This window comes from Mangrovibacter sp. MFB070 (genome assembly GCF_000705335.1).
In the GTDB taxonomy this organism is placed as follows: Bacteria; Pseudomonadota; Gammaproteobacteria; order Enterobacterales; family Enterobacteriaceae; genus Mangrovibacter; species Mangrovibacter plantisponsor.
Window position 1 is genome coordinate 1 of sequence record NZ_JJMI01000003.1, and the last position, 47,293, is coordinate 47,293.

Here is a 47,293-nt window from a genome sequence, read left to right on the forward strand (position 1 = left end):
TTTTTAGCTTGTTAACGGATAATGTTCATGGCCGTGAGGCGGTGAATAAAACAGAATATGCCTGGCGGCAAGAGCGCGGTGGTCCCACCTGACCCCATGCCGAACTCAGAAGTGAAACGCCGTAGCGCCGATGGTAGTGTGGGGTCTCCCCATGCGAGAGTAGGGAACTGCCAGGCTTCAATTTAAAAACCTGCTAAAGCAGGTTTTGTTGTGCTGATATGGCTCAGTTGGTAGAGCGCACCCTTGGTAAGGGTGAGGTCCCCAGTTCGACTCTGGGTATCAGCACCAGTTATTCGGTAGAGTTCGGCAAAGAAAGAATTTGCCTGGCGGCAAGAGCGCGGTGGTCCCACCTGACCCCATGCCGAACTCAGAAGTGAAACGCCGTAGCGCCGATGGTAGTGTGGGGTCTCCCCATGCGAGAGTAGGGAACTGCCAGGCTTCAATTAAGAAGAACCCTCAGCGAAAGCTGGGGGTTTTTTGCTTTATAAGCCCTTATCCGGCCCGTTATTCTGCAGCCATACACCTCCCGTCCTGCGAATACAGGCATGCTTCAGCCGCTGCCTGGCCCCTGTAACCCGCACTATACTCGCCCACACCACACTCACCCGGTACACTGCACTGCACATCCTTAGTAGGTATTTTACTTTTCTGATAAATGCATCAGTATATATTTTGAACACATAAGCCGTGCTACCCGCGCACAGTCGTGAAACATTTTCACCTTCTGGATGCAGACTCGACATTTTCCTCAATCCTGGTTATTGTTGGCTGTCTGGATGTCTAAACGTTTAAACGTATGCAGTGAGGATATAAGGTTATGCCAATTCGGGTGCCTGATGAGTTACCAGCAGTTAACTTCTTGCGGAATGAAAATGTATTTGTGATGACATCATCACGTGCACGAGGACAGGAAATCAGGCCACTTAAGGTTTTGATTCTTAATCTGATGCCGAAGAAGATCGAAACGGAAAACCAGTTTTTGCGTTTACTCTCCAACTCACCGCTGCAGCTGGATATCCAGTTATTACGTATCGATCACCGGGAATCCCGTAATACACCGGTAGAACACCTCAATAACTTCTATTGTGATTTTGAGGATATACGCCACGACAACTACGATGGCCTGATTGTCACCGGTGCACCTCTTGGCCTGGTAGAATTCAATGATGTGGCATACTGGCCGCAAATCAAACAGGTCCTGGAGTGGGCAAGAGAGCATGTTACCTCTACCTTGTTTGTCTGTTGGGCGGTACAGGCAGCACTTAATATCCTCTACAATATCCCGAAACAGACACGCGAAGAAAAGCTGTCTGGTGTATATGAACACCATATTCTGCAACCCCACGCTCTGCTGACGCGAGGGTTTGATGATTCATTTCTGGCACCACACTCACGCTATGCTGACTTCCCGGCATCAATGATTCGTGACTATACCGACCTGGATATTTTTGCCGAATCTGAAGGTGGAGATGCTTACCTGTTTGCCAGCCGTGATAAGCGCCTTGCATTTGTTACTGGCCACCCAGAATACGATGCCGCGACACTGGCAAACGAATATTTTCGTGACATTGAAGCCGGGATCGCGCCGGTAATACCGCACAACTATTTCCCCAACAACGATCCACAAAATAAACCCCGTGCTACCTGGCGTAGCCACGGTAATCTGTTGATCACCAACTGGCTGAACTACTTCGTTTACCAGATAACGCCATATGATCTGAGCCATATGAATCCAACGCTCGATTAACTAAAGCGTTTCAGCATGTTATCAGGCACCTTCGGGTGCCTTTTTTATTTATGAAATTCACTTCCTGCATATTAATAAATTTAATTCATTATTAAACAATGAGTTAAATTAAAATAAAATCAAAAATGGAAATTGTTTTTGATTTTATATAAAACTGGATTAGGCTTATTCTTGCTGGGTGAAAAGTACACAACAGTGCTTCTCACCCTTCATGGGAGCGCGTTGGCAAGGCAAAATCCGGAGGACAGTGACATGACACAACCAACGATAACAGAAGAAATTATTTTTAATCAGCAATTTACTGAAAAGGAAAGACAGGTATTAACGCCAGATGCCGTGGCCTTTCTCAACGATCTGGTGAGTACATTCACGGATCAACGTAATGATTTGCTGGCTGAGCGGGTTAAAGTTCAGCAGGAAATTGATAACGGAAAGCTGCCTGATTTTATTTCGGAAACTGCTTCCATAAGAAATTCTGACTGGGTAATCCGTGGAATTCCGGCAGATTTGCAGGACCGCCGCGTAGAAATTACCGGCCCCGTTGAACGCAAAATGGTGATCAACGCACTCAATGCCAACGTCAAAGTCTTTATGGCAGACTTCGAAGACTCACTGGCGCCCTCCTGGGAAAAAGTTATCGAAGGGCAAATCAACCTGCGTGATGCTATCAATGGCACAATCACCTGGACCAATGAGAATGGCAAAATCTACCAACTTAAGCCCGACCCGGCGGTACTGATTTGCCGGGTCAGAGGCCTGCACTTGCCAGAAAAACATGTCACCTGGCGCGGCGAAGCGATTCCGGGCAGCCTGTTCGATTTTGCGCTCTACTTTTTCCACAACGCCGAAGCGTTGCTGGCGAAAGGTAGTGGGCCTTATTTCTACCTGCCAAAAACTCAAAGCTGGCAGGAAGCGGCCTGGTGGAGCGAAGTATTCAGTTATACGGAAGACCGCTTCTCACTGCCGCGCGGCACCATTAAAGCCACATTGCTGATTGAAACGCTTCCGGCTGTTTTCCAGATGGATGAAATTCTCCATGCGATGCGTGACCACATTGTTGGCCTGAACTGTGGCCGCTGGGACTACATTTTCAGTTATATCAAAACCCTGAAAAACCACCCGGACCGCGTGTTGCCAGACCGCCAAAGAGTCACGATGGATAAACCATTCCTGAGTGCCTATTCCCGCCTGCTCATTAAAACCTGCCACCGGCGCGGCGCTTTTGCCATGGGCGGCATGGCGGCATTTATTCCCAGTAAAGACAGCGAACGCAACAACTGGGTGTTGAACAAAGTCAAAGCAGACAAAGAGATGGAAGCCACCAACGGGCATGATGGCACCTGGATTGCTCACCCGGGCCTGGCAGACACCGTTATGGCGGTCTTTGACAACGTGCTGGGTGGCAACCGCAACCAGCTCGCTATCACCCGCGAACAGGACGAGCCCATCACCGCAGAACAACTGCTCGAGCCCTGCCCGGGAGCACGTACCGAAGAAGGCATGCGCGCCAATATTCGCGTGGCTGTGCAGTACATCGAAGCCTGGATCTCCGGCAACGGTTGCGTCCCGATTTATGGCCTGATGGAAGATGCAGCAACGGCAGAAATTTCCCGTACCTCAATTTGGCAGTGGATTCACCATGAGAAAACCCTGAGCACCGGCCAGCCCGTAACCAAAGACCTGTTCCGCCAGATGCTTGCCGAAGAGATGTTAGTGATTCAGGAAGAACTGGGTGACCAGCGCTTCTCACAAGGGCGCTTTGATGAAGCCGCCCGGCTGATGGAACAAATCACCACATCAGATGAGCTGATCGACTTCCTGACGTTGCCAGGCTACCGCTTACTGGCCTGACCGCCTCTGAATTGCTGGCGGCGAACAAACCTAATGAGGCGAAATCGCTGTAACAAATTGCACCTGGTTTGCCAGGTAAACAAGACAAATGGAGCACTGCAAATGACCCTTACCCGTACCCAACAAATCAAACAATTAGAACAAGAATGGCAACAACCGCGCTGGGAAGGCATCCGCCGCCCTTATAGTGCTGAAGACGTCGTGAAACTGCGTGGTTCCGTGAATCCGGAATGCACACTGGCACAACTGGGAGCGGCGAAACTGTGGCGTCTGCTTAATGGCGAATCCAAAAAAGGGTATGTAAACAGCCTGGGCGCACTGACTGGTGGCCAGGCATTACAACAGGCCAAAGCGGGTATTGAAGCGGTTTATCTTTCCGGCTGGCAGGTCGCCGCCGATGCCAACCTGGCTTCCAGCATGTATCCGGACCAGTCGCTCTACCCGGCGAACTCGGTGCCATCGGTAGTTGATCGTATCAACAACACCTTCCGCCGTGCCGATCAAATTCAGTGGTCTGCGGGTATCGATCCGGAAGATCCACGTTATATCGATTACTTCCTGCCGATCGTTGCGGATGCCGAAGCGGGGTTTGGTGGCGTACTTAACGCCTTTGAACTGATGAAATCGATGATTACCGCAGGTGCCGGGGCCGTTCACTTTGAAGACCAACTGGCCTCGGTGAAAAAATGCGGCCATATGGGTGGCAAAGTGCTGGTACCCACCCAGGAAGCGGTTCAGAAACTGGTTGCCGCGCGCCTGGCTGCAGATGTAATGGGCGTGCCCACTCTGCTGGTTGCTCGTACAGATGCCGATGCCGCCGATTTGCTCACCTCAGATTGTGACCCATACGACCAGACATTTATTACTGGCGAACGCACCAGCGAAGGGTTCTATCGCACCCAGGCAGGGGTGGAACAGGCTATCAGCCGTGGCCTGGCGTATGCACCGTATGCCGACCTGGTGTGGTGCGAAACTTCTACACCAGACCTGGAGCAGGCACGCCGTTTTGCCGATGCCATTCACGCACAATTCCCTGGCAAGTTACTCGCCTACAACTGTTCGCCTTCCTTCAACTGGAAAAAGAACCTGGACGACAACACAATTGCCCGCTTCCAGGAAGAGTTGAGCGCCATGGGGTACAAGTTCCAGTTCATTACCCTGGCGGGGATCCACAGCATGTGGTTCAACATGTTTGACCTTGCCCATGCCTATGCTCAGGGCGAAGGCATGAAACATTACGTGGAAAAAGTACAGCAACCTGAATTTGCTGCTGGTAAAGAGGGTTACACCTTTGTGTCGCACCAACAAGAAGTGGGCACCGGCTATTTCGATAAAGTAACCAACATTATTCAGGGTGGTGCATCGTCTGTGACCGCACTGACTGGCTCAACGGAAGAAGCACAGTTCTGATTTCCCGTCACTTCCTCCGGGAATCGGTGCGGGTGGGCAGGATGCTCACCCGCATTTCTCTTTGTGCGCTATTTTTATCAGGAGATACTTATGTCTCGTGGGCTGGAATTGCTGATAGCACAGACCATTTTGCAAGGTTTTGACGCGCAATATGGCCGTTTTCTTGAAGTGACCTCCGGGGCACAGCAGCGCTTTGAACAGGCCGACTGGCAGGCGGTTCAACAGGCGATGAAACAGCGAATTAACTTATACGACCACCATGTCGGGCTGGTGGTTGAGCAGTTACGCTGTATTACTGAAGGCAAAGCCACAGACAGCGCATTTCTGTTGCGGGTAAAAAAAGAGTACACCGCATTGTTGCCAGACTACCCACGGTTTGAAATAGCTGAAAGCTTCTTTAACTCTGTTTACTGCCGCCTGTTCGAGCACCGTTCTCTCACGCCTGATCGCCTGTTTATTTTCAGTTCCCAGCCGCCACAACGTTTTCGGCCAAATCCACGCCCACTGGCGAAACAGTGCATTCCCCATCATGGCTGGCAGGCACTGCTCACCACCTTATTAACTGACTTACCTTTACGCCTGCCCTGGCAAAACTTGCCACGGGATGTGGGCTACATTCTGCGTCATTTGCGGGAAACATTAGGGGAAGAGGTGCTGGCAGGGTGCTCGCTGGATGTCGCGACAGAACTGTTTTACCGCAATAAAGCCGCGTGGCTGGTGGCAAAACTGGTACAACCCGGTGGGGATATCTTGCCATTTCTATTACCCATACACCGTACACCAGACGGGCAACTGGTCATTGATACCTGCCTGACCAACCCGGGCGATGCCAGTATTGTTTTTGGCTTCGCACGTTCTTATTTCATGGTTTATGCACCACTGCCTGCGGCGTTAGTCGAGTGGCTGCGCGGAATTTTGCCGGGCAAAACCACGGCTGAACTCTATATGGCGATAGGCTGCCAGAAACACGGTAAAACAGAAAGCTACCGCGAATACCTGGAGTATGTGAACCACACCAGCGAGCAGTTTATCGAGGCTCCGGGTGTGCGAGGAATGGTGATGCTGGTGTTCACCTTACCGGGGTTTGACCGGGTGTTTAAAGTGATTAAAGACCAGTTTGCTCCCCAGAAAGAGGTGAATGAAGAGCGGGTACGCGCCTGCTACCAACTGGTAAAAGAACATGACAGAGTCGGGCGCATGGCCGATACCCAGGCCTTTGAAAATTTCGTTATCGATAAACGCCAGATAAGCTCGGCGTTATTACAATTACTGCGGGAAGAAGCCCCCAAAAAAGTCACCGAAGAGGGGAACAACATCATCCTGGAGCATCTGTATATTGAACGCCGTATGGTGCCGCTGAATATTTGGCTGGAACAAGTGGAAGGCCAGGCCCTGCGGGATGCAATAGAAGAGTACGGTAACGCGATTCGCCAACTGGCTGCCGCGAATATTTTCCCCGGCGATATGCTGTTTAAAAACTTCGGCGTCACCCGCCACGGGCGCGTCGTGTTTTATGACTACGACGAAATTTGCTACATGACCGAAGTGAATTTCCGGGATATTCCCCCGGCCCGTTATCCGGAAGATGAACTGTCAGGTGAGCCCTGGTATAGCGTTTCTCCGGGGGATGTTTTCCCGGAGGAATTCCGCCACTGGTTATGTGTTGACCCGCGCATTGGGCCATTGTTTGATGAAATGCACGGGGATTTATTCAGGGCTGAATACTGGCGTACCCTGCAGGCGCGGATCCGCTCAGGCCATGTGGAAGATGTCTATGCTTACCGGCGTAAACAGCGCTTTAACCAGCGCTATGGCGATGCAGTGGAAAGCCCGCACACACCGCCACGAAAAAATGAAAGGGCAGCCTAGCGCTGCCCGCCCCACGCCAGTGTCAGCTCGCGCGTGGCTTTAATCACCATTGCGCCTAACTCAGTGACGCGGTCGTCGGTAATCCGGGATATCGGGCCGGAAATCGAAATCGCGGCAAACGGCTCTTTGTGTTCATCATACAGGCAGGAGGCAATGCAACGCAGGCCCAGTGCATGCTCTTCGTCATCGAACGAGTAGCCCCGCTTGCGGATTTGCAGCAGGTCCTCTTTCAGCAGTACCGGGGATGTCAGTGTTGCGGGCGTATAGGCGTGCAGCCCCTGGCGGTGCAGTAACCCGGAAACCTGGTCTTCATTTAAATTAGCCAGGAACGCCTTACCTGCGCCGGAAGCATGCATCGGCAGTTTCCCACCAATAGGGGCCGACATCCGCATTAACTGCGTGCACTGTACCTGGTCAATAATAATGGCCTGGTGGTCGCTCATATCCAGCACAGCCAGGTTAACGGTTTCTCCGGATGCTTCCATCAGCTTGCGTAGTTCCGGGTGAACAATGGCCAGCAGGTTGCGGCTCTGCAAAAAACTGCTGCCAACAATAAACGCATGTGCGCCAATCGCCCAGTGGCCTAATTCACCTACCTGGCGAACAAAACCCTGTTGTTGTAATGTAGTTAGCAGGCGGTGCGTGGTGGAGTTTGGCAAACCAGCCTGCTGAGCCAGCTCTGTCAGCGCCACATTGCTTCCTGACTCCGCTATCCACTCCAGCAGTTTTAAACCGCGCGTAAGGGACTGCACCTGGCCGGTTGCTGGAGCGGGAGCTGCCGCTGCAGAACGGGGTTTCTTCCCGCGTTTTGCCGGAACCGCTGTTGCCATGATGGCCTCCTGTTTCTGTATCGTGGAAATTGTTTTCGTTTTATTTAACGATAATGCAACTGAAAAAAAACTGCCAGATATTATCAACCTGAACATGTCTCATGTCTGGCTACTTTTCCCCTGACACAACTTGTGCCAGTATGGTCTGCTGGTCTTTTCGCCAGCAGCACCGCGTTAATCAGAAGTTGGGAGTCAGAGTGAGCAAGCAGGTCGAAACACTTCATCAGGCGTTAGAAAAACGCATTCTTATCCTGGATGGTGGTATGGGTACCATGATCCAGAGCCACCGTCTGGAAGAACAGGATTACCGGGGCGAGCGCTTTGCCGACTGGCCCTGCGATGTCAAAGGCAACAACGACCTGCTGGTATTGAGCCGTCCGGCGCTGATTGCTGATATCCACAACGCGTATTTTGCTGCGGGCGCAGATATTGTTGAAACCAATACCTTCAACTCCACGACCATTGCGATGGCTGATTACCAGATGGAGTCCCTTTCGGCAGAAATTAACTATGAGGCGGCTCGCCTGGCTCGCCAGTGTGCTGATGAGTGGACAGCCCGCACACCAGAAAAACCGCGCTATGTCGCCGGGGTGCTTGGCCCGACAAACCGTACCGCGTCTATCTCGCCTGATGTTAACGACCCGGCTTTTCGTAATATCACCTTTAATCAGCTGGTGGACGCCTACCGTGAATCTACCCGGGCGCTGGTTAACGGCGGTGCAGACCTGATTCTGGTTGAAACCATCTTCGATACGCTGAATGCGAAAGCCGCGATTTATGCCGTAGAAACCGAGTTTGAAGCGCTGGGCGTTGAATTGCCCATCATGATTTCCGGCACAATTACCGATGCCTCGGGCCGTACTTTATCAGGCCAGACGACCGAAGCATTTTACAATGCCCTGCGCCATGCTTCACCGCTCTCTTTTGGCCTGAACTGCGCCCTGGGGCCGGATGAACTTCGCCAGTATGTCGCTGAGTTATCCCGTATTGCAGAATGTTATGTCACCGCACACCCGAATGCCGGGTTGCCCAATGCGTTTGGTGAATATGATTTAGATGCCGCTGAAATGGCTCGCCAGATAAAAGAATGGGCACAGGCTGGTTTCCTCAACATTGTCGGGGGTTGTTGCGGCACCACACCTGAACATATTGCGGCCATGCATGAAGCCGTTTCCGGCGTTGCGCCGCGTAAGCGCCCGTCGCTGCCGGTAAACTGCCGGTTATCCGGCCTTGAGCCGCTTAATATTGGCCCGGAAACCTTGTTTGTGAACGTGGGTGAGCGCACCAACGTCACCGGGTCCGCTAAATTCAAACGGCTTATCAAAGAAGAGAAATACGGTGAAGCACTGGATGTTGCGCGCCAGCAAGTAGAAAACGGCGCACAAATCATCGACATCAACATGGACGAAGGCATGCTGGATGCCGAAGCGGCCATGGTGCGCTTCCTGAACCTGATTGCCGGTGAGCCCGATATTGCCCGGGTACCTATCATGATTGACTCATCCAAATGGTCAGTTATTGAAAAAGGCCTGCAATGCATTCAGGGCAAAGGCATTGTCAACTCTATCTCCATGAAAGAAGGCGTGGACATCTTCATTGAACACGCCCGCCAGGTACGCCGTTACGGTGCGGCTATGGTGGTGATGGCCTTTGATGAAACCGGCCAGGCCGATACCCGCGAACGTAAGATTGAAATCTGCCGCCGGGCTTACCAAATCCTCACTGAGCAGGTGGGGTTCCCGCCGGAAGACATTATTTTCGACCCGAATATTTTTGCCGTTGCCACCGGGATTGAAGAGCACAATAACTATGCACTGGATTTTATCGGTGCCTGTGAAGACATCAAACGCGAATTGCCTCACGCCCTGATCTCTGGCGGTGTTTCCAACGTTTCGTTCTCTTTCCGTGGCAATGACCCGGTGCGTGAAGCTATTCACGCCGTGTTCCTCTATTACGCCATTCGTAACGGCATGGACATGGGGATTGTGAATGCCGGGCAACTGGCAATTTACGACGATCTCCCTGCTGAACTGCGTGACGCCGTGGAAGATGTGGTACTGAACCGGCGCGACGACAGCACCGAGCGTTTACTGGAATTAGCCGAAAAATACCGTGGCAGTAAAACCGATGACAGCGCCAATGCCCAACAGGCTGAGTGGCGCAGTTGGGAAGTGGTGAAACGCCTGGAATACGCCCTGGTTAAAGGTATTACCGAGTTTATTGAGCAGGATACAGAAGAAGCACGCCAGAATGCCGACCGGCCTATTGAAGTTATTGAAGGCCCGTTAATGTCTGGCATGAATGTGGTGGGTGACTTATTTGGTGAAGGCAAAATGTTCCTGCCGCAGGTGGTGAAATCTGCCCGGGTAATGAAACAGGCTGTCGCCTATCTTGAACCTTTCATTCAGGCCAGCAAACAGGCCGGTACCAGTAACGGGAAAATCGTTCTCGCAACGGTTAAAGGTGATGTGCACGATATCGGTAAAAATATCGTTGGTGTGGTGTTGCAGTGTAATAACTACGAAATCATCGACTTAGGCGTAATGGTGCCGACAGAAAAAATTCTGAAAACAGCACGCGAACAGAATGCCGATATTGTTGGTTTATCCGGGCTGATAACCCCGTCACTGGATGAAATGGTGAATGTGGCAAAAGAGATGGAGCGCCAGGGGTTCACCATCCCGCTGCTAATTGGCGGCGCGACAACATCCAAAGCGCACACTGCGGTTAAAATTGAGCAAAACTACAGTGGGCCAACGGTCTATGTACAGAACGCGTCCCGCACTGTTGGGGTGGTTTCATCACTGCTTTCCGCCACCCAGTATGGCGACTTTGTGGCCCGGGTGCGTAAAGAGTACGAAACTGTGCGTATCCAGCATGGCCGCAAAAAGCCCCGCACACCGCCGGTGACCCTGGCTGCAGCCCGGGAAAACGACCTCGCTTTTGACTGGGAATTGTATACGCCGCCTGTTGCTCACCGTTTGGGGGTTCAGCCTGTCAGCGTGGGTATCGATACGCTGCGTAACTATATCGACTGGACGCCTTTCTTCATGACCTGGTCGCTGGCCGGTAAATATCCCCGCATTCTGGAAGATGAAGTGGTGGGCGAAGAAGCGCAGCGCCTGTTTAAAGATGCCAACGACATGCTGGATAAGCTGGTGGCAGATAAGTCCCTGACACCACGTGGTGTAGTTGGCCTGTTCCCGGCAAACCGGGTTGGGGACGACATTGAAATCTATACCGATGAAAGCCGCTCCTCAGTAAAAGTAGTCAGCCACCATTTGCGCCAGCAAACAGAAAAAACCGGTTTCGCCAACTATTGCCTGGCAGACTTTGTGGCACCGAAATCCAGTGGTAAAGCAGATTACCTGGGCGCTTTTGCTGTAACCGGCGGGCTGGAAGAAGATGCACTGGCCGCGGCCTTTGACGCACAGCATGATGACTACAACAAAATCATGGTGAAAGCGGTATCTGACCGCCTGGCGGAAGCCTTTGCCGAATATCTCCATGAACGCGTGCGCAAAGTGTACTGGGGTTATGCACCGGAAGAGAACCTGAGTAACGAAGAGTTAATTCGGGAAAACTACCGCGGTATTCGCCCGGCACCGGGTTACCCTGCCTGCCCGGAGCATACTGAGAAAGCCGCTATCTGGGAACTCCTGGATGTTGAAACCCACACTGGAATGAAACTCACAGAATCTTACGCCATGTGGCCGGGAGCTTCTGTTTCAGGCTGGTATTTCAGCCACCCGGATAGCAAGTATTTTGCTGTTGCCCAAATTCAGCGTGACCAGGTGGAAGATTATGCCCGGCGTAAAAATATGTCTGTTGAAGAAGTTGAGCGCTGGCTGGCCCCGAACTTAGGTTACGATGCAGATTAGTATTGCCGAGTAATTGAACTGGCTATTCCGAATTAAAGCGAGTGGTATGTTGCATACTGCTCGCTTTATTTTTTGCATCATTCCCGGTGCTCAATATTCATGAACCGTTACACCAAAGCTTCGGCTGTTTTCAGATGTGTCCTGTGGCCCGCTCAATCTCTTCTGCTGCCTGTAACAACAAATCTTCACGCCCTCTTAGGGCCAGCAGCTCTACACCTATTGGGTAACCAGCAGTGCTCAGGCCAGCCGGAAGGCTGATTGCTGGTGCGCCGGTCACTGCAGAGATCAACGCGTTGCTGCCTTCCTGGAGTTCACCCAGCCTGACAGGCGGGTGCCGCACTACAGGAAACGCCAGCAAGTTAATCTGTTGGTGGGTAAAAAACTGCTCCAGTTGTAGGTAAAGCGCTTCCTGGCGCTGTTGCACTTGCGGGTAAGAATCGCTGTCTGTGCCTGGGTGCTGTGCACGGGTTTTCAGTACCGTTTCCAGTTGTGGGTGGTACAGGCCCGAGGCCGCTATTTCGGGGAGCGTGTGGTACTTTGCCTGGGGTTTATCGACCAGCCAGCCTGCCAGTGCATCAGCAAATTCCCAGGCAATAATATTCGCCTCTGCGGCCAGGCTTGCCAGTTGCGGCCAGCTCACATCCTGTGGCATAAACGGGGCCAGAGCTTTACGCACACACTGGTTTATTTCTGTTTCCTGTGGAGCAAAACCTTCCTGCCAGAAGCCAATCCGCAAAGATTCATTAGGTTCTGCAAACACCCTGCCACTCAGTATCTCGGTTGCCAGGCGTAAATCTTGCGCTGAACGAGCCAGCGGCCCGGGGATATCCTGAGTTGGCGACAGTGGCACGATACCCTGCGTGCTCAGTGCTCCTCGCGTCATACGCAGCCCCGGCAGGCCATTAAATGCCGCAGGAATACGAACCGAACCCGCAGTGTCCGTACCTATTGCCAGGGGGACATAGCCTGCGGCAACAGCAACGGCAGAGCCGCTACTGGAGCCACCTGGCGATAACCCTTCAACCCACGCGTTATGGGTGAATCCACTCAGCGAAGAGGCTCCGGTTATTCCGGCAGCCAGTTCATGCATAGCGGTTTTGCCTATTAAAATCGCGCCTTCATTACGCAATGTCTGTACCAGTGGCGCGTCCTGTGTGGCGATGACTTCACGCATCACCACGGAACCTGCACTGGTGGGCCAGCCTTTTACTTCAATATTATCTTTGATAAGCACCGGAATACCGGCCAGACGGCCTGTATGCCCACCGTGCTGTCGCCGTCTGTCACTTTCCTGTGCCGCGGCCAGGGCTTCATCAGCGAATAGCCAGGTGATGGCGTTATAACGTGATTTGTCCGCCTCAGTAATGCGCCTGAGTGCAAATTCTGCCAGTTCGACGGCGGTCACCGTTTTTTCTGCCAGTGCTTGTTGTAACTCGCTGAGTGACGCAGCCAGGTAGTCAGTGTACTGCATGAATTACACCTCCAAAGGTAGCCATTGCCGGCCAGGTGTTACGCGCCCACATGAACTGCCGGCAAAGTGTGAACTGAACCAGATTGCCTGATGTTCTGCGCACCAGTCTATAACACGTTGGCGTGAGGCAATGGCTTGCGGGAGATCTTCACAAAACCGGGAGTTCCAGTGAGGGTGCTGAAACTGAATGGGGTGGTGCATAACATCACCGGCAAAAATCGCGTGTTCACCGGCACTTTCCAGCACAATGGATGCATGATCCACACTGTGGCCCGGCGTTGAGGTATAACGCAGTACCCCGGCAAACAACGTATCTTCGCGTACATCCACGGCATCCAACTGGCCACTCTCCAGCAGGGGCAGAATGCTGTCGTGGTACAACGCCTGAGCTGCCGGGTTGTTCTGCACATGCGCCAGCTCAGTTGCAGAGCAAACATAACGTGCATTGGGGAACCCTGGCTGCCATTTCCCGTCTTGCAGGCGGGTATTCCAGCCAACATGGTCGGTATGCACATGGGTCATCATCACCAGCGTGACTTCTTCCGGAGTGATGCCGGTTTGTTCCAGGTTGTCCAGGTAAGGCGTTTGCAACTGGTGGAATAGTGGGTTGTTATTCCGGTCGCGCCCGTTCCCCGTTGCGGTATCAACCACAACAGTATGGCTGCCACTGCGCACCAGCCAGCTGTGAATGGAAATATCCGCAGGCTGTTGTACTAACTGGGTGCTCATCTCGCCACTGTGTGCCGCAAACAACGTAGCGCAAGGAAACGCCGCCGTTTGTTCTGTGACTTTTTGAATCACACAGTTACCAATTTGGATAGTCATAACAGGCCCCTTACTTTATGGTGAAAACCAGAGCGCCTGACTATACTTTCCTGAATATAATTAATTAAATTGATTAAATTTATGGAAAGCATCAATGAAAGTGATTTTTCGCGTATTGATCTAAATTTACTGGTTGTTTTGCTGGTGATGTACCGGGTGCGCAGCGTTACTCAGGCGGCCAACCAGCTGTATTTAGGCCAGCCCGCGGTGAGTGCGGCACTAAAAAGATTGCGGGACATGTTTAATGACCCGCTGTTTGTGCGCACCTCACAGGGAATGTCTCCCACACCACGGGCTGAACACCTGGTTAAGCAGTTTGCGCCGCTGATGCAGGGTTTGCACCGCACTATCTTCACGCCAGAACACTTTGACCCGGCGAGTGATGCGCGCAGCTTTACCATTGGCATGAGCGACTGGGTAGAGCACTGGTTAATGCCAGAACTTGTGGCGGAGCTATCGGCCTGCGCACCCCATATTACTATTAAAGTAGTGGCAACTGACCCCTGGCAGGCGGTGCCATTAATGGAGCAGCAACAGGCAGACCTGGCGGTAACGGTGGGCAATGAAACCAGCAGGGATCTCACCCGTGAGAACATCGCCAGCGCCGGTTTTTCTACCCTGTGGGATTACCGGCAAATTCCCTGCCATGCGCCGTTAACGCTGGACACCTTTCTGCGTTATGAGCATGTGCTGGTGTCGTACCGTGGAGCCAGTGAAAGTGCGCTGGATAGCGAGCTACAACAACGGGGCCGGGCGCGCCGTGTACGTTACGTCACGCCGAATTTTTCTGCACTACCGTTGTTGCTGCGCCGTTTGCCGCTGTTCGCCACAGTCCCACAAGGGCTGGTTCATTCATGGTGTGAGTTATATGGCCTGCAGGCGGCTCCGGTACCAGTAAACATGCCGGATTATACGTTGTCGCTGTTGTGGCATAACGCCCGCCACGAAGACCCGGCCAGCCGTTGGCTGCGCACTACGGTGCAAGAATGCATTACCAGTAAACTCGCGGCACAGAGCGCACGAGTCACCAGGCCTGGTTAGCAGGCCTGCGGGGGAGGGCAAAGCCAGGCACGTCTGCCCATGCTTTTGCCCCTTGTCTTTTCTTTACAAGCCAGCACATATACTGATTAATCAGGTTGCTATGAAATGGTACAAGACCGGTGGGTATAAACCCCGGCTGACAATAAAAAAGGAGTGCCTTTGCTGACATTACTTCATTTGCTTTCGGCGATTGCCATGCTGGTATGGGGAACACATATTGTGCGAACCGGCGTGATGCGCGTGTTTGGCGCGCGTTTACGCAGTGTGCTCAGTGGCAGTATTTCACGTAAACCCATGGCGTTTTGCGCCGGTATTGGTGTTACAGCCCTGGTGCAAAGTAGCAACGCAACAACGTTACTGGTGACATCGTTCGTTTCACAGAACCTGGTGGCCCTGGCACCTGCACTGGTCATTGTGCTGGGAGCCGATGTTGGGACCGCGCTGATGGCACGAATTCTGACATTTGACCTTTCCTGGCTGTCACCGTTACTGATCTTTATTGGCGTTATCTTTTTCCTTGGCCGTAAACAAACACGGGCCGGGCAACTGGGGCGGGTGGGGATTGGCCTTGGGCTGATTCTGCTGGCACTGGAGTTGATTGTGCAGGCGGCCACACCTATTACTCAGGCCTATGGCGTCAAAGTGATTTTCGCCTCGCTGACCGGCGATATCTTGCTGGATGCGTTAATTGGCGCGGTGTTTGCGATTATCAGTTACTCCAGCCTGGCGGCAGTATTGCTGACTGCCACATTAACCGCAACAGGCGTTATCGCTTTCCCGGTCGGGCTTTGTCTGGTGATTGGTTCAAACCTGGGTTCCGGCATTCTGGCGGTGATTAACAACAGTGCCGCCGTACCCGCTGCACGCCGGGTTGCGCTGGGGAGCCTGTTATTCAAACTGATTGGCAGCCTGTTGGTACTGCCCTTTGTGCATGTCCTTGCCCGGGGAATGCAGCACCTGCCAGTGTCTGATTCAGAACTGATCATTTACTTCCATGTGTTTTACAACCTGATTCGTTGCCTGGCGATGCTGCCTTTCGTGGACAGCATGGCGCGGTTGTGCAGTACGCTGGTGAAATCGCCTCCGGAGCTGGATAACAGTGTGCGGCCGAAGCACCTGGACAGCTCCGCCCTGAGCACCCCAGCGCTGGCGCTAGCGAATGCTTCGCGGGAAACCCTGCGCATGGGCGACCGTGTGGAACAAATGCTCGCTTTGTGGCAAAGAGAACTGAAAGGCGAACCGCGGCTGGAAAAGATATTGCGTAACCAGGCGGAAGAGGTCGATGTTCTGCATAACGCCATCAAGCTGTATTTAGCCCGTATTCCGCGGGATGAGCTGGCCGAAGAGGAATCCCGGCGTTGGGCGCATATCATTGAAACATCCATGAACCTGCAGCAGTCTGCTGAAATTATTGAACGCATGGGGATTGAGGTGGCAGATAAATCGTTGTCTGCCCGGCGGGCATTCTCGCCACAAGGTATGGAAGAGCTGGACAGCCTGATAAACCAACTGGAAGAGAACCTCAAACTGGGGGTTTCAGTATTTTATTCAGGGGATGTGTCCAGCGCCCGGCGTTTGCGCAGGCACAAACACCGCTTGCGGATCATGATTCGCCGCTATTCTCATGCCCATGTTAACCGCCTGCATGAGCAAAACGTGCAAAGCATTGAAACCAGTTCACTGCACCTTGGTTTGTTGGGGGATATGCGGCGTTTGAACTCATTGTTCTGTGCGGTGGCGTACACGGTGCTGGAACAACCTGACGACGACGAGCGTGAAGAGAGTTAATTGCCCGCCAGGCCATATTGCGCCTGGCGAGTAACTCAACAACAGCCCCGGAAATCGGGGTTATTTTGGGGCTTCTGTTTTCTGTTTGACCGGCTTTCCGGACCAGTAACCCGCCAGCAACGACCCGGACAGGTTATGCCACACGGAAAACAGAGCGCCGGGCAACGCAGCCAGCGGGGTAAAGTAAATTTTCCCCAGCGCCGCAGCCAGGCCAGAGTTCTGCATGCCAACTTCCAGCGCCAGGGTACGGCAGGTGGATTCGTCGAAGCCAAACAGCCGCCCGCCCCAGTAACCGCCTAATAACCCAATCGCGTTATGCAGAATAACTGCCACAATCACCACCAGGCCAACCGAGGCTATATTTGCCGCGCTACCTGCCACCACTGCAGTAATAATGGCGAGAATACACACCATTGAGAACGCGGGCAGCCAGGGCTCAACGGCTTTCACCAGCCGGGGCAGAGTGTGGTGAATCACCAGGCCCAGTGCAATCGGGATGATGACAATTTTCAGAATACTCAGCAGCATGCCAGCGATATCCACCTGAATATCGGCCGCGACATACAGCCGGGTGAGCAACGGTGTGGCAAATACGCCCACCAGAGTGGAAACAGACGAAATAGTGACAGACAACGCCACATCGCCTTTTGCCAGAAAGATCATGACATTCGAAGCCGTACCACTGGCAACACTGCCAACCAGAATCATCCCGGCAGCCAGGTCAGGTGGCATATGAAACAGTTTTGCCAGTCCCCAGGCGGCCAGTGGCATAACCAGGTAATGCAGGAAAATCCCGGCAGCAACCGGGGCAGGGCGTGACAGCACACGTTTAAAATCATCCACCTTCAGGTGCACGCCCATGCCGAGCATAATCAGCATTAACAACGTAGTGACCCAGGGGCCAATGGGCGTGAAAGTGGTGGGCGTGTAATACGCCATAACAGAAAGCAGTACGGCCCAAAGTGGGAACAGCCGCGTTAGAACGGTTAACATGGTTTTTCCTTGCAGGTTGTTGTGTTTATAGTGTTTTTATTGGGTGTTTCTGATGTTTTTGCCGCCATTCAGTAACAAACAGGGCGCTGATGCGCCCTGGGAACAATAGCGGGTTGAACCTGGGGTTTATTCGAAAAGATTACGGTGCAGTTTGCGCACCACATCTTCGGCTTCATCGCCTGGCACCAAGAAGCACAGGTTATGGCTGGAGGCACCATAGCAAATCATGCGAATGTTGAAAGGTTCCAGAACACCAAATACCTCTTTACCAACACCGCAGGCTTTAGACAACTCATTGCCAATCAATGCCACCAGCGCCAGGTTCTCTTCAACTTCTACCCGGCATAATGACGACAATTCGGTCAGCAGCGCGGTGGTTAACAGAGAATCACCGGTTGAAGTTGAACCGGTGGTATCCAGCGTGATAGCTACGCTGACTTCAGATGTGGTAATTAAATCGACCGAAATATTATGGCGCGCCAGAATAGTAAATACCTCAGCCAGAAAACCACGGGAATGCAGCATGCTCAGGCTGTGTAAGGTGAGTAATGTCTGGCGGCGGCGCAGTGCCAGCGCGCGGAACAACGGGGGGTTTTCGGTTGTGCCGCAGACCATGGTACCGCCAGCCGATGGGTCTTTACTGCAACCAACAAACACCGGGATTTCACTGCGTACTGCAGGCAGTAAAGTTGCCGGGTGCAGTATTTTGGCACCGAAAGTCGCCATTTCGGCGGCTTCTTCAAACGCAATTTCATCTATGCGTTTCGCCGCAGGCACAACACGCGGGTCGGTAGTGTAAATGCCGGGGACATCAGTCCAGATATCCACCCGGCTTAAATGCAGTGCTTCACCAAGCAGTGCGGCTGTGTAGTCGCTGCCGCCACGGCCAAGTGTAGTGGTACGGCCTTTGGCCTCACTGCCAATAAAACCCTGAGTAATAACCAGTGATTCAACCAGGCGAGGCTGCAAGTGGGTTTGTGCCAGTTCTGCCAGTGCCGCGATATCGGGTTCGGCTTTACCAAACCGGTCACTGGTACGCATAATTTTACGCACATCAAACCATTGCACTTCTTCACCACGTTCCCGCAATACTTCCACAAATAACAGCGTGGACATCAACTCACCATGGCTGACCAGTTCATCCGTAAGCGCGTTGGATGTTGCCAGTGAGGCAGCTTCGGCAAGAGTGGTAATATTTTCGAGCAGGCGATCTATCTCTTCACGAATGACCAGCGGGTTGGCGAGGCGCTCAAGAATGTCGTATTGAATCTTACGAATGGCATCCAGCTTAACAAAACGTTCTGTCGCTTCCAGGCCTTCAGACAAGGCAACCAGTAAGTTGGTGACGCCAGCAGACGCAGACAAAACAACCAGGCGTACCTGTTTATTTGCCAGCACGACATCTGCGCTGTGATTCATGGCATCGAAATCAGCGACACTGGTACCACCGAATTTGGCAACCACTGTCTGGGAAAGTGCGTGAGTCATTATAACCTCGTGTCAGGGCCACTTGGGGTGGCAATATCTTTATACCCGGCACTCCATGTGGACTAAACAGGAAGCCGTGGGTATTTCATCAGCCTTGGCACAAGGGAAGAGCGATAAACGGGAGACGTAGACAGGTTAAAACAAGCACTACGATACACCCAGAAGCGCCCCACCTTGCGAAACGAACGACTGCCGGACGTTTCTGGTGACAACCCAGGGGATTCAGCCCCTGCAGCCGATAACGCGTACGACCAGATACGTGTTACCTCGGCGCCGCTCCCCCTCTTATGCCATCTGCGTACTGGTTACTCAGACATAATACCTGGGCGGCGCGCCTCTTCTGGCTTACACGAATCACTTCGTATAAGTAGCGCTAATAGAAATAATTCGTTCGGCGAACATTGTCAACGCTCTTTAATTGCGGATTTTTCATTCTGCCGCATAACTCGCCATTCAGAAGTGCTCCCTCCGTATTTTTAACCGGGTTGTTTTGCTCTTCAGGCCGGTCGTTATTCCTGTTTGTTTTATCAACAGCACTATGTGTTTTTTCTGGCTATTAAAAATAGGGCCGGGATTCACAGGTTTGATTATTCATATATGAATCTTGTTGATCACCTATGAATAGTTTTTACACTGGAATTCAACCAAGGAGACCCCCGATGAAAACAACCTGGAATACCCATCCTGATGATGTCCGCGCTTACGACAGCGAGCGGCTGCGTGACACGTTTCTTACTGAATCTCTGTTCACCCCCGGTGAAATTAATGTGGTGTACAGCCATATCGACCGGGTGGTGGCGCTTGGTGTTTGCCCACAAGCAACACCACTGGCACTGGATGAAGTGATTGATACCAAAGCGTTTGGTACGCCTTTTTTTCTTGCCCGCCGGGAAATGGGCCTGGTGAATCTGGGGGGGCCGGTTGAAGTAACATGCAACGAAGGTGACAGCTACCAACTGGAGTACCTTGACGGGCTCTATCTGGGGATGGGCACACAGGCAGTGAGCTTTCGTTCCCTTAGCGAAGACCCACAAACAGAAACCGCGGTTTACTGCCTGAGTGCGCCTGCACATCACACCTGGCCTTCCCGCATTATCAAACGTGAAGAGGCGCGCCAGGTGGAACTGGGCAGCCAGCAAAATGCCAACCTGCGCCTACTGACCCAATACCTACACCCGGAAGTGCTCACCACCTGCCAGCTTTGCATGGGCATTACCCATCTGCGCCCGGGTAATGTGTGGAACACCATGCCAGCACACACCCACGCACGCCGTATGGAAGCTTACCTGTATTTCAACATGGCGCCGGACCAGGTGGTATTCCACTTTATGGGCGAACCCCAGCAAACCCGCCACCTGGTGGTGCGTAACAAACAACTGGTGCTGTCACCCAGTTGGTCGATTCATTCTGGTTGCGGCACCCGGCAGTACAGCTTTGTGTGGGGAATGGCGGGTGAAAACCAAACCTTCGATGACATGGATTTTGTTGCAATGACGGACCTGCGCTGAGAACGCAGATAACAAAATAACAGTGAATGACTGATTAAAACCTCTGATGGAGACCCGATTATGTTGACGAAAACGACCTTTAAACGCCTGGCGCTGTGTTCGGTATTAAGTGGCCTGTTGAGCGTCTCTTCTCTGGCGCATGCCGCAAAAGAGATTAAAGCCGCCTTTAACCAGTCGGATAAGCACCCTCAGTACCTGGCACTGAAAGAGCTGGGCGATAAGCTGGCGCAACAAACCGAGGGGCGTTACAAGCTGAATATCTTCCCTAACGAATTATTGGGTGATCAGCGTGCCGCGCTGGAATTAGTGCAAAACGGCGCAGTGCAAATGGCGGTAGTCGCGAACCCTCTGGCGGAGAATTACGATAAAACCTTTACCGTGATTGGCCTGCCGTATATCTACAGCGGCCCGGCTCACCAGGAAAAAGTCTTTACCTCCGGTGTGCTGGACCCGTTATTTGCTTCCACCTCCCGTTTCGGCTTTACGGTGTTAACCGCCTATACCGCCGGGGCGCGCAGCATGTACACCAAAGCTGGCCCGGTAAATACCCCGGCTGATATGAAAGGGAAGAAAATTCGTGTCATGCAGTCTGACACCATGCTGAAAATGCTGACCTGTATGGGCGGCACTGGTGTGCCTATGAGCCAGAGCGAAGTCTACACCGCAATTCAACAGGGCGTACTGGATGGTGCAGAAAACAATGAAATCACCTATGCCGACCTGAAGCAGTATGAAGTTGCGCCTTATTTCTCTGCCACACGCCACCTGATGGTGCCGGACCTGGTTGTAGTCAGTACTGATTTCCTGGAAAGCATGTCAAAACAGGATCAGGAAACGTTACGCAAGCTGGCAAAAGAAAGCACGCTGACCGAATTCCGCCTGTGGGCTGAGCAGATTGAGCAGGCCAAAAAAGTAGCGGAAGAAAAGGGCGCGAAATTCAATGAAGTGAATATCCAGCCGTTCCAGGAAAGTTGCAAAGCTCTGCAAACTGAACTGGTGAAAACACCGGAACAAAAAGCGCTCTACGAAAAAGTTGTCGCACTTCAGTAAACTCCCTCGCCCGGTAAGCCAGCGCTTGCCGGGTTGCCGTTATCGACAAAGGAACATAAGCCATGGCGGTGCTCGAGACGTTCAAAAAATACCTTGATACCTTCGTCGCCTGGGTTTGTATCGGCATTGTCGGCCTGATGACAGTGCTGATCACCTGGCAGGTAATTACCCGTTATTTATTTAACAGCCCCAGCGCTGTCAGCGAAATATTATCGCGCTACCTGTTTATCTGGCTCATTTTGTTTGGCAGCGCTTATGTGTTTGGGCTGCGTGAACATATGGCTATCAGCTTTATTAAAGATAAGTTTTCCCCACGGGTGAAAATTATTACTGACATGTTTACCGAACTGGCTATCGCTGTTTTTACTTTCACCATCATGATAATTGGCGGCTACCACACCGTGTTGCGGCAAATGTGGCAACTGGATTCCGCCCTGCAAATTCCCATGGGGTACATCTACAGCGCCATTCCATTGAGTGGCGGGCTGATTATTTTCTATTTCCTGTACAACGAAATTCACCTGTTCCGGCGCCTGAATACGCTGAAAAGTGCACCAGGCGGGGAGGAATAAACAATGGATATAGCCCTGATTGCAGCATTAATCATGTTTTGTGGCACTGTGTTTTTCCTGGTTATTGGTGCGCCTATCAGTATTAGTGTGGGGATTTCTTCGTTTGGGGCAATGCTGGCTATTTTGCCCATGAAAGGCGCGATGATTACCTCTGCCCAGCGTATTTTCGTTGGCCTTGATTCGTTTGCACTGCTGGCTATTCCCTTCTTTATTCTGGCAGGCAACATTATGAATAACGGTGGGATAGCTATTCGGCTGATCAATTTCTCCAAAATTTTCAGCGGCTTTTTGCCCGGTTCACTGGCGCAAACCAATATTGTCTCCAATATGTTGTTTGGCTCGATTAGCGGCTCAGGTGTGGCATCAGCCGCGGCGGTTGGTGGCATTATGTCGCCGATTCAGCGCAAAGAAGGCTATGACCCGGCGTTCAGTACCGCAGTGAATATTGCATCTGCACCAACGGGCATGTTGATCCCACCCAGTAACACGCTGATTGTCTACGCAACAGTGGCCGGGAGTGTGTCGATTTCCGCGCTGTTTATGGGCGGCTATGTCCCCGGTATTTTGTGGGGGCTTGGTGTGATGCTGGTGGCGGGCTTTATGGCAAAGCGCCGGGGTTACGTATTGCGCCACACCATGTCATTGCGGGAATGCCTGAAAGTGGCGGTGGACGCTATTCCCAGTTTATCCATGATTGTGGTGGTGATAGGCGGGATTCTGGGTGGCGTATTTACGGCAACAGAAGCCTCGGCTATTGCCGTTGTATATTCACTGTTCTTGAGCCTGTGCTACCGCTCTCTGGATGTCAGAACGTTACCGGCTATTTTTCTGAGTACAGCAAAGATGTCGGCAATTGTTATCTTTATGCTGGCAACATCGTCGATTATGTCCTGGGTGATGGCGTTTACTCAGATCCCTGGCATGATTGCGGACTCGCTCCTCTCACTGACCAGTAACCCCATCATTATTTTGCTGATCATTAATATCGTATTGCTGTTCGTGGGTACTTTTATGGATCCCACCCCTGCGGTACTGATCTTTACACCTATCTTTCTGCCCATCTGCACCGGGCTGGGGATGGATCCGGTACAGTTTGGCATCCTGCTGGTGTTTAACCTGTCGCTCGGGACCATTACGCCACCTGTCGGGCCGATTCTGTTTACCGGGTGTAAAGTTAGCGGAATATCCATTGATGCGGTGGTGAAAACTCTGCTGCCATTCTTCGTGGTGATAGTCGGCGTCTTGATGCTGGTGACTTACATCCCGGCCATTTCTATGACAGTGCCCCAACTGATGGGGTTGATTAAATAAGCGCGCCTGGTGGCACTTTGTTCTTGTGTGCCACCAGGTTAAAGTCTGTTCCTGTTAACGATTTTTCGCCTGTGACCCCCAAGATTATGACGACAGAGTACCGTGCTCCCGCCCTTGAAAAAGGGCTGGCTATCCTTGAGTTGCTGGCCGCACAGGATGAGCCATTAACCAAAAAGCAAATTGCTGAACGGCTGAACCGCAGCGTCAATGAAATTTTCCGCATGCTCTCGGTGCTGCAGGAACAGCATTACATTGATTATAAAGAAGATGTGTCAGGTTACGTCCTGACACTCAAAATGTTTACCCTGTCTAACCAACACCCACCGGTTGCCATGTTGCTCAAACGGGCAGGCAGCCTGATGGAGCAACTGTGCCTGCAAGTAAACCAGTCTTGCCACCTCAGCCAGTACAGTAATGGCCAACTGGTGGTTATCGCCCGCCAGGAAAGCCCGTATAAAATGGGGTTCAGCCTGCGTACCGGTGCTCATTTGGATATCTGCGCTTCTGGTTCAGGGATTGTGCTGTTGAGTTACAGTGAAGAGAGTGAGCGCCAGCGTATGATTGCGCTGGACGACGCCACAGATGAACAGGTGGCCTATGCCCGCAGCCAGATAGCGACCACTATTGAACAAGGGTACTACCAGGGGGAAAGCCCGCAAATATCCGGGGTTACGAACATCAGTGCACCAGTGTTTGGCGCACGAGGGGATTTGCTGGCCGTGATAACCGTGCCCTATATGACCCTGAATACCCGCACTGTACACCACCCGGTAGAAGATATTGAGCACACCCGGCAGGCATTGCTGGCGGTCGCCAGCCAACTCAGCCAGCACATCATTTCACGCTGTGACAGCAGCGAAAGCAGCCCCTGTTAGCCGATACTGGTAACATTTCTGTGCCAGTTTTGCGGCTATTCCCCGTGGGCTGGCACTTCTCTGATTCTCTCTCCCCGCTTTTTTTGCCCCAGAATGTGCAACATGGGCTCTGTGTGCCTGATGAAAACTACCAGGAAACTGAAATACATCAAATGTTATGGGTAACATCATGCTATGACACAGAAAATCATCACAAATGCAGCATACAAGCGCTACAATCGTGTTCAGTCACAATTCTCAAATCAAAAGAGTGTTGCTATGAAAAATATCAATCCAACGCAAACCGCAGCCTGGCAGGCGCTTGAGAAACACTTCGCCGACATGAAAGAAGTCACTATCAGTGAACTCTTTGCTAAAGAAAGCGATCGTTTTTCTCGTTTTTCCGCTACTTTCAACGATTTGATGCTGGTGGATTATTCCAAAAACCGCATCACGCAGGAAACGCTTGATAAATTACTGGCCCTCGCAAAAGAGACAGACTTGTCTTCTGCTATTAAGTCTATGTTCTCCGGCGAAAAAATTAACCGGACTGAAGACCGCGCTGTTCTGCATGTTGCGTTGCGCAATCGTAGCAACACACCAATCCTGGTCGATGGCAAAGATGTCATGCCGGAAGTGAATGCGGTGCTTGAGAAGATGAAACACTTCTCTGAAGCCATTATCAGCGGCGAATGGAAAGGTTACACCGGTAAACCGATTACTGACGTAGTTAACATTGGTATTGGTGGCTCTGACCTTGGTCCGTTCATGGTGACAGAAGCCCTGCGCCCGTACAAAAACCACCTGAACATGCATTTTGTGTCTAACGTTGATGGCACCCATATTGCGGAAGTGCTGAAAAATGTTAGCCCGGAAACCACGCTGTTCCTGGTGGCTTCCAAAACGTTCACCACTCAGGAAACCATGACCAACGCGCACAGCGCCCGTGACTGGTTCCTGAAAACTGCTGGTGATGAAAAACACGTTGCTAAACACTTTGCTGCGCTGTCCACCAATGGCAAAGCGGTAAGCGAATTCGGTATTGATACCGCCAACATGTTTGAATTCTGGGACTGGGTTGGCGGCCGTTATTCCTTATGGTCTGCGATTGGCCTGTCTATCATTCTGTCTGTGGGCTTTGATAACTTTATTCAGTTGCAAAGTGGCGCACACGAAATGGACAAACATTTCGCCAGCACTCCGCTTGAGCAAAACCTGCCGGTTATCCTCGCACTGATTGGCATCTGGTATAACAATTTCTTCGGCGCTGAAACCGAAGCTATTCTGCCATACGACCAGTATATGCACCGTTTCGCGGCCTATTTCCAGCAAGGGAATATGGAATCCAACGGCAAATATGTTGACCGTAACGGCAACGCAGTGGATTACCAGACCGGGCCAATTATCTGGGGTGAACCAGGCACCAACGGTCAGCATGCGTTCTACCAGCTAATTCACCAGGGCACCAAACTGGTTCCGTGTGACTTTATTGCACCGGCAATCACTCACAACCCGTTGAGCGACCATCACCAGAAACTGCTGTCCAACTTCTTTGCGCAAACAGAAGCGCTGGCATTCGGTAAATCTCGTGATGTAGTGGAACAAGAGTTCCGTGACCAGGGTAAAGACCCGGCAACGCTGCAGCATGTGGTGCCGTTTAAAGTATTCCAGGGCAACCGCCCAACCAACTCCATCCTGTTGCGTGAAATTACTCCGTTCAGCCTTGGCGCACTGATTGCGCTGTATGAACACAAAATCTTCACTCAGGGCGCTATTCTCAACATCTTCACGTTTGACCAGTGGGGTGTTGAACTGGGTAAACAACTGGCTAACCGCATTTTGCCGGAACTGGGTGACCAGAGCGCGGTGGAAAGCCACGACAGTTCCACCAACGGCCTAATTAACCGTTATAAATCCTGGCGCGCTTAATTTATTAAGTTTCGCTATATATTTAAAAATGCCGGTTTTATACCGGCGTTTTTTATAAGATAAATCTGTGAAAAAACGTACTTAACCATTAACTATGAGTAAGGTTATTCTGAAAAGCGTTTAATCTATTATTATCCCTCGCCTTTCTTTTCAGACAAAACGGATTATTCAACCAAACAATTTAAATGTAACTAATTGATTTTTATTTGTTTGATAATTCTAATTTGCTGCGAAATTCTTTATATCTTCATCTTTTCTGAAAACCCATCAGGTTATTCGCTGTGAGCCAAATCACACCGGGTTGTTGTGTATACTCGATCGCGCCTGAAAAGTTTTCAGGTAAATCTCCATTCATTTAGTGAAGGGAAATTGTTATGAAGAAACTCGTCTATGGCGCATTTGCCATATTTGCACTTGCTGCGGCTGGTTCTGCCAGTGCAGCACCTGGTTTCGGCCAGAGCGGTGCAGCGACCAGTGCGACTCCGGTTAGTTTTGGTCAGGCCTCTGGCCCGGCTGCCGGTTTGAGCCAGGTTGGTTTCGGTCATGCTGCTGGCGCTGCCGCCAGTTCAGTTTCTGTTGGTAGTTCAGCAGCAGCCGGTGCCAGCACAATGGGTTCCGCAATGGGTATGGCTTTAGCCGCAACCGGTGGTGGTAACGGTGCAAATACCGGAACCACTACAACAACGACGACCAGTACGGCCACTCGCTAATTAGTGAGTGTTTTAATCATAACCACACTTCGGTGTGGTTATTTTGACCCCGGGGACGTGTGGTGAAACGACTGCTAATAATTATGATTTGCCTGCTTCTTCAGGCGTGTTCAGCAACCACGAAAGGGCTTGGGGTATCGTTGTGGGACAGCCTGTGGGGCGATAACGGCGTCAAACTCACTGACGACGAAATTCAAAACATGCCTTATGCCAGCCAGTACGTTTCTTTAAATGGCGGGCCACGTATCTTTGTTGTTCTGGCCTGGGATGAACAGGGCCAGCAAAAATGGGCCACTCAGGATGGCGCGGTGATGGTGGCACAACACGGGCGTCTGGTGAAAACTCTGGGCCTGACAGATAACCTCCTTGAAGTGGATAACCTTAGCGTAGACCCGCTGGCGAACGTAGCGACGTTACAGGACGGTGCGCAGTGGACCCGGCGCATGGGCTGGACTGAGCACCAGCAAGTGCGCTACGCCGTTGCCCGTTCAACATTCCACTGGGATGGCACAGACACCCTGAAAATTGCCGATAAAACCCTGGCAGTGAGGGTGCTTAATGAAGAAGTCACTACAGATGATGCCAGTTGGCAGAACCGCTACTGGGTCTCTTCTTCAGGATTAATTCTCCAGTCCCGTCAGTATTTAGGTGGCGATTATTATCCGGTCACCCAGCTCTTGTTAAAGGCGGCACAATAATGAATTTGACAAAAACCGCACCGATTCTCTTTTCCCTGATGATGGGGTTTACCGCAGGCCCGGCTTCCAGCTGGGCTGCAGGCACTGTCACCGTGAACATGCCAGGCAACAGCACACCAGTACAACTGAATAATGTCGCCAGACTGGCAGATGTCGTTACAGCACCAGAGGTACACAGCGACTGGTGGCGAGGCGCGGTGATCAGCTACCAGGGCGCCAGTATCAAAATGCAACAAGAACACCAGCAATTACTGGCAGATCTGGATGCACTGGCCCGGGATGAAGGCGGCGACAGCGGTGCGGCTATTCAGGCATTGCGGGCACAACTGGCTCTGGTGAAAGTGACAGGGCGCCAACTGGTACGTCTCGACCCGGACTGGTTACGGTTGAACGGCCAGCAGAACGTACCACTGGAAGGGCAATACCAGCTCTGGCTTCCCGCACAACCCAATACCGTGACCATACTGGGCCTGGTCAGCAAACCCGGAACTGTAGCGTTTACACCTGGGGAATCTGTGGCGGATTACCTGGATGACCAAAGCCTGCTCAGTGGCGCTGAGCGTAGCTATGCCTGGGTGATTTACCCGGATGGCACAACTGAGCAAGTCCCCGTGGCGTACTGGAATAAGCAGCATGTTGAACCCTCTCCGGGCAGCCTGATCTTTGTTGGCTTTGGTTCGCATTTGTTCTCATCGTCGTGGGACGAGTTGAATAAACGCATCCTGACCTCTCTGACCCATCGGATACCAGATTGATGAAGAAAAAATATTTATACAGTCTGATGGCGATGGCCGTGGCAACGGCCTGTCATGCTGAAACTTATGTCGCGCCAGACAACACAACGCAATCAGACTTTGGTGGTGTGGGCTTAATGCAAACTCCCACCGCCCGTATGGCACGTGAAGGCTCGTTCAGCTTTAACTACCATGATAACGACCAGTACCGCTTTTATTCTGGTTCCATTCAGTTATTCCCCTGGCTGGAAACCACACTGCGTTATACCGACGTGCGTACCCGCAAATACAGTAACGTAGAGGCGTTCTCTGGCAACCAAACCTACAAAGATAAATCCTTCGATATGAAACTGCGTTTGTGGGAAGAAGGATACTGGTTGCCGCAAGTCGCTGTTGGCCTGCGTGATATTGGCGGTACCGGGCTGTTTGACAGTGAATACCTGGTTGCCAGTAAAGCCTGGGGGCCGTTCGATTTCTCGCTCGGCATTGGCTGGGGTTACCTGGGCACCAGTGGCAATATCAAAAACCCGTTCTGTAGTGTCAGTGGCAGCTATTGCTACCGTGACACCAGCTACCAGGCGGCAGGTTCACTCAGTGCGGGTAACATGTTCCATGGCCCGAGTGCTTTATTTGGTGGGATTGAATACCAAACCCCATGGCAGCCACTGCGCCTGAAGCTGGAATATGAAGGCAACAACTACAGTGATGAATACGCCGGGGTAATCGAGCAAAAAAGTAAATTTAACGTCGGGGCTGTTTACCGTTTATCGAACTGGGCTGATGCCAGCCTGAGCTATGAGCGCGGCAACACGTTCATGTTCGGTTTTACCCTGCATACCAACTTTAATGATTTGCGCCATTACTGGACAGACAGCCGCCGCCCGGCATATGAGCCGCAGCCACAGGATGCCGTGCTGCAACATACCGTAGTGGCAAACCAGTTAACCCAACTGAAATACAACGCCGGGTATATCGACCCGAAAATCCAGATCAAAGGCGATACCTTATATGTTTCTGGTGACCAGGCGAAATACCGTGATGGAGATGAAGGCGTGGTGCGTGCAAACCGCATCATCATGAATGATCTCCCGGCGGGTATTCGTACCATTAAGGTTAATGAAAGCAGCGTGAATTTGCCGCAGGTTACCACTGAAACCGATGTCGCCAGCCTGAAACACCATCTGGAAGGGGAACCCCTGGGGCAGGAAACGCCGTTACTGCAAAAACGGGAAAATCCGGATATTCCAGATGACACTGAGCAAGGCTGGTATATCGAGAAAAGCCGCTTCAATTACTCGCTCGACCCGGTGCTGAACCAGTCTGTTGGTGGCCCGGAAAACTTCTACATGTACCAGTTAGGGGTAATGGGAACGGCGGATTACTGGCTGACCGACCATTTATTAACTACCGGCAGCCTGTTCGTGAACCTGACCAACAACTACAGCAAATTTAATTACACCAGTAGCGACTCTGTGTTACCGCGTGTTCGTACTCGTGTGCGTGAATATGTGGAAAACAACTACTACATCAATAACCTGCAGGCGAACTACTTCCAGTATCTGGGGAATGGTTTTTACGGCCAGGTATATGGTGGTTACCTGGAAACCATGTTTGGCGGGGTCGGGACCGAAGTGTTATGGCGCCCACTGGACAGCGACTGGGCGTTAGGTGTCAATGCTAACTACGTGAAACAGCGCGACTGGACCAGCCCAACAGACATGATGAAATTCACTGATTACAGCGTGAAAACCGGCCATGTTACGGCATACTGGAATCCGTCATTTGCACCAGATGTGTTGATGAAGCTGAGTGTCGGGCAGTATCTGGCAGGCGACAAGGGCGCGACGCTGGAAGTGTCGAAACACTTCGACAGCGGGATTGTGGTTGGGACTTACGCCACTATCACCAATGTGTCGCCAGACGAATACGGCGAAGGGGATTTCACCAAAGGGGTGTATATCTCTGTACCGATGGATCTGTTCAGCGCCTACCCGACACGCAGCCGCGCGCAAGTCAGTTGGTCGCCGCTTACACGTGATGGTGGGCAGATGCTGGGCCGTAAATTTGACCTCTACAGCATGACCAGCGACCGCAGCGTTAACTTCCGTTAACCTGAGGCTTCCCCGGTGCAGTTCCTGGCCGGGGAAGTGACATCGCCATCAGTAAAATATCACTGGTTTGCGTTGCACTTTGAAACACCAGCTTCTTCATAACATGCATCCCCTGGCGCATGTAAAAACGCCGGGCGCCATGATTTTCTGCAAGCACCTCCAGCCACAACGATGTTTCCCCATGAGCCATTGCCTGGGTGATTATCTCGCCAAAAAAAGCCTGCCCCAGTCCTTGCCCGGTAAGCCCCGGCAGCAAATAGATTTTGTTCAGAAACGCGCCCTGAGGCGAGGGGTGTGCTAACCGTTCATGCCAGGTCAGTTCGGCAAAACCGACTGGTTTGCCTGCTTCGGCAACCAGCCACTGGTTACCGGGCGTGCCCATCCGCTCGCGAATCGCGGCAGGATCAAAGGATTTATGCATGAATGCCTGCATCTCTTGTGGGTTATTCCACAAGTGAGCAAAGTGGTGCTGATAACTTTCGGTGCCCAGTTGGTGAAGCAGGAAAGCATCGCCTTCCTGCGCTGTGCGAAATGTGAATGTTTTCATAGTTACAATAAGATAATACACACCAGCAAACAGGAAAAATGCTGTGTCACTCCAGAAGCTGTGTTTTTAGCTGTTCCAGCGCCAGATGTGGGCTGGTCAGTACCGGGGAGCAGGCTGGCAAATATTTACTGACACTGCTCATGGATGCCTGCGCCAGTGCAACACACTCGGCACCCTCTGTCAGAGCCCGTTGTACGGCAGCAATAATCCGCTCGTGGTACAGGATTTGGTCACCCTGTAAAAAAGCATCCCAGGCACCGGGAATCAGCCGGGTTTCCATTACCTGTTCAGGTTGCTGGCGTGCCAGTTCGAACAGTACCCGGGTAGGTTCAACCGTTGTTTGGGTGGTACACAACACCACCGTGCGCTTACCCTGGGCCATTGCTGCTTGCGCCAGTGCCCGGTCAACGCGCAACACCGGAATGCTGACGGGTGAACGCTGGTTGAGTTTGTCTACCGCCGGGCCAAGCGTTGAGCAGGTCAGCAGTACTGCGTCGGCGTGATGGCTTAGTGCCAGAAGCACCCGGATTACATCATCTTCCAGTGCTGAGGTTAACCCGCCACTGGCTTCCGCCGTGCGCAACAGTTGCGGCATCACCGTGTGTTTTAAACACCCCGCGGGCAGGCCCGTATCCTGTGCCGCCTGTTCAAATAACGCTTCATTACCGGGTGCCGTGTGTAAACAGGCAATGCGAATCATAGAGACCTCCGGTTGGTATCGGTATCACTCCGCATGAACAGATTCACGTATGGATAGCACACTATGCTAAAGAAAAAAATATGGATCTGGATCACATTTTTGCCGTATAACAGGCCAGAGACCGCAATTCAGTGGAGTCTGTTATGACGTCATTAGCGCGCGCCCGTGTCGAATTGATTTCGACAATTTTGCAAACCATTCTCAACCTGGGACTGACCTGCCTTGGGTTAATACTGGTCATTTTTCTCGGTAAAGAAACCCTGCATCTTGCTGATGTGCTGTTCACCCCGAATGAGCAGGCCAGTAAATACCTGCTGATTGAAGGCCTGGTGGTTTACTTCCTTTACTTCGAATTTATCGCCCTGATTGTGAAGTACTTTCAGTCGGGATTTCATTTCCCGTTACGTTACTTTGTTTATATCGGTATTACGGCGATTGTGCGCCTGATAATCATCGACCATAAATCCCCAATCGATGTCCTTATCTACTCAGCCGCTATTCTGCTGTTAGTTATTACGCTATGGCTATGCAACAGTAGCAGGCTGCGGCGGGAATAAATGTGCGTGATGCACAAAAAAAGTGGCGGCTCTTCAGGCCGCCAAAGACAGAGACAAGTTGGCTTAATAATGAGGGTTTGCAGTGGCATTACATCCCGCGCGTACAGGCAGGTTCGCGCGGGGGTGGAACAAGGTTAGCCTTTAACACCGCCAGCGGTGAGGCCGTTAACCAGCCAGCGCTGCGCCAGCAGGAACACAACAGTAATCGGTATCGCGGACAACACTGCGGCAGCGGCAAAGTCGCCCCACAAGTAGTTCTGCGGGTTAAGGTATTGCTGCATACCTACGGCCAGGGTGTAGCTGTTTACATCACGTAGCAGCAGTGAAGCAACCGGCACTTCGGTAATTGCGGCAATGAACGACAGAATAAAGACCACCGCCAGAATTGGCACCGATAACGGTAGCAACACCAGGCGGAAAGCCTGCCACGGGCTGGCGCCATCCAGTGCCGCCGCTTCTTCCAGCGAGCCATCAATCGTTTCGAAATAGCCTTTAATCGTCCAGACGTGCAGTGCAATACCGCCGAGGTAGGCAAAAATCACCCCGCCATGGGTATTCAGGCCAATAAACGGAATGTACTGGCCGAGGCGGTCGAACAATGCATATAACGCAACCAGTGACAGCACTGCCGGGAACATCTGGAAAATCAGCATCCCTTTAAGCAGGGTGGCTTTGCCTGGGAAACGCATCCGCGCGAAAGCGTAAGCGCAGGTAGTGGACAACGCCACAATCCCAATCGCGGTAATACCGGCGATTTTGACTGAGTTCCACAGCCACAACAGCACCGGGAACGGGGGCGGTGTGACACGCCCGTCGGCATGTTCCACACTGAACCCCAGCGCCAGTTTCCAGTGTTCCCAGGAAATTTGATCGGGGATCAGGCTGCCAGTTGCGAAGTTACCGGAGCGCAGAGAGATCGCCACCACCATTAACAGCGGGAACATGATGGCCGCAATAAACAACAGCAACAGTAAGTGAGTGGTCAGCAAGCGTAATTTTTGCGATTTGGGTTGCACCATAGCCATGATGATTCCTCCTTAATCAAACTTCATGCGGGTGGCTTTCAGGTTCACGACAGCCAGTGCGCCAACCAGCAGGAATATAATTGTGGCGATGGCTGCCGCCAGGCCGAAGTCCTGCCCGCCGCCGCCTTCAAAGGCGATACGGTAGGTGTAGCTCACCAGTAAGTCGGTATAACCTGCCGGTGTGGTAGTGCCGAGCCGGTCCGGGCCGCCGTTGGTTAACAACTGAATCAGAACAAAGTTGTTAAAGTTAAACGCGAAACTGGCAATCATCAGTGGTGTCAGTGGCTTAATCAGCAAAGGCAGTGTAATGCGGAAGAAGTTCTGGAACGGGCCCGCGCCATCCATCGCCGATGCTTCATATAAATCTTCCGGAATTGCTTTCAGCAGCCCCATGCACAAGATCATCATGTAGGGGTAACCCAGCCAGGTATTGACGATGATAATCATGCTGCGGGCGGTCGTCGGGTCGCTGAACCAGGCGGGTTTGATGCCAAACAGCGCACTCAGCATCATGTTGATTTCACCAAAACTTTGGTTGAACAACCCTTTGAAAATCAGAATAGAAATAAACGATGGCACCGCATAAGGCAAAATGAGCAGTACCCGGTAAATCGCTTTTCCTTTCAGGGATTCCCACTGTACCAGGCAGGCCAGTACCATACCGACGGCAACTGTCAGGAAAACAGTGAGGGCAGAGAAAACAATGGTCCAGATGAAAATGGCGAAGAAGGGTTTCTTGATGCCTTCATCGGTAAATACACGCGTAAAGTTATCCCAGCCAATGGTTACGGTATAGCCCGGGCTTAGCTGTTCGCTGGCCCAGTTACCGCTGGCATCCACAGCCTGGTAAAAGCCGATTTTAGTGTTCGGGCGGTATATCACACCGGTTTGGTTGTTGGTCAGGCTGTTATCTTTGCCCAGCGTATATAAAGGCCGGGTACCGGAAAATTCACGTAATGAGCTCATCACCAGCCCCGGGTTACCGGGAATATCGGCGGTGATTTCGCCAAGTGCCTGGCGGTTTTGGGTAATTACGCGCAGGTTGGCGTGATCTGTTGCTGGCAGGGCATCCACCGGGGACAGCGTTAAGTGTTGCTTGCCGCTCAGTGTAATCGGTTCAGAAAGGTAGTTTTTCCCTTCAGCAGTATCAGTCAGGGCCAGTTGCCATTTGTCGCCAGCAGGGTAGAGCGCAAACCGGACACTTTTGCCCGCCTGGTACTGGCGGTCCATCAGCACTTGTTGCGCCCGCTCAAAAGTTAACTGGTTGGTGCTGCTGTAGTTAGTGAACGCAATGGCAATGGTGCAAACCAGTGGAAAAAGTACAAATAACCCCATCCCGGCCAGCCCCGGGTACACATAGCGCCAGGCATAGGTACGGCGGTTGGCGAAAATATATAAACCCAGGCTACTGATAATCAGGGTCATTATGGCAAACAGGTACTCCCCCTGGGCGTACATCACTACCACAAGATAACCGACCAGTAACCCGAGCAAGGCGATAACAGACCATTTCAGACTGTCGCTTTGCCACCAGTGGCTCTTTTTCATCACATCCATGGGGTCTTCCTCTACTACGGGAACTGCGGGGTATCAGGCACCTTCTCCCGGTGGGGAGAAGGTGGAGACTGATGGTTTATTTTGTAATACGTGTTTCGGCGTCTTTCAGCGCTGCGTCAACAGACTGGCGGCCAGTAACGGCGTTAATTACAGCAGTACGAACGGAGTACCAGAATGCGGACATCTGCGGGATATTCGGCATGATTTCACCGGTCTGGGCGTTAGCCATGGTAGCGGCGATACGCGGGTCTTTTTCCAGAACTTCCTGGTAAGATTTCAGCGCAACAGCACCCAGCGGTTTATCTTTGTTAACGGTTTCCAGGCCCTGATTAGTCATCAGGTAGTTTTCCAGGAACTCTTTCGCCAGCTCTTTGTTCGGGCTGGCCGCGTTAATTCCGGCGCTCAGTACACCAACAAACGGTTTTGAGGATTTACCTTTAAAGGTTGGCAGCAGAGTTACACCGTAGTTGATTTTGCTCTTGTCGATATTCGCCCAGGCCCACGGACCATTAATGGTCATGGCGGTTTCACCTTTGTTGAATGCCGCTTCAGCAATCGAGTAATCAGTGTCGCCGTTCATGTGTTTGTTTTTAATCAAATCAACCAGGAAAGTCAGGCCGGCTTTCGCGCCTGCGTTATCCACACCCACGTCTTTGACATCGTATTTGCCGTTTTCATATTTAAAGGCATAGCCACCATCAGCGGCGATTAACGGCCAGGTGAAGTACGGCTCCTGCAGGTTAAACATCAGCGCGCTCTTACCTTCAGCACGCAGTTTTTTATCCAGTGCCGGAATTTCTTCCCAGGTTTTTGGCGGGTTTGGCAGCAAGTCTTTGTTGTAAATCAGTGATAACGCTTCAACAGCTATTGGGTAGGCAATCAGTTTGCCATTGTAGCGAACGGCATCCCAGGTAAACGGATAGAGTTTGTCCTGGAAAGCTTTATCCGGGGTGATTTCAGCCAGCAGACCAGACTGCGCATATCCACCAAAACGGTCGTGGGCCCAGAAGATAATGTCCGGGCCGTCGCCTGTTGCAGCTACTTGCGGAAATTTCTCTTCCAGCTTGTCCGGATGTTCAACACTGACTTTAATCCCGGTGTCCTGTTCAAACTTTTTACCCACTTCGGCCAGGCCGTTATAGCCTTTATCGCCGTTGATCCAGATAACCAGTTTGCCTTCTTCGATTTTGGCCAGAGCAGAGGCAGAAAACATCATTGTCGTCAGCGCAGACAACGCGAGGATACGTGCGCCGGTTTTAATTTTCATATGTTCCATCCTTTAGGTGATATGCACGTGGATACACTGTGTGGCTTTACCTGTGCCAGTTTCGGATTAGAACAGGAAAATCTCATCCTCCCTGGCACTACGCCGTAAGGGAGGTTTGTGTGACGTGTCTCTCATAAATCCCCGTTATGTGGCCTGTAGCACACAAAACAGCACCGATTTTTGACGTCAGGATCACGAAAATCCCTGCCAGCCCACGATTTTCCCTGCCTGTACGTGTTTCTCATCCTCCCGTCTCCTCCCCCATAAAAAAGCCATGGGTGGAGGATTTTCCTGACGACAAACTCCCTCATAGTCGGACACATCTTGTATTACCTGCCGCTGGCGGGTTGAGTGATGGATGAAGGGAGAAGTTCGATGGCAAACGTGCAGTTACAGAACGTAACCAAAGCCTGGGGAGACGTGGTGGTGTCGAAAGACATCAATTTAACAGTCAACGACGGCGAATTTGTCGTATTTGTTGGCCCGTCTGGCTGTGGTAAATCAACGTTATTACGCATGATTGCGGGTCTGGAAACCATCACCAGTGGTGACTTGTTCATTGGCGAAAAACGTATGAATGATGTCCCTCCCGCTGAACGTGGTGTGGGCATGGTATTTCAGTCTTATGCGCTTTATCCGCACTTGTCGGTGGCGGAAAACATGTCTTTCGGCCTGAAACTGGCTGGTGCTAAAAAAGAGCTGATTAACCAGCGTGTTAACCAGGTTGCTGAAGTGCTGCAACTGGCCCATTTACTGGACCGTCGCCCGAAAGCGCTCTCCGGCGGGCAGCGCCAGCGTGTGGCGATTGGCCGTACTCTGGTCGCTGAACCTCGGGTATTCCTGCTGGATGAACCGCTGTCTAACCTGGATGCGGCATTACGTGTGCAAATGCGTATTGAGATCTCCCGCCTGCATAAACGCCTGAAGCGCACCATGATTTACGTCACCCACGACCAGGTAGAGGCAATGACCCTCGCCGACAAAATTGTGGTGCTGGATGCCGGTCGTATCGCGCAGGTCGGTAAGCCTCTTGAACTGTATCACTACCCGGCAGACCGCTTTGTCGCCGGTTTTATCGGCTCGCCCAAAATGAACTTCCTGCCCGTTAAAGTCACCGCAACCGCACTGGAACAAGTGCAGGTTGAGCTGCCTAACCGCCAGCACGTATGGCTGCCGGTGGAAAGCACTGGCGTTCAGGTGGGGGCCAACATGTCTTTGGGCATTCGTCCCGAACATTTACTGCCCAGTGAAATCGCCGATGTCACCCTCGAAGGGGAAGTGCAGGTGGTGGAACAACTGGGGCATGAAACACAAATCCATATTCAGATTCCGGCGCTGCGTCAAAACCTGGTTTACCGCCAGAACGACGTGGTGCTGGTGCAAGAGGGCGCGACATTCGCCATTGGCTTGCCGCCAGAGCGCTGCCACTTATTCAAGGAAGATGGCACAGCCTGCCGTCGGTTGCATCAGGAGCCAGGTGTTTAAGTGACCCTCACAATAAAAGCAATGACCTCAGGAGATAGAATGATGATTACTCTGCGCAAACTTCCCCTGGCTATCGCAGTGGCTGCGGGTGTGATGTCTGCTCAGGCGCTGGCCGTTGACTTCCACGGTTATGCCCGTTCTGGTATTGGCTGGACGGGTAGTGGCGGTGAACAGCAGTGCTTTACCGCCACCGGCGCGCAAAGCAAATACCGTCTGGGTAACGAATGTGAAACCTACGCGGAATTAAAACTGGGACAGGAAGTGTGGAAAGAAGGTGATAAAAGCTTCTATTTCGACACTAACGTCGCTTACTCGGTTTCTCAGATGGATGACTGGGAATCTACCAGCCCGGCATTTCGTGAAGCCAACGTTCAGGGTAAAAACCTGATTGATGCGCTGCCTGGCTCCACCATTTGGGCCGGTAAACGCTTCTACCAACGTCATGACGTTCACATGATCGACTTCTACTACTGGGATATTTCAGGTCCTGGTGCCGGTCTGGAAAACGTAGACCTCGGCTTTGGTAAGTTGTCTGTTGCTGCTACCCGTAACTCTGAAAGTGGTGGTTCTTACACCTTCACCAGCGACCGTGAACGCGATTATGCATCCAAAACCGCCAACGACGTATTTGACGTGCGTTTAGCGGGTCTGGAAGTGAACCCGGGTGGTGTGCTGGAACTGGGTGTGGATTATGGCCGTGCTAACCCACGCGACAACTACCGCCTGGAAGATGGCGCAACCAAAGACGGTTACATGTTCACCGCTGAACATACCCAGTCTATTGGCGGCGGTTTCAACAAGTTTGTCGTTCAGTATGCAACCGATGCGATGACCACCTGGAACAGTGGCCATGCGCAGGGCACTTTGAACAACGACGGCCACATGATTCGTGTTCTGAACCATGGCGCTATCGACTTCAACGACAAATGGGCACTGATGTATGTCGGTATGTATCAGGATATCGACATGGACAGCAAGAACGGCAGCACCTGGTACACCGTGGGCGTGCGCCCAATGTACAAATGGACGCCAATCATGAGCACCTTGCTGGAAGTGGGCTACGACAACGTCAAATCACAGAGCGCTGGCAAGCACAACGACCAGTACAAAGTGACCCTGGCACAGCAATGGCAGGCTGGCGACAGCATCTGGTCCCGCCCGGCTCTGCGCCTGTTCGCCACCTACGCCAAGTGGGATGAAAAATGGGGCTACAACGACAGCGGTTACGCGGCTGCCGATACCAGCACCACCACCTACAGCCGTGGTGACAACGACGAGTGGACCTTCGGCGCCCAGATGGAAATCTGGTGGTAAGCCTGAAGACGACAACGCGTTAAACCAGAGGGGGGCAACCCCCTCTTCAATCTTTCCCTGTTGAACGCAGTTATGTGGATACGCGCTATTGCCTGGCTACCGTATCCCTTCTGTAATCGAGGTCATAACAATGAAAAAAAGTCTCATTGCCCTTTGCCTGAGCGCAGGGTTGCTCGCCACTGTTCCCGCAATCTCTTTCGCTGAAGTTGACCTGGTGCCGCAAAATCTCGCCGGAGCGCCTACTTTTAGTGCTCAGTCACTCCAGCGGTTAACCTGGCAGCCATTAAATTCCGGGCAGAATGTAGAAGTTAAGCTGGCAACACAGGGCCAGCAACTCAGTAACCCGGGCATTACCGGGCCAGTGGCCGCATACAGCGTGCCTGCCAATATTGGCGAACTCTCAATTACCCTGACCAGTGAAGTGGCACAGAACCGGGTATTCGCCCCGAATGTGCTGGTACTGGACCAAAATATGAACCCGTCAGCCTGGTTCCCGGCGAACTTCTTCACTTACCAACAACCTGGTGTGATGGCTGCCGACCGGCTGGAAGGCACCCTGAAACTGACGCCTGCGTTAGGGCAGCAGAAAATTTACTTACTGGTCTTTACGACTCCGCAGGATGTACAACGTACCACCACATTGATTGCTCCGGCCAAGGCTTACGCCAAAGGCGCGGGTAATGCCATTCCGGATATTCCGGACCCGGTAGCGCAGCACGCTACAGAGGGTACGCTCAAACTGAAAGTGAAAACCTCTTCCGGAGCCAGCATCCTGGTTGGGCCTATCTTTGGTTCTTCAGCCAGCACCCCAACGGTCACCGTCGGAAATACTGCCACAGCTGTTGCGCCTGTCGCGCCTGTTGCGGCACCAGCTCCGGCACTGAAAGCGGAGCCCATGCTGAATGACACTGAAGCCTACTTTAACCAGGCCATTAAGCAGGCCGTGGCGAAAGGTGATGTAGATAAAGCGTTGAAATTACTTGATGAGGCGGAGCGTCTTGGATCCACCAGCGCACGTAAAACCTTTATCAGTAGTGTAAAAGGCAAGGGGTAATCACCCCACATTGCTGATCTTGTAAGCCTTGGTGCGCGTCTGCGCACCTTTTTTCCACCGGCAGGCTTGTCTGTGGTCGTTGTTTTTTTGTTACATGGCTGTTGGTTTCTGCTATTTTCCTGCCACACCCTTTTCGTGTTCTGCGTTACAATGTCCACTGTTCTGTTCTGGAGACTGTTGGGCATGATGCACCCTGCTTTGGCGCAATTACGGGCGCTGTCTTTCTCCGACACCCTGCCGGATAACCTGTCAGCCTGGCTGCGTGACTGGCTGTTGTTGGAAGACTCAATGACAAAGCGTTTTGAACGCTGTTGCAGCAAGGTTAGTGTGACGCTGCTATCGGAAGGCTTTGTAACGCCGGAACAGGTGGGTGAAGACGCCGACTGGTTACCCCGTGAACCACAATACTGGTTACGGGAAATTATTTTGCTGGGCGATAGTACGCCCTGGCTGGTGGGGCGCACTGTGGTGCCGTTATCCACGCTGAACGGTCCGGAGCTGGCGTTACAGCGCCTGGGCACAACGCCGCTTGGCAGGTATTTGTTTACCTCATCAGCCCTTACACGCGATTTTATTCACCCGGGGCGCAGTGAAACCTTATGGGGGCGCCGTTCCCGCCTCCGTTTGTCGGGCAAACCATTATTACTGACCGAATTGTTTTTACCTGCATCACCGTTGTATCAAGAGGATGAAAAATGGAGTGGAGTCTGACGCAGAAGAATAAGCTGCTGGCATTTCACCGGCTCATGCGTACTGACAAACCGATTGGCGCGTTACTGTTACTCTGGCCTACCTTATGGGCGTTGTGGCTTGCGGCACCAGGCGTCCCGCCGGTAACTATTCTGCTGGTTTTCATTGCCGGTGTCTGGTTAATGCGCGCCGCGGGTTGTGTGGTGAATGACTTCGCCGACCGCAAATTTGACGGGCATGTCAAGCGCACTGCTCGCCGCCCATTGCCCAGTGGTGATGTAACAGTACGTGAAGCGATTACGTTATTTGGTGTGCTGGTATTACTGGCTTTCGTGCTGGTGCTTACCCTGAACACCATGACGATTCTGCTGTCTGTCGCCGGGCTGGCACTGGCCTGGGTATACCCGTTTATGAAACGCTACACCCATTTACCTCAGGTGGTATTAGGGGCTGCGTTTGGCTGGTCAATTCCTATGGCGTTTTCGGCCGTGAGTGAACAGTTGCCGCTCAGTTGCTGGTTACTGTTTTTAGCCAATATCCTTTGGGCTGTCGCTTATGACACGCAATATGCCATGGTAGACAGAGACGACGACCTGAAAATAGGCGTGAAATCCACCGCTATTCTGTTTGGGCGCTACGACAAACTGATTATTGGCATATTGCAGGTGGCGGTTCTCGCACTGTTAGTGCTGGTGGGCTGGCTTAATCACCTGAGCGGTGCGTTTTACTGGTCGCTGTTGCTTGCTGCGGGGCTGTTTTCATACCAGCAAAAACTCATTGCCGGGCGCGACCGGGATGCCTGTTTTAAAGCCTTTATGAATAACAACTATGTAGGGCTGGTATTATTTTTAGGGTTGTTTGTACATTATCTGCCGCCGTTATCCTGAGCGGCTATTATTGCGGGCATAAAAAATGGCGGGAATTCCCGCCATTTTTTTCGTACACACTCAACGGTTATTGCGCGGGTGCGTCTTCGCCTTGTGATGCAGCACTTTCAATCGTCAGGCGGATATCCGAAGTAATCAGCTCAGCCAGCAACTGGTAAACCTTCATGGTTTCTGTTGGCTCCGCATCACCGGTATCGCTGATATAGCCTTCATCACGCAGTGTCAGCACCAGAGAAGAGAACACCGCTTTGTCGAAGAACTCAGGGGCGTTGATACCGTGCAGTACAGACAAACGTTGTGCCACAGTACGGCTCTCTTTCTCCAGAGTCCCGCGGTTAATCGTCGGGTTGGCGCTCAACAGCCAGAAAGTGATTGCATAACGTTGAATCGTCTCGCGCACCCCGGCTGCAAGCAGCTGTAGAGTCCGGGAGCGTGCCGGGTTCAGGCGGAAACGGCCGCCGTCTTCCAGAATCAGGTTCTGCTGCACCAGCTCATTGAGCAGCGCATCCACTACAGAACCCAGTGCTTCTTTGTCCCAGTGCAGGAACAGCTCTGCTTTAAGCATTGGGAACAGTACTTCTACCCGGCTCAGCAGATCTTCGCGTGTGATATTACGGTGTTGCGTAATAATTGAGGCCAGTAAAGACGGCATCACCAGCATATGCACAATGTTATTGCGATAGTAGGTCATTAACACGGCCTGCTCACGGGGCAGAACGATAATATCGCCAATCGTGTCTTTTTCTACTTCGAACTTATTCATCTGCAATGCGTGGTCGATAAGCTCGCTGGCCGACAATGCAGGAACGGTAGCATCCGGTGAATAAGGCACATTGCGCAGCAGGCTCATGTAACATTCTAACTGCTCAGTCAGTTGCTCACGGGTAAGTGAACGCTGGCGAGAGGCCAGTAAAGCCGTGCAACACAGGTTCATGGCGTTAGCCGCACCAGCATTGTTAATGCGCACCATCAGTGTATGAGCAATTTCGTTCACGCTGGGGGTTAACCACGGCGGGCGTATCGCTTCGATGGGGTCTATCGCATCACGCCACTCCGGGACATGCTGATTCAGCCAGTTGGTCAGTGGAATTGGCTCGCCAAAGTTGACATACCCCTGGCCCAGGTTACGCAGCTTGCTCAGGCCGCGCATCATCTGGATAAGGCTCTCTTTCTCTTTAGTGGCGCCACGCAACTCTTTCGCGTAGGTGCCCACTTCCATGACATGTTCATAACCAATGTAAATCGGCACCAGCGTAATCGGGCGGGTACCGCCGCGCAGCATGGCCTGAATCGTCATAGACAGTGTGCCGGTTTTTGGGTCAAGCAGGCGGCCGGTGCGCGAACGCCCCCCTTCAACAAAATACTCCACCGAATACCCACGGCTGAATAATTCACCCAGGTATTCACGGAACACGGTTGAATAGAGCTTATTGCCTTTAAACGTACGGCGAATAAAGAAAGCACCCAGACGGCGGAAAATCGGCCCGGCGGGCCAGAAGTTCAGGTTAATGCCAGCTGCAATATGCGGCGGCACCAGCCCCTGGTGATACAGCACATAGGACAGCAGCAGGTAATCCATATGGCTGCGGTGGCAGGGAACATACACCAGTTCGTGGCCTTCATGGGCCAACTGGCGAACCCGCTCAGCGTTATGAACGTTAATGCCCTGATATAACCGGTTCCAGGTGAAGCCCAGCACGCGGTCAGTCATGCGGATGGCTTCATAGGAGAAGTTCGCGGCAATTTCTTCCATCAGAGCAACGGCATTTTGCTGTGCTTTTTCATGGGAGATTTTCTTGCTGCGCGCTTCATCTTCTACCGCTTTGGCGATAGCTTTTGAAGACAACAACTTATTGAACAGGTCCTGACGGGCAGGTAAGCGCGGGCCGACAGCCGCCAGACGCAGCCGGGCAAAGTGCATACGTGCAACCCGGGCCAGCTTCTGGGCGATAGTTTTGTCTGTGCCATGCTCTGTCGCCATCCAGCGCAGAGAGACGGGCGGCGAAAAACGCACGAAGCTGTCGCGGCCCAGCCATAGCACGGCAAAGAACTTCTGAATGCCGTTAAGCAGGCGCAGCGGCGGGTTTTCTTCGCCTTTTTCCCGGCCTGGTGAACGGCCAAACATCACTGATACTGGCACCATCTGGACATCCAGATTGGGGTTGCTGCGGTGCAGATCCAGGTAATCATGAAACAGCTTGATGGACTCTTCCTTCGGCGTGTAATAGGTAAATACACGCGGCCCGCCATGAATAAATACATAGCGTGGCAGGCAGGCACCGTCCACTTCAAGGGGTGTCAGCGGGTCTGGCAAATCGTGTGCCAGACATTGCGCCCGTAATGTCAGTAAGTCTGCCTTTGAATTGTAAGGCAGCACATACATAATAGGGCGAGAGGTATCTAAACCCAATTCGGCGCAAGGATCCGCCGGAATAGATTTGCTTTTTACCAGCATACTTAATGGTAAATTCAGCAATTTGTAGTAAATTCGTGGCCAACCGGACATAAACGTTGTAAAGCCTCTGGTTAAAAACGCAAATGCGTCGCAAGAATAACAGAAACCCGCCTGGATTTCTGAGGAAGTTGCCTGCGCGACGCTACAGGCATTGACGCCACTAAGCTAAAAAGGTTCCTTCATGGCAAGTAACACCACTGGACTCACCCGAATCATTAAAGCAGCCGGTTATTCCTGGAAAGGTATTCGTGCGGCATGGCGCAATGAAGCCGCATTTCGCCAGGAAGGAGTTGCTACTGTACTGGCTATCTTTATTGCCTGTTGGCTGGATGTCGGTGCCATTGCCCGCGTGTTGCTTATCGGCTCCGTCACTCTGGTTATGATAATCGAAATTCTCAACAGTGCTATTGAAGCCATTGTTGACCGGGTGGGAACAGATTTTCACGAACTCTCTGGCAGGGCTAAAGATATGGGGTCCGCTGCAGTGTTGTTCGCAATTATACTCGCCCTGTTTACCTGGGGAAGCGTGCTCTGGTCTCATTTTTTCTGAGTTTTTCCTGAAAAAACGCTTGATACCGTGTATTTCAGGCGCTGTCTGGTTACCTCTGGCTACTTTATGGGATAAGTCCCTGGTTTTTTGCTTAATTGTGGTTTCAAAATCACCATTAACTGTATATACTCACAGCATAACTGTATATACACCCAGGGGGCAGAAGGAATGAAAGCACTTACTACCAGACAGCAGGAGGTCTATGATCTCATCCGGGATCACATTAGCCAGACGGGGATGCCTCCAACCCGTGCGGAAATAGCGCAACGTCTGGGTTTTCGTTCGCCCAATGCGGCAGAGGAACACTTGAAAGCGCTGGCCCGCAAAGGGGTTATCGAAATCGTTTCTGGCGCTTCTCGTGGTATTCGTCTGCTCCTGGAAGAATCCAATGACGACGGCCTGCCGCTGGTTGGCCGGGTTGCTGCCGGTGAACCACTGCTGGCTCAGCAGCACATTGAAGGCCACTATCAGGTCGACCCTTCCCTGTTTAAACCACATGCGGATTTCTTACTGCGCGTTAGTGGTATGTCAATGAAAGATATCGGTATTATGGACGGCGATTTACTCGCAGTGCATAAAACGCAGGATGTGCGCAATGGCCAGGTCGTTGTGGCACGCATCGACGACGAAGTAACCGTTAAACGCCTGAAACAGCAAGGGAATACGGTTCAGTTACTCCCTGAAAATAACGAATTCAAACCCATTGTTGTCGATTTACGCGAGCAAAACTTTACCATCGAGGGCCTGGCTGTTGGCGTTATTCGCAACGGCGACTGGCTCTGACCGAATCCTTAATTTGCTATGCTTTTACAGCCGTGATGCAGCCAGCCTGTGTCACGGCTTTTTTGTGGGTGTTCACCCAAACTTTATCCGGGGTAAGTGATGCGATTTTTTTCCCGAACTGACCGGGCATTGTGGCGCCTGGCTATTCCCATGATAGTGTCCAACATCACCGTACCGTTATTGGGCCTGGTTGATACTGCGGTGATTGGGCACCTGGACAGCCCGGATTACCTTGGTGGCGTGGCTATTGGCGCAACAGCAACCAGTTTTCTGTTTATGCTGCTGCTGTTTTTACGGATGAGTACTACCGGGTTAACGGCCCAGGCTTATGGCGCAAGAGACGACGAGGGGTTGTTACGAGCCCTGATGCAGCCGTTATTGCTGGCACTGGTGGCGGGAGTCGCCATTGTGGTGTTTCGTGCGCCATTAATTCACTTCGCACTTACCGTGACGGGCGGCAGTGAAGCGGTATTGTCCCAGGCGCAGGCATTTTTATCGGTTCGCTGGCTGGGTGCCCCTGCTTCACTGGCTAACCTGGTGTTACTGGGCTGGTTGTTGGGTGTGCAGTATGCCCGTGCTCCGGTTATTCTGCTGGTGGTGGGTAATGTGCTGAATATCGCGCTGGATATCTGGCTGGTAATGGGGCTGGGTATGAACGTGAAAGGGGCTGCGCTGGCAACCACTCTCTCTGAGTATGTCACGCTGCTTCTGGGGTTGGTGATGGTCTGGCGGGTTCTGGTGCTGCGGGGCATTCCTCTGGCAGGCCTGAAAACGGCGTGGTTCGGTAATATTCGGCGTTTGATGGCGTTAAACCGTGACATCATGTTGCGTTCTTTACTGGTTCAGGGCTGCTTTGCTTCCATCACGGTGCTCGGCGCCAGGCTGGGCGGCGATATTGTGGCTGTAAATGCATTACTGATGACGTTACTGACCTTTACCGCTTACGCACTTGATGGTTTTGCTTATGCAGTAGAAGCCCATTCCGGCCAGGCTTTTGGGGCCCGCAGCAAAGGGCAGTTGCTGGCGGTATGGGGCGCTGCATGCCGCCAGGCTGGTGTGGTAGCTCTGGGGTTCTCTCTGGTTTATGCCCTTGCCGGGCCACAAATTATTGGCTTACTGACTTCGCTACCAGCATTACACCAGTTGGCAGATAAATACTTGTTCTGGCAGGTGCTGCTGCCGGTTGCCGGGGTGTGGTGTTATTTGTTGGACGGGATGTTTGTTGGTGCGACCCGGGGCGCAGAAATGCGTAACAGCATGGCGCTTTCAGCCGCAGGGTTTGCGGTGTGCCTGCTGACACTGCCTGGGTTTGGGAATCATGGGTTGTGGTTTTCTTTGGTGGTGTTTTTGGTGCTGCGCGGGGTGACGTTGGGGTGGTGCTGGCGGCGGTACTGGCGGGATGGCACGTGGTTTGAGGTGAAGTGAAGGGGAGCACTTGCAGTGTAGCTGGCTGTTTTCGTTCATTTTCAGTGGTGTAGTTGTTTCCGTTCACCTGAAGTGAGGTGGTTAATGTGGCTTCACAGCCTGTGAACGTGTTAAGGGGCCCGCCCCTTAACAATCCGGTTTTTCGCTGGCGACCGGTGCTGCGCACTGCGTTCACCTCCGGGCAGTCAGCCTGCGGCCGGCTCGACTCGGCATCCATGCCTCGGTTCGCCTTATTCCGCCGTCCGGGCGGAATAACCTTGTCTTCCTTTCTGCGGTTCACCGGTCTTACGCGAGCAGGCCTCGCTGCAAGTAGCGGGTTGTTTGTG

At 52.3% G+C, this 47,293-nt stretch carries 37 protein-coding genes, 1 tRNA gene, 2 rRNA genes and 1 riboswitch; of the genes, 29 read left to right on the forward strand and 11 right to left on the reverse strand.

Features of this window, described 5'->3' with window-relative positions:
* Positions 1-60: 60 nt before the first annotated feature.
* The 7 genes from rrf (DT73_RS01485) (at position 61) to aceK (ending at position 6,877) form a co-directional block, all read left to right on the forward strand.
* Positions 61-176: ribosomal RNA gene (rrf, locus tag DT73_RS01485) — 5S ribosomal RNA — on the forward strand.
* A gap of 36 nt (positions 177-212) precedes the next feature.
* Positions 213-288, forward strand: a tRNA-Thr gene (locus DT73_RS01490).
* A 34-nt stretch (positions 289-322) separates the two neighbouring features.
* A 5S ribosomal RNA gene (rrf, locus tag DT73_RS01495) occupies positions 323-438 on the forward strand.
* 379 nt (positions 439-817) lie between these two features.
* On the forward strand, positions 818-1,747 hold the full coding sequence (gene metA / locus DT73_RS01505) for a homoserine O-succinyltransferase (protein WP_036102924.1): 930 nt from the start codon (positions 818-820) through the stop codon (positions 1,745-1,747).
* A gap of 252 nt (positions 1,748-1,999) precedes the next feature.
* The gene (gene aceB / locus DT73_RS01510) at positions 2,000-3,598 is read left to right on the forward strand and encodes a malate synthase A (RefSeq protein WP_036102926.1); all 1,599 of its coding nucleotides are present in this window, start codon (positions 2,000-2,002) and stop codon (positions 3,596-3,598) included.
* A 102-nt stretch (positions 3,599-3,700) separates the two neighbouring features.
* Positions 3,701-5,008, forward strand: a complete 1,308-nt coding sequence (aceA, locus tag DT73_RS01515; protein WP_036102929.1) for an isocitrate lyase — start codon at positions 3,701-3,703, stop codon at positions 5,006-5,008.
* Positions 5,009-5,098: 90 nt separating this feature from the next.
* Positions 5,099-6,877 carry a bifunctional isocitrate dehydrogenase kinase/phosphatase gene (aceK, locus tag DT73_RS01520; RefSeq protein ID WP_036102931.1) on the forward strand — a complete coding sequence of 593 codons (1,779 nt, stop codon included), beginning with the start codon at positions 5,099-5,101 and terminating at the stop codon, positions 6,875-6,877.
* On the opposite strand, the gene iclR is transcribed toward aceK, so the two are convergent.
* A complete protein-coding gene (gene iclR, locus DT73_RS01525; RefSeq protein WP_036102933.1) occupies positions 6,874-7,707 on the reverse strand; it encodes a glyoxylate bypass operon transcriptional repressor IclR in 834 nt (277 codons plus the stop codon). The two genes, aceK and iclR, sit on opposite strands and share 4 nt — an antisense overlap.
* A 197-nt stretch (positions 7,708-7,904) precedes the next feature.
* Here iclR and metH point away from each other — a divergent pair, with 197 nt between their 5' ends.
* A complete protein-coding gene (gene metH / locus DT73_RS01530) occupies positions 7,905-11,588 on the forward strand; it encodes a methionine synthase (RefSeq protein ID WP_036102994.1) in 3,684 nt (1,227 codons plus the stop codon).
* A 130-nt stretch (positions 11,589-11,718) separates the two neighbouring features.
* On the opposite strand, the gene DT73_RS01535 is transcribed toward metH, so the two are convergent.
* Together DT73_RS01535 and DT73_RS01540 are read right to left on the reverse strand one after the other, a co-directional pair.
* Positions 11,719-13,059 (reverse strand): amidase, encoded by a 1,341-nt coding sequence (locus tag DT73_RS01535; RefSeq protein ID WP_036102940.1) that lies wholly within the window; start codon positions 13,057-13,059, stop codon positions 11,719-11,721.
* Positions 13,060-13,062: 3 nt separating this feature from the next.
* Complete coding sequence (locus DT73_RS01540) at positions 13,063-13,884, reverse strand: MBL fold metallo-hydrolase (RefSeq protein ID WP_036102948.1); 822 nt, start codon at positions 13,882-13,884, stop codon at positions 13,063-13,065.
* A gap of 81 nt (positions 13,885-13,965) precedes the next feature.
* Here DT73_RS01540 and DT73_RS01545 point away from each other — a divergent pair, with 81 nt between their 5' ends.
* Both DT73_RS01545 and DT73_RS01550 read left to right on the forward strand, forming a co-directional pair.
* Positions 13,966-14,925 (forward strand): LysR family transcriptional regulator, encoded by a 960-nt coding sequence (locus tag DT73_RS01545; protein WP_036102950.1) that lies wholly within the window; start codon positions 13,966-13,968, stop codon positions 14,923-14,925.
* Between the two features lie 159 nt (positions 14,926-15,084).
* Positions 15,085-16,713, forward strand: a complete 1,629-nt coding sequence (locus DT73_RS01550) for a Na/Pi cotransporter family protein (RefSeq protein WP_036102952.1) — start codon at positions 15,085-15,087, stop codon at positions 16,711-16,713.
* 60 nt (positions 16,714-16,773) lie between these two features.
* On the opposite strand, the gene panS is transcribed toward DT73_RS01550, so the two are convergent.
* Both panS and lysC read right to left on the reverse strand, forming a co-directional pair.
* Complete coding sequence (panS, locus tag DT73_RS01555) at positions 16,774-17,706, reverse strand: ketopantoate/pantoate/pantothenate transporter PanS (protein ID WP_036102953.1); 933 nt, start codon at positions 17,704-17,706, stop codon at positions 16,774-16,776.
* 126 nt (positions 17,707-17,832) lie between these two features.
* Complete coding sequence (gene lysC, locus DT73_RS01560) at positions 17,833-19,194, reverse strand: lysine-sensitive aspartokinase 3 (RefSeq protein ID WP_036102955.1); 1,362 nt, start codon at positions 19,192-19,194, stop codon at positions 17,833-17,835.
* A 154-nt stretch (positions 19,195-19,348) separates the two neighbouring features.
* A riboswitch (Lysine riboswitch) is annotated at positions 19,349-19,542 on the reverse strand.
* A gap of 311 nt (positions 19,543-19,853) precedes the next feature.
* Here lysC and kduI point away from each other — a divergent pair.
* The 10 genes from kduI to DT73_RS01610 all read left to right on the forward strand — a co-directional run bounded on the left by kduI (position 19,854) and on the right by DT73_RS01610 (position 30,671).
* Positions 19,854-20,702 (forward strand): 5-dehydro-4-deoxy-D-glucuronate isomerase, encoded by an 849-nt coding sequence (kduI, locus tag DT73_RS01565; RefSeq protein ID WP_036102957.1) that lies wholly within the window; start codon positions 19,854-19,856, stop codon positions 20,700-20,702.
* A 60-nt stretch (positions 20,703-20,762) separates the two neighbouring features.
* Complete coding sequence (locus tag DT73_RS01570) at positions 20,763-21,752, forward strand: TRAP transporter substrate-binding protein (protein ID WP_036102961.1); 990 nt, start codon at positions 20,763-20,765, stop codon at positions 21,750-21,752.
* 62 nt (positions 21,753-21,814) lie between these two features.
* Positions 21,815-22,324, forward strand: a complete 510-nt coding sequence (locus DT73_RS01575) for a TRAP transporter small permease (protein ID WP_036102962.1) — start codon at positions 21,815-21,817, stop codon at positions 22,322-22,324.
* Positions 22,325-22,327: 3 nt separating this feature from the next.
* The gene (locus DT73_RS01580) at positions 22,328-23,635 is read left to right on the forward strand and encodes a TRAP transporter large permease (RefSeq protein ID WP_036102964.1); all 1,308 of its coding nucleotides are present in this window, start codon (positions 22,328-22,330) and stop codon (positions 23,633-23,635) included.
* Between the two features lie 71 nt (positions 23,636-23,706).
* The gene (locus tag DT73_RS01585) at positions 23,707-24,510 is read left to right on the forward strand and encodes an IclR family transcriptional regulator (RefSeq protein ID WP_200874762.1); all 804 of its coding nucleotides are present in this window, start codon (positions 23,707-23,709) and stop codon (positions 24,508-24,510) included.
* A gap of 258 nt (positions 24,511-24,768) precedes the next feature.
* Positions 24,769-26,418, forward strand: a complete 1,650-nt coding sequence (gene pgi, locus DT73_RS01590; protein ID WP_036102967.1) for a glucose-6-phosphate isomerase — start codon at positions 24,769-24,771, stop codon at positions 26,416-26,418.
* A 374-nt stretch (positions 26,419-26,792) separates the two neighbouring features.
* Positions 26,793-27,128: an exopolysaccharide production protein YjbE gene (yjbE, locus tag DT73_RS27020; RefSeq protein WP_036102969.1), complete on the forward strand. Its 336-nt coding sequence runs from the start codon at positions 26,793-26,795 to the stop codon at positions 27,126-27,128.
* 62 nt (positions 27,129-27,190) lie between these two features.
* On the forward strand, positions 27,191-27,826 hold the full coding sequence (locus DT73_RS01600; RefSeq protein WP_036102971.1) for a YjbF family lipoprotein: 636 nt from the start codon (positions 27,191-27,193) through the stop codon (positions 27,824-27,826).
* Positions 27,826-28,581, forward strand: a complete 756-nt coding sequence (locus tag DT73_RS01605; protein ID WP_036102973.1) for a capsule biosynthesis GfcC family protein — start codon at positions 27,826-27,828, stop codon at positions 28,579-28,581. Before DT73_RS01600 ends, DT73_RS01605 begins: the two co-directional genes overlap by 1 nt.
* Complete coding sequence (locus DT73_RS01610) at positions 28,581-30,671, forward strand: YjbH domain-containing protein (protein WP_036102974.1); 2,091 nt, start codon at positions 28,581-28,583, stop codon at positions 30,669-30,671. The genes DT73_RS01605 and DT73_RS01610 overlap by 1 nt, the downstream gene beginning before the upstream one ends.
* Here the strand turns inward: DT73_RS01610 and DT73_RS01615 are convergent.
* Both DT73_RS01615 and DT73_RS01620 read right to left on the reverse strand, forming a co-directional pair.
* Positions 30,658-31,218, reverse strand: a complete 561-nt coding sequence (locus tag DT73_RS01615) for a GNAT family N-acetyltransferase (protein ID WP_051691237.1) — start codon at positions 31,216-31,218, stop codon at positions 30,658-30,660. The genes DT73_RS01610 and DT73_RS01615 overlap by 14 nt on opposite strands.
* A 46-nt stretch (positions 31,219-31,264) precedes the next feature.
* The gene (locus tag DT73_RS01620) at positions 31,265-31,918 is read right to left on the reverse strand and encodes an aspartate/glutamate racemase family protein (protein WP_051691238.1); all 654 of its coding nucleotides are present in this window, start codon (positions 31,916-31,918) and stop codon (positions 31,265-31,267) included.
* A gap of 143 nt (positions 31,919-32,061) precedes the next feature.
* Here DT73_RS01620 and psiE point away from each other — a divergent pair, with 143 nt between their 5' ends.
* Complete coding sequence (psiE, locus tag DT73_RS01625) at positions 32,062-32,475, forward strand: phosphate-starvation-inducible protein PsiE (RefSeq protein ID WP_036102976.1); 414 nt, start codon at positions 32,062-32,064, stop codon at positions 32,473-32,475.
* A gap of 134 nt (positions 32,476-32,609) precedes the next feature.
* On the opposite strand, the gene malG is transcribed toward psiE, so the two are convergent.
* The 3 genes from malG to malE form a co-directional block, all read right to left on the reverse strand.
* Entirely contained in the window at positions 32,610-33,500 is an 891-nt protein-coding gene (malG, locus tag DT73_RS01630) for a maltose ABC transporter permease MalG (RefSeq protein ID WP_036102978.1), read from the reverse strand.
* A gap of 12 nt (positions 33,501-33,512) precedes the next feature.
* Positions 33,513-35,057, reverse strand: a complete 1,545-nt coding sequence (gene malF, locus DT73_RS01635; protein ID WP_036102980.1) for a maltose ABC transporter permease MalF — start codon at positions 35,055-35,057, stop codon at positions 33,513-33,515.
* A gap of 76 nt (positions 35,058-35,133) precedes the next feature.
* A complete protein-coding gene (gene malE / locus DT73_RS01640; RefSeq protein WP_036102981.1) occupies positions 35,134-36,324 on the reverse strand; it encodes a maltose/maltodextrin ABC transporter substrate-binding protein MalE in 1,191 nt (396 codons plus the stop codon).
* A 375-nt stretch (positions 36,325-36,699) separates the two neighbouring features.
* Here malE and malK point away from each other — a divergent pair, with 375 nt between their 5' ends.
* The 5 genes from malK (at position 36,700) to ubiA (ending at position 41,754) form a co-directional block, all read left to right on the forward strand.
* Positions 36,700-37,809, forward strand: coding sequence for a maltose/maltodextrin ABC transporter ATP-binding protein MalK (malK, locus tag DT73_RS01645; RefSeq protein WP_036102983.1), 1,110 nt, complete (start codon positions 36,700-36,702; stop codon positions 37,807-37,809).
* Between the two features lie 39 nt (positions 37,810-37,848).
* Positions 37,849-39,123, forward strand: coding sequence for a maltoporin (locus DT73_RS01650; protein ID WP_072006886.1), 1,275 nt, complete (start codon positions 37,849-37,851; stop codon positions 39,121-39,123).
* A gap of 124 nt (positions 39,124-39,247) precedes the next feature.
* Positions 39,248-40,177: a maltose operon protein MalM gene (gene malM / locus DT73_RS01655; RefSeq protein ID WP_036103003.1), complete on the forward strand. Its 930-nt coding sequence runs from the start codon at positions 39,248-39,250 to the stop codon at positions 40,175-40,177.
* Between the two features lie 183 nt (positions 40,178-40,360).
* On the forward strand, positions 40,361-40,888 hold the full coding sequence (gene ubiC / locus DT73_RS01660) for a chorismate lyase (RefSeq protein ID WP_036102985.1): 528 nt from the start codon (positions 40,361-40,363) through the stop codon (positions 40,886-40,888).
* On the forward strand, positions 40,873-41,754 hold the full coding sequence (gene ubiA / locus DT73_RS01665) for a 4-hydroxybenzoate octaprenyltransferase (protein WP_036102987.1): 882 nt from the start codon (positions 40,873-40,875) through the stop codon (positions 41,752-41,754). Before ubiC ends, ubiA begins: the two co-directional genes overlap by 16 nt.
* A gap of 67 nt (positions 41,755-41,821) precedes the next feature.
* Here the strand turns inward: ubiA and plsB are convergent, their stop codons facing one another.
* Positions 41,822-44,260, reverse strand: coding sequence for a glycerol-3-phosphate 1-O-acyltransferase PlsB (gene plsB, locus DT73_RS01670; protein ID WP_036102988.1), 2,439 nt, complete (start codon positions 44,258-44,260; stop codon positions 41,822-41,824).
* A 130-nt stretch (positions 44,261-44,390) separates the two neighbouring features.
* On the opposite strand from plsB, the gene DT73_RS01675 reads away from it, so the two are divergent.
* The 3 genes from DT73_RS01675 (at position 44,391) to dinF (ending at position 46,967) form a co-directional block, all read left to right on the forward strand.
* The gene (locus DT73_RS01675; protein WP_036102989.1) at positions 44,391-44,759 is read left to right on the forward strand and encodes a diacylglycerol kinase; all 369 of its coding nucleotides are present in this window, start codon (positions 44,391-44,393) and stop codon (positions 44,757-44,759) included.
* 168 nt (positions 44,760-44,927) lie between these two features.
* Positions 44,928-45,542 carry a transcriptional repressor LexA gene (gene lexA, locus DT73_RS01680; RefSeq protein ID WP_036102991.1) on the forward strand — a complete coding sequence of 205 codons (615 nt, stop codon included), beginning with the start codon at positions 44,928-44,930 and terminating at the stop codon, positions 45,540-45,542.
* A 99-nt stretch (positions 45,543-45,641) separates the two neighbouring features.
* Complete coding sequence (dinF, locus tag DT73_RS01685) at positions 45,642-46,967, forward strand: MATE family efflux transporter DinF (RefSeq protein ID WP_036102993.1); 1,326 nt, start codon at positions 45,642-45,644, stop codon at positions 46,965-46,967.
* The last annotated feature ends 326 nt before the right edge of the window (positions 46,968-47,293 follow it).

Excerpts from the sequence above, each read along its gene's own strand:
- metA (WP_036102924.1), top strand. The coding sequence starts at position 818 with ATGCCAATTCGGGTGCCTGATGAGTTACCAGCAGTTAACTTCTTGCGG.
- aceB (WP_036102926.1), top strand. The coding sequence starts at position 2,000 with ATGACACAACCAACGATAACAGAAGAAATTATTTTTAATCAGCAATTT.
- aceA (WP_036102929.1), top strand. The coding sequence starts at position 3,701 with ATGACCCTTACCCGTACCCAACAAATCAAACAATTAGAACAAGAATGG.
- aceK (WP_036102931.1), top strand. The coding sequence starts at position 5,099 with ATGTCTCGTGGGCTGGAATTGCTGATAGCACAGACCATTTTGCAAGGT.
- iclR (WP_036102933.1), bottom strand. The coding sequence starts at position 7,707 with ATGGCAACAGCGGTTCCGGCAAAACGCGGGAAGAAACCCCGTTCTGCA.
- DT73_RS01535 (WP_036102940.1), bottom strand. The coding sequence starts at position 13,059 with ATGCAGTACACTGACTACCTGGCTGCGTCACTCAGCGAGTTACAACAA.
- DT73_RS01540 (WP_036102948.1), bottom strand. The coding sequence starts at position 13,884 with ATGACTATCCAAATTGGTAACTGTGTGATTCAAAAAGTCACAGAACAA.
- DT73_RS01545 (WP_036102950.1), top strand. The coding sequence starts at position 13,966 with ATGGAAAGCATCAATGAAAGTGATTTTTCGCGTATTGATCTAAATTTA.
- panS (WP_036102953.1), bottom strand. The coding sequence starts at position 17,706 with ATGTTAACCGTTCTAACGCGGCTGTTCCCACTTTGGGCCGTACTGCTT.
- lysC (WP_036102955.1), bottom strand. The coding sequence starts at position 19,194 with ATGACTCACGCACTTTCCCAGACAGTGGTTGCCAAATTCGGTGGTACC.
- kduI (WP_036102957.1), top strand. The coding sequence starts at position 19,854 with ATGAAAACAACCTGGAATACCCATCCTGATGATGTCCGCGCTTACGAC.
- DT73_RS01570 (WP_036102961.1), top strand. The coding sequence starts at position 20,763 with ATGTTGACGAAAACGACCTTTAAACGCCTGGCGCTGTGTTCGGTATTA.
- DT73_RS01575 (WP_036102962.1), top strand. The coding sequence starts at position 21,815 with ATGGCGGTGCTCGAGACGTTCAAAAAATACCTTGATACCTTCGTCGCC.
- DT73_RS01580 (WP_036102964.1), top strand. The coding sequence starts at position 22,328 with ATGGATATAGCCCTGATTGCAGCATTAATCATGTTTTGTGGCACTGTG.
- pgi (WP_036102967.1), top strand. The coding sequence starts at position 24,769 with ATGAAAAATATCAATCCAACGCAAACCGCAGCCTGGCAGGCGCTTGAG.
- yjbE (WP_036102969.1), top strand. The coding sequence starts at position 26,793 with ATGAAGAAACTCGTCTATGGCGCATTTGCCATATTTGCACTTGCTGCG.
- DT73_RS01605 (WP_036102973.1), top strand. The coding sequence starts at position 27,826 with ATGAATTTGACAAAAACCGCACCGATTCTCTTTTCCCTGATGATGGGG.
- DT73_RS01610 (WP_036102974.1), top strand. The coding sequence starts at position 28,581 with ATGAAGAAAAAATATTTATACAGTCTGATGGCGATGGCCGTGGCAACG.
- DT73_RS01615 (WP_051691237.1), bottom strand. The coding sequence starts at position 31,218 with ATGAAAACATTCACATTTCGCACAGCGCAGGAAGGCGATGCTTTCCTG.
- DT73_RS01620 (WP_051691238.1), bottom strand. The coding sequence starts at position 31,918 with ATGATTCGCATTGCCTGTTTACACACGGCACCCGGTAATGAAGCGTTA.
- psiE (WP_036102976.1), top strand. The coding sequence starts at position 32,062 with ATGACGTCATTAGCGCGCGCCCGTGTCGAATTGATTTCGACAATTTTG.
- malG (WP_036102978.1), bottom strand. The coding sequence starts at position 33,500 with ATGGCTATGGTGCAACCCAAATCGCAAAAATTACGCTTGCTGACCACT.
- malF (WP_036102980.1), bottom strand. The coding sequence starts at position 35,057 with ATGGATGTGATGAAAAAGAGCCACTGGTGGCAAAGCGACAGTCTGAAA.
- malE (WP_036102981.1), bottom strand. The coding sequence starts at position 36,324 with ATGAAAATTAAAACCGGCGCACGTATCCTCGCGTTGTCTGCGCTGACG.
- malK (WP_036102983.1), top strand. The coding sequence starts at position 36,700 with ATGGCAAACGTGCAGTTACAGAACGTAACCAAAGCCTGGGGAGACGTG.
- DT73_RS01650 (WP_072006886.1), top strand. The coding sequence starts at position 37,849 with ATGATGATTACTCTGCGCAAACTTCCCCTGGCTATCGCAGTGGCTGCG.
- ubiC (WP_036102985.1), top strand. The coding sequence starts at position 40,361 with ATGATGCACCCTGCTTTGGCGCAATTACGGGCGCTGTCTTTCTCCGAC.
- ubiA (WP_036102987.1), top strand. The coding sequence starts at position 40,873 with ATGGAGTGGAGTCTGACGCAGAAGAATAAGCTGCTGGCATTTCACCGG.
- plsB (WP_036102988.1), bottom strand. The coding sequence starts at position 44,260 with ATGTCCGGTTGGCCACGAATTTACTACAAATTGCTGAATTTACCATTA.
- DT73_RS01675 (WP_036102989.1), top strand. The coding sequence starts at position 44,391 with ATGGCAAGTAACACCACTGGACTCACCCGAATCATTAAAGCAGCCGGT.
- lexA (WP_036102991.1), top strand. The coding sequence starts at position 44,928 with ATGAAAGCACTTACTACCAGACAGCAGGAGGTCTATGATCTCATCCGG.
- dinF (WP_036102993.1), top strand. The coding sequence starts at position 45,642 with ATGCGATTTTTTTCCCGAACTGACCGGGCATTGTGGCGCCTGGCTATT.